The sequence below is a fragment of the Crocinitomix algicola genome (assembly GCF_001661595.2).
Taxonomy (GTDB): Bacteria; Bacteroidota; Bacteroidia; order Flavobacteriales_D; family Crocinitomicaceae; genus Crocinitomix; species Crocinitomix algicola.
On the sequence record NZ_LYPF02000026.1, the window covers coordinates 1 to 57,671 of the forward strand.

52 protein-coding genes and 1 other RNA gene (1 of these 53 running past the window's edge) are annotated in these 57,671 nt (G+C 35.4%); 16 read left to right on the forward strand and 37 right to left on the reverse strand.

Annotated features, from left to right (window positions below; genetic code table 11):
* The 11 genes from A8143_RS14380 to A8143_RS14430 all read right to left on the reverse strand — a co-directional run.
* Positions 1–3,917: right-handed parallel beta-helix repeat-containing protein (locus tag A8143_RS14380; protein WP_083261407.1), on the reverse strand; the 3,917-nt coding region annotated here is incomplete at its 3' end.
* 597 nt (positions 3,918–4,514) lie between these two features.
* Entirely contained in the window at positions 4,515–5,234 is a 720-nt protein-coding gene (locus A8143_RS14385) for a DUF4184 family protein (protein ID WP_066759576.1), read from the reverse strand.
* Positions 5,235–5,243: 9 nt separating this feature from the next.
* The gene (locus A8143_RS17090; protein WP_175437555.1) at positions 5,244–5,828 is read right to left on the reverse strand and encodes a hypothetical protein; all 585 of its coding nucleotides are present in this window, start codon (positions 5,826–5,828) and stop codon (positions 5,244–5,246) included.
* 32 nt (positions 5,829–5,860) lie between these two features.
* Positions 5,861–7,363: a DUF4153 domain-containing protein gene (locus tag A8143_RS14395; protein WP_066759580.1), complete on the reverse strand. Its 1,503-nt coding sequence runs from the start codon at positions 7,361–7,363 to the stop codon at positions 5,861–5,863.
* Between the two features lie 132 nt (positions 7,364–7,495).
* On the reverse strand, positions 7,496–7,789 hold the full coding sequence (locus A8143_RS14400) for a winged helix-turn-helix domain-containing protein (RefSeq protein ID WP_139134374.1): 294 nt from the start codon (positions 7,787–7,789) through the stop codon (positions 7,496–7,498).
* Positions 7,790–7,796: 7 nt separating this feature from the next.
* Positions 7,797–8,432: a hypothetical protein gene (locus tag A8143_RS14405; RefSeq protein WP_066759585.1), complete on the reverse strand. Its 636-nt coding sequence runs from the start codon at positions 8,430–8,432 to the stop codon at positions 7,797–7,799.
* Positions 8,433–8,513: 81 nt separating this feature from the next.
* Positions 8,514–9,251, reverse strand: coding sequence for an outer membrane beta-barrel protein (locus tag A8143_RS14410; protein WP_066759587.1), 738 nt, complete (start codon positions 9,249–9,251; stop codon positions 8,514–8,516).
* A 90-nt stretch (positions 9,252–9,341) separates the two neighbouring features.
* Positions 9,342–9,689: a hypothetical protein gene (locus tag A8143_RS14415; protein WP_066759589.1), complete on the reverse strand. Its 348-nt coding sequence runs from the start codon at positions 9,687–9,689 to the stop codon at positions 9,342–9,344.
* On the reverse strand, positions 9,674–10,267 hold the full coding sequence (locus tag A8143_RS14420; RefSeq protein ID WP_066759591.1) for a nitroreductase family protein: 594 nt from the start codon (positions 10,265–10,267) through the stop codon (positions 9,674–9,676). Before A8143_RS14420 ends, A8143_RS14415 begins: the two co-directional genes overlap by 16 nt.
* Positions 10,268–10,341: 74 nt before the next feature.
* The gene (locus tag A8143_RS14425) at positions 10,342–10,923 is read right to left on the reverse strand and encodes a Maf family nucleotide pyrophosphatase (RefSeq protein WP_066759593.1); all 582 of its coding nucleotides are present in this window, start codon (positions 10,921–10,923) and stop codon (positions 10,342–10,344) included.
* A 1-nt stretch (position 10,924) separates the two neighbouring features.
* A complete protein-coding gene (locus A8143_RS14430; RefSeq protein ID WP_066759595.1) occupies positions 10,925–11,941 on the reverse strand; it encodes a geranylgeranylglycerol-phosphate geranylgeranyltransferase in 1,017 nt (338 codons plus the stop codon).
* A 220-nt stretch (positions 11,942–12,161) separates the two neighbouring features.
* Between A8143_RS14430 and A8143_RS14435 the strand changes: the two genes are divergently transcribed.
* Both A8143_RS14435 and A8143_RS14440 read left to right on the forward strand, forming a co-directional pair.
* On the forward strand, positions 12,162–13,004 hold the full coding sequence (locus A8143_RS14435) for a helix-turn-helix domain-containing protein (protein ID WP_066759601.1): 843 nt from the start codon (positions 12,162–12,164) through the stop codon (positions 13,002–13,004).
* Positions 13,005–13,086: 82 nt separating this feature from the next.
* Positions 13,087–14,541, forward strand: a complete 1,455-nt coding sequence (locus A8143_RS14440) for a zinc-dependent metalloprotease (RefSeq protein ID WP_070138447.1) — start codon at positions 13,087–13,089, stop codon at positions 14,539–14,541.
* Between the two features lie 134 nt (positions 14,542–14,675).
* Here the strand turns inward: A8143_RS14440 and A8143_RS14445 are convergent, their stop codons facing one another.
* From A8143_RS14445 to A8143_RS14500, 12 genes are all read right to left on the reverse strand, one after another.
* Positions 14,676–15,665 (reverse strand): sialidase family protein, encoded by a 990-nt coding sequence (locus A8143_RS14445; protein ID WP_139134375.1) that lies wholly within the window; start codon positions 15,663–15,665, stop codon positions 14,676–14,678.
* Positions 15,666–15,869: 204 nt separating this feature from the next.
* Positions 15,870–17,912: an OmpA family protein gene (locus A8143_RS14450; protein ID WP_066759617.1), complete on the reverse strand. Its 2,043-nt coding sequence runs from the start codon at positions 17,910–17,912 to the stop codon at positions 15,870–15,872.
* A gap of 10 nt (positions 17,913–17,922) precedes the next feature.
* A complete protein-coding gene (locus A8143_RS14455) occupies positions 17,923–18,537 on the reverse strand; it encodes a 7-carboxy-7-deazaguanine synthase QueE (protein WP_066759623.1) in 615 nt (204 codons plus the stop codon).
* A complete protein-coding gene (locus A8143_RS14460; protein ID WP_066759625.1) occupies positions 18,537–19,412 on the reverse strand; it encodes a ChaN family lipoprotein in 876 nt (291 codons plus the stop codon). Before A8143_RS14460 ends, A8143_RS14455 begins: the two co-directional genes overlap by 1 nt.
* A 109-nt stretch (positions 19,413–19,521) precedes the next feature.
* Positions 19,522–20,394: a J domain-containing protein gene (locus A8143_RS14465; RefSeq protein ID WP_066759626.1), complete on the reverse strand. Its 873-nt coding sequence runs from the start codon at positions 20,392–20,394 to the stop codon at positions 19,522–19,524.
* A 3-nt stretch (positions 20,395–20,397) separates the two neighbouring features.
* On the reverse strand, positions 20,398–21,009 hold the full coding sequence (locus A8143_RS14470; protein WP_066759627.1) for a hypothetical protein: 612 nt from the start codon (positions 21,007–21,009) through the stop codon (positions 20,398–20,400).
* 92 nt (positions 21,010–21,101) lie between these two features.
* Positions 21,102–21,446 carry a 50S ribosomal protein L20 gene (gene rplT / locus A8143_RS14475; protein WP_066759628.1) on the reverse strand — a complete coding sequence of 115 codons (345 nt, stop codon included), beginning with the start codon at positions 21,444–21,446 and terminating at the stop codon, positions 21,102–21,104.
* A gap of 97 nt (positions 21,447–21,543) precedes the next feature.
* Positions 21,544–21,738 carry a 50S ribosomal protein L35 gene (rpmI, locus tag A8143_RS14480; protein WP_066759631.1) on the reverse strand — a complete coding sequence of 65 codons (195 nt, stop codon included), beginning with the start codon at positions 21,736–21,738 and terminating at the stop codon, positions 21,544–21,546.
* 53 nt (positions 21,739–21,791) lie between these two features.
* Entirely contained in the window at positions 21,792–22,280 is a 489-nt protein-coding gene (infC, locus tag A8143_RS14485; RefSeq protein WP_217494817.1) for a translation initiation factor IF-3, read from the reverse strand.
* A 93-nt stretch (positions 22,281–22,373) separates the two neighbouring features.
* A complete protein-coding gene (gene thrS / locus A8143_RS14490) occupies positions 22,374–24,308 on the reverse strand; it encodes a threonine--tRNA ligase (protein WP_066759635.1) in 1,935 nt (644 codons plus the stop codon).
* A gap of 112 nt (positions 24,309–24,420) precedes the next feature.
* Positions 24,421–24,945: a hypothetical protein gene (locus tag A8143_RS14495; RefSeq protein ID WP_066759637.1), complete on the reverse strand. Its 525-nt coding sequence runs from the start codon at positions 24,943–24,945 to the stop codon at positions 24,421–24,423.
* A gap of 10 nt (positions 24,946–24,955) precedes the next feature.
* On the reverse strand, positions 24,956–25,843 hold the full coding sequence (locus A8143_RS14500; RefSeq protein ID WP_066759638.1) for a hypothetical protein: 888 nt from the start codon (positions 25,841–25,843) through the stop codon (positions 24,956–24,958).
* Between the two features lie 204 nt (positions 25,844–26,047).
* On the opposite strand from A8143_RS14500, the gene A8143_RS14505 reads away from it, so the two are divergent.
* Complete coding sequence (locus tag A8143_RS14505; RefSeq protein ID WP_175437556.1) at positions 26,048–28,078, forward strand: ComEC/Rec2 family competence protein; 2,031 nt, start codon at positions 26,048–26,050, stop codon at positions 28,076–28,078.
* Here A8143_RS14505 and A8143_RS14510 read toward each other — a convergent pair.
* From A8143_RS14510 to dnaN, 3 genes are all read right to left on the reverse strand, one after another.
* Positions 28,075–28,629, reverse strand: coding sequence for a hypothetical protein (locus A8143_RS14510; RefSeq protein WP_066759640.1), 555 nt, complete (start codon positions 28,627–28,629; stop codon positions 28,075–28,077). The genes A8143_RS14505 and A8143_RS14510 overlap by 4 nt on opposite strands.
* Positions 28,626–29,588, reverse strand: a complete 963-nt coding sequence (locus A8143_RS14515) for a hypothetical protein (RefSeq protein WP_066759643.1) — start codon at positions 29,586–29,588, stop codon at positions 28,626–28,628. Before A8143_RS14515 ends, A8143_RS14510 begins: the two co-directional genes overlap by 4 nt.
* A gap of 124 nt (positions 29,589–29,712) precedes the next feature.
* Positions 29,713–30,831, reverse strand: coding sequence for a DNA polymerase III subunit beta (dnaN, locus tag A8143_RS14520; protein ID WP_066759644.1), 1,119 nt, complete (start codon positions 30,829–30,831; stop codon positions 29,713–29,715).
* A gap of 255 nt (positions 30,832–31,086) precedes the next feature.
* On the opposite strand from dnaN, the gene dnaK reads away from it, so the two are divergent.
* From dnaK to A8143_RS14535, 3 genes are all read left to right on the forward strand, one after another.
* Entirely contained in the window at positions 31,087–32,988 is a 1,902-nt protein-coding gene (gene dnaK / locus A8143_RS14525) for a molecular chaperone DnaK (protein WP_066759645.1), read from the forward strand.
* A gap of 139 nt (positions 32,989–33,127) precedes the next feature.
* Positions 33,128–34,885, forward strand: coding sequence for a T9SS type A sorting domain-containing protein (locus tag A8143_RS14530; protein ID WP_083261409.1), 1,758 nt, complete (start codon positions 33,128–33,130; stop codon positions 34,883–34,885).
* A gap of 71 nt (positions 34,886–34,956) precedes the next feature.
* Positions 34,957–35,274: a hypothetical protein gene (locus A8143_RS14535; protein ID WP_066759647.1), complete on the forward strand. Its 318-nt coding sequence runs from the start codon at positions 34,957–34,959 to the stop codon at positions 35,272–35,274.
* A gap of 4 nt (positions 35,275–35,278) precedes the next feature.
* On the opposite strand, the gene hemN is transcribed toward A8143_RS14535, so the two are convergent.
* From hemN to A8143_RS14565, 6 genes are all read right to left on the reverse strand, one after another.
* A complete protein-coding gene (gene hemN, locus A8143_RS14540; RefSeq protein ID WP_066759650.1) occupies positions 35,279–36,643 on the reverse strand; it encodes an oxygen-independent coproporphyrinogen III oxidase in 1,365 nt (454 codons plus the stop codon).
* Positions 36,644–37,093, reverse strand: coding sequence for a 6-pyruvoyl trahydropterin synthase family protein (locus A8143_RS14545; protein WP_066759656.1), 450 nt, complete (start codon positions 37,091–37,093; stop codon positions 36,644–36,646). It lies immediately after the preceding gene.
* A gap of 135 nt (positions 37,094–37,228) precedes the next feature.
* Positions 37,229–37,756: an FKBP-type peptidyl-prolyl cis-trans isomerase gene (locus A8143_RS14550; RefSeq protein ID WP_066759657.1), complete on the reverse strand. Its 528-nt coding sequence runs from the start codon at positions 37,754–37,756 to the stop codon at positions 37,229–37,231.
* Between the two features lie 53 nt (positions 37,757–37,809).
* Positions 37,810–38,727, reverse strand: coding sequence for a TraB/GumN family protein (locus tag A8143_RS14555; protein ID WP_066759658.1), 918 nt, complete (start codon positions 38,725–38,727; stop codon positions 37,810–37,812).
* Positions 38,720–39,433 (reverse strand): class I SAM-dependent methyltransferase, encoded by a 714-nt coding sequence (locus A8143_RS14560; protein WP_066759660.1) that lies wholly within the window; start codon positions 39,431–39,433, stop codon positions 38,720–38,722. Before A8143_RS14560 ends, A8143_RS14555 begins: the two co-directional genes overlap by 8 nt.
* Positions 39,433–39,981, reverse strand: a complete 549-nt coding sequence (locus A8143_RS14565) for an IS1096 element passenger TnpR family protein (protein ID WP_066759661.1) — start codon at positions 39,979–39,981, stop codon at positions 39,433–39,435. The genes A8143_RS14560 and A8143_RS14565 overlap by 1 nt, the downstream gene beginning before the upstream one ends.
* A gap of 126 nt (positions 39,982–40,107) precedes the next feature.
* On the opposite strand from A8143_RS14565, the gene A8143_RS14570 reads away from it, so the two are divergent.
* From A8143_RS14570 to A8143_RS14590, 5 genes are all read left to right on the forward strand, one after another.
* Positions 40,108–40,437 carry a MerR family transcriptional regulator gene (locus A8143_RS14570; RefSeq protein ID WP_262485627.1) on the forward strand — a complete coding sequence of 110 codons (330 nt, stop codon included), beginning with the start codon at positions 40,108–40,110 and terminating at the stop codon, positions 40,435–40,437.
* 52 nt (positions 40,438–40,489) lie between these two features.
* On the forward strand, positions 40,490–41,296 hold the full coding sequence (locus A8143_RS14575; protein WP_139134377.1) for a hypothetical protein: 807 nt from the start codon (positions 40,490–40,492) through the stop codon (positions 41,294–41,296).
* 96 nt (positions 41,297–41,392) lie between these two features.
* A complete protein-coding gene (guaA, locus tag A8143_RS14580) occupies positions 41,393–42,925 on the forward strand; it encodes a glutamine-hydrolyzing GMP synthase (protein WP_066759665.1) in 1,533 nt (510 codons plus the stop codon).
* Positions 42,926–42,965: 40 nt separating this feature from the next.
* Complete coding sequence (locus A8143_RS14585) at positions 42,966–44,825, forward strand: LysM peptidoglycan-binding domain-containing protein (protein ID WP_066759666.1); 1,860 nt, start codon at positions 42,966–42,968, stop codon at positions 44,823–44,825.
* 23 nt (positions 44,826–44,848) lie between these two features.
* Positions 44,849–45,460, forward strand: a complete 612-nt coding sequence (locus A8143_RS14590) for a hypothetical protein (protein ID WP_066759667.1) — start codon at positions 44,849–44,851, stop codon at positions 45,458–45,460.
* Here the strand turns inward: A8143_RS14590 and A8143_RS14595 are convergent.
* On the reverse strand, positions 45,457–46,533 hold the full coding sequence (locus tag A8143_RS14595) for a CaiB/BaiF CoA transferase family protein (protein WP_066759668.1): 1,077 nt from the start codon (positions 46,531–46,533) through the stop codon (positions 45,457–45,459). The genes A8143_RS14590 and A8143_RS14595 overlap by 4 nt on opposite strands.
* A 95-nt stretch (positions 46,534–46,628) precedes the next feature.
* Here A8143_RS14595 and A8143_RS14600 point away from each other — a divergent pair, with 95 nt between their 5' ends.
* Complete coding sequence (locus A8143_RS14600; protein ID WP_066759669.1) at positions 46,629–48,761, forward strand: Tex family protein; 2,133 nt, start codon at positions 46,629–46,631, stop codon at positions 48,759–48,761.
* A 152-nt stretch (positions 48,762–48,913) separates the two neighbouring features.
* On the forward strand, positions 48,914–50,347 hold the full coding sequence (locus tag A8143_RS14605; RefSeq protein WP_066759671.1) for a nicotinate-nucleotide adenylyltransferase: 1,434 nt from the start codon (positions 48,914–48,916) through the stop codon (positions 50,345–50,347).
* A gap of 3 nt (positions 50,348–50,350) precedes the next feature.
* Here A8143_RS14605 and A8143_RS14610 read toward each other — a convergent pair whose 3' ends face one another.
* Both A8143_RS14610 and A8143_RS14615 read right to left on the reverse strand, forming a co-directional pair.
* On the reverse strand, positions 50,351–50,959 hold the full coding sequence (locus A8143_RS14610) for a toxin-antitoxin system YwqK family antitoxin (RefSeq protein ID WP_066759673.1): 609 nt from the start codon (positions 50,957–50,959) through the stop codon (positions 50,351–50,353).
* Positions 50,956–51,432, reverse strand: coding sequence for a C40 family peptidase (locus A8143_RS14615; RefSeq protein WP_217494816.1), 477 nt, complete (start codon positions 51,430–51,432; stop codon positions 50,956–50,958). The genes A8143_RS14610 and A8143_RS14615 overlap by 4 nt, the downstream gene beginning before the upstream one ends.
* 50 nt (positions 51,433–51,482) lie before the next feature.
* Here A8143_RS14615 and A8143_RS14620 point away from each other — a divergent pair, with 50 nt between their 5' ends.
* From A8143_RS14620 to fsa, 3 genes are all read left to right on the forward strand, one after another.
* Positions 51,483–52,496 (forward strand): helix-turn-helix transcriptional regulator, encoded by a 1,014-nt coding sequence (locus tag A8143_RS14620; RefSeq protein WP_066759675.1) that lies wholly within the window; start codon positions 51,483–51,485, stop codon positions 52,494–52,496.
* A gap of 69 nt (positions 52,497–52,565) precedes the next feature.
* Positions 52,566–52,663: signal recognition particle sRNA small type (gene ffs / locus A8143_RS14625), an RNA gene on the forward strand.
* 428 nt (positions 52,664–53,091) lie between these two features.
* A complete protein-coding gene (gene fsa, locus A8143_RS14630) occupies positions 53,092–53,748 on the forward strand; it encodes a fructose-6-phosphate aldolase (protein WP_066759677.1) in 657 nt (218 codons plus the stop codon).
* 408 nt (positions 53,749–54,156) lie between these two features.
* On the opposite strand, the gene A8143_RS14635 is transcribed toward fsa, so the two are convergent.
* A complete protein-coding gene (locus tag A8143_RS14635) occupies positions 54,157–55,242 on the reverse strand; it encodes a glycoside hydrolase family 3 N-terminal domain-containing protein (RefSeq protein ID WP_066759683.1) in 1,086 nt (361 codons plus the stop codon).
* Positions 55,243–55,281: 39 nt separating this feature from the next.
* A protein-coding gene (locus A8143_RS14640; RefSeq protein ID WP_066759686.1) for an OmpA family protein crosses the window boundary here: on the reverse strand, positions 55,282–57,671 show its 3' portion. It continues 70 nt past the right edge of the window; the window shows 2,390 of its 2,460 coding nt (coding positions 71–2,460); the start codon falls outside the window, past its right edge — the gene reads right to left on this strand; it ends in the stop codon at positions 55,282–55,284.

Consider the following 57,671-nt stretch of genomic DNA (forward strand, 5'->3'; position numbering starts at 1 on the left):
TCAACTATCTCTTCTTTATCTTGTCCTTGGTTATTATCCTGAGGTTTGTACTGTTGCTCTCCCGGTAAAGGTTCTAAATAAAGTGTTTCAACCTCTTTTAAGTCCAATAGCGCTAAATAATTAGCGGCATTTACTGCTATTACAGTGCTGTCCTCTACAATGTCAGTCAACTCTTGAACTTGCACTGCTGTTATTGAATCAACACCGCCCGTTTGTGTCTGAATTTCATAAGTCAATTCATAAAAATCTGCCATGGCGTATAAATTTTCAGATTCTGGCGAAGTTGGGTTTAAGTCGGCAAAAGTTCTGATGCTGTCAATGTGATTGTTTAATTTGGCAGTGTTTTCAGTTTCTACAAGAATGGGTAATAGCAATGATGAGGCGTTGATGGTATAATGGTTTTCCAACAATTGTACAGCATCATCAAAATAAGCACTGTCTACATAATAGCTTGCCGCTAAATTTAAGCCGTGTAACTTTTCGTTTTGCAAATAAGTCAGTAAGTTAGCTGTTTCCTGACTGTTGTCTCCATTGTCAATATCAGCAATAACATCTGCTATGGCATCGTCTAAATCATCAATTTCTGCAATAAAACCAACGATGTCTTCGGTAACGCTGCGCGCCGGACAAGCTGTTGAACTGCCTGGAAAAGGATCCCCATCACAGTCATCAACAGCCACATTTACATAATTTGTAGGCGTGTAGGCGGCCTCCGGGTAATGGTTGTATTCAAACGCAGGCCCTTCATTATTTAACTGGTAATTTGTGCCGGAATAAGTGCCAATGAATTTATTAGCTTGTGGTGCTTCGGGGTCAGGATCACCTAATTCAGGACAAAACCCTTGATTCATCACCTCACCATTTGCATTATGCCATGTCCATTTTGGGTTTACGTAAGACAATAATTTAAAATCATTACAATCAACGGCGAGTAAAGAATTATCATTTGTAGATTGTAAGGTTACATCAAATTTTTCAAATGTATTGCGGTAAATTTCCCCGCCAAATCCCAATAAAGCAGAAGAGTTTTTAATAAAAACACCAGCATTCTCATCAGTAACGCTCTGAGCAATGCCATCAAAAGAATTATTTTCAATTGCAAAACCAGTTGTATTTTCTAGGTAAACACCAGCTGCTGCGTTTTGAAAAGGAGAACCATAAACGGCAGGATGGTCATGTTCATCTACATTAAATTCGTTATTAATAATTTTACTAAACCCAGATTTACCTTCAAAAGCAACTCCAAAGTGATTATTGTCAAAAATACAGCCATCTACTATTACGTCATTTGCCGTTGTAATTGCCTTGGCATAAACCCCAATTTCAAGGTTAGAGAAAGTATTTGGTGTTGGACTTGGGTCACCCACATATAGGTGATTTTTTCTTAGTTTAAAACTTGAATCCCATGAAAGTATACCGTAACCTTTCCATTTTCTATCGATATTTTCGCCATAAGTTTCATCAATTTCAAAATCACACCCTTCAATTTTAACCCCTCTTATACCATGCAGTAATACAAATTGTTGGTGTGCCCTTTGAAAACTTTTTCTATGACCGTTTAACGTATTATAAAGTGGAGATACGTACGCAATTTCTCGATCATTTAGTTCTTCATCAATTAAAAAGGAAGACTTTTTTATAAAAGATACGTTGTCAATAATGTTATCATATACGTCCACATTTTGATATGGTCTCATTTCTATGGCAATTAGGTTATTCTCAAAATTAGAATTTTCAATTCTTAAAATTCCTCCTGTAGAATAACTTTGTTTAACATTGTCAATGCGTTCAACGGTTGACACACCTATTATTGCATTTTCGATTGTTGCATCATTCATTTCTAAAACTCCCTGATAAAACTCTGTTTGGGGTTCACCTTTAAGCCCATGCACTTCAACACCGCTCCACATAGAATTTTCGCATTCGTCATAAGAGGTTAACTTGGCTCCATTGATTAATCGTAATTTAGCGCCAGGTTCAACAATTAGTTTTGTTTCAAAATTCATTTTACGAGAATCTGCAAACTTTAAAGTCATACCATCAATTGTCAGTGTAGATCCATTTTTCACAATAATCTTACCTGCAACAGTAGCTACATCACCTGAAACAGGAATTCCATCTGTCCAAGTAATATCATAATCTATTGTAATTGGTTCTGTATAACCATCCAAATCAAACTCATTGTTTGTATACTTTATGATTTGGCAGTCACTGTGTAATTTTGCAATGTAATAATCGTCAGAATTATGACTTGTATTTCCCGTTAAAACTAAACTACCGTCATCTGCTTCTGTAATTCTATAAACACACTCTTGCTCTTTTATGTCACCTGGATATGGACTTGAGCCAGCTGGGTCAGCGTCAAAAGATTTATCCCATAATAAATTTCCATTTTCATTAAATTTAGCAACATAAGCATCGGTTCTATACGTATTGCTATTAAAACTACAAGAAATCCCAGAAATTTGATTGTCTAAATCATTTAAGTAAGTTACATAAGGTTCAGCATCAACATCAGCAATAGACGTACGATAAGTGGATAATAAAGCGAATCCACCATCTTGTGTTTCTGTTAAACCTACTTTAAGATCAAATGCTCTAAACTCACTGAATCCATAAGTGTTTACAGCACCCATATCTATTGTCGTATATGATTCATCGCTAGGGTCGATAAGTAAAATTTTCGCATTTCCATAGTTTTCAAAGCCACCGCCTAAACCATTTGTGGCATTATCTAAATAAGCCCATACAATTTTGCCATTTTCTAACATCTTTACATCCCAACCTACATTGTTTTCAGTGCTACTTGTTGGAGATTCAATAAACGCATCTGTTCCATTCCAAGTTGTATTTCCAAATGATTGTTGTACTTGGTTCTCATCAATTTTTATGAGTATGGCCTCATGACCTGTTCCAAGCCCATTCGTTGTATTATCTTGGCCATATCCAGTAACGTAAAATTCATCAAGATCATCCTTACTTTGAATTATTTCTCGAAAATCCGTGTACCCGGCGCCATTACCTATCAAAGATTTATTCAAGATTAAACCATCTTCATCTATATCAACAACAAATCCTTTTGTGTATCGAACACCTCCAGAAGGTGGAATCGTCATGTCCTCACATCTACCAACTACTCTATATTGAACCGGGTCTGAGCCTTTAATTTCAATTACATCATACCCAATTGAAGAGGTAGACAAAATTTCTTCATCTAATTCAGGGATTCCCAAGTCATTTCCATAAGCATGCACCCACTCTGTGTTACCATTCGCATCAACTTTTCCTACAATCATTTTAAAACGATAATCTAAACAATCTGAAATATGGTCATTGACATCAGTGTCCGGATCACTGGAGGTCGGATTATAGTAAATTGGCTCTCCAGATAATGTTCTTGTTGACTCACTCCACCCTGTAAAAATTGAGCCTCCATCACTGGTTGTTGTAATTGCCATTGCACCTTCTTCGGCATGAACCTGAGCTCTACACCACACCATATTACCTTGTAAATCATACCTTCCAACGGTTGTGACTTTTGGTCCAATCTCTCTATCGTCAACAATTGGTCGGTCACAATCTACACTAGATAATGGCTTAATTCTACATCCTGGGTTTATTGCTAGTTCTGATTCATCAAAAGAAATATTTTGCCAACTTGTAAACCCACAGAGTATATAGCCAACATGTACACCACCCTCATAAATGTTTTGGATGTCATACCACCAATCCTCCCCAGAATCTACGAAAGAGTTTGTAGCCCCCTTTATATCTGCAATATGTTGAACAGCAATGGGACTGTTAGTTATTCTAGCCTGTATATCGTGGTACCTCCACGCAACTTTAGGCTTAATTGTTTGTCCAAAGCTCAAAATAGAACTTATTAAAATGATAAGAATTATAGAAATTTTGTTCATAAATTAATGTTTGGGTTAGAAAATTTTAGTTAATGTAAATAAAAAATATTGATTATCAATAGATTACTTGAATATTAACGGTATTATAAGAGTGTGGTTAAATAATTAACATTTTGTTTACTCGATATTAAACTTGTACATTCTTTTGTTGTACAAAATATATGTTCTAATTAATGATGCATTGGCGTTTTACAATTCTCCTGAAACAAACTGTAGGTTTCACAAATCTTAAAATAAATGCCAAATTCCTTTTTAGCAAAACAGTATTATTTTTTCGCTAATTCCGCAGATTAATTTTTTTTTAATTTAAAATAAATGGGTAGCTATTACCATTTACAATTACGCTCCGTATAATAATTGAATATTCCTTTGTCCTTCCTTAACCGTTCAATTGTCGGAAAGGTAACAATAAATAGATGCTATGTTTTTTTGCATGCTCAAATTGTTCCGCAAGGGATGGAAGCGGCAGCTTGCGCCCATTCGCCATTTGTGAAATTTTGTTTTTTGGGGTGACCTAAGAAACCCCTAATAAAACAATTAATGGAACAATGGGGAAAGGGTGTAACTATAGCGAACAGCCCGTTTTATGCGGCCACTTTAAATTTTTAGTTTTTCAAGAAAGTAAGGGGTAACAATGAGTCCGATTAGTCCACCGGATATGAGTGTCGCAATAAAATCTCCGAGTGATTGGATGTTACGGACAAAAAGAATAATAATGGTAATGAGACAGATGAATGCCCAATACTTAATTTTAGTTTTAAATTGCTTGTGGTTGTATTGATTTTGTTTTGGGATGATTAAAGTGGCCAGGATTATCACTCCTCCTATAAGAGTACTTAATGCTTGTAAAAAATCGGTTCGACTCATTACTACTCCAAATACATTTATCCATCCCTTTAAAATCGGGATATGATTGACCATAAAGGTATGGGGGTGCGTAAAATTATCCCAAAGTAAATGAGACAAAACACCAATCAATGAAGAGTATATCAGTACATACCAATACTTTTTTAACCAGGTAAACCAGTCAATACCAACATAACATAAAACCTTATGATTTAGAAATTCTGGAAGAGAATTAATGAGGTGATCTCGAACAAATTTATGGTAAATTATGGAAAGCAATATGGTTAAAGGTAATGTGAAGTAGAGTATCCCCTCGAAAGTATGACCATGAATTTTTTCCATTTTCATTTTAATGAAGTACTCAAAGTCTGGAGCCATACTGCCGATTACAAGGCCAGTTGCAGAGATTTTGTTTTTTGAAATTTTAGTTAGTGGTAAAATAATAGCCGGATGGCAAAAAGTAAAAGGCATAAGTCAAGGTTAAAATTGAATCGGTGTAAAAAAATCGAAAAAGCTTGTTTTAAAAGCATGCTGGTTACGAACAATCAAATCAATAATTATGAGCGGTAAAAGACCTAACGCAATTATTTGGATAAAATTATTACCAGGTTGCAGCCTAAGTTGAAAACGTATTTCTGAAGCTGTTAATAAGACAAATATAATTGGCGTTAATATTAATAATCCGAAGAACGGTAAAACCCCAAATTTTAACAAGAAAACGAGTTTATAGGCCATTAATAGACTACACCAAAATAAGGTTCCCATGAGGACCAGGAATACGAAGTGCAGTTTAATGAATTTTTTCAAGTTTGTCTTACTCATTAAATAGGAAATGTTGGTAATAACGGAAAGCAAAAGAAAGATTTTAAAATGTTCTAAATCATTAAGTTTAATTATTGAACTGAAGAAAAAACCAAGAATAAAGAGTCCGTTAATTAGGATTTCGAAGAGTGTATAATAGCCTTGGAAGCTGTTTTGAAGTCTGTAGTCTGTTTTAAATGAGCGATATAAGAGGATGAAGATTAGACCTGTTAAAGCTAAATGAAAAAAGACAAGGAAAATCATAGATTCTATTTTAATGTTTAGATAGAGGATGTTTAATAACTATAACGGTTGAACCTTTTTTTATAGATTAACTTGTAGGTATTCATTTTTTTCAAAAGTTGATGTTCTCGCCAAACAAGTGAAGGCCAATTCGTGCTAGCAGCGTGGTTTTTCATTTGCTTGCGGGTAAAATCGAAATCATTAAAAATGGTATTCCAAAGCCCTTTTTGGGATTTAATTTTCTCATGGTTTTTATGTATGATGTAATAATCGAGCAATAAGGGGTAAGTATCTTTACCGAGCTTATGCAAATAATTAAAGTCGATGGCTTCAATGGGTAATTTCAGGTTATATTGGGCTATATGCTTATCCCAATTGATAAATCCCATAAGAGTAAAACAACAAAAAAAACTCAAGGTTGTTTGACGAACTAAATACCAGAATGATTTGTTATAATTAATTTTAATGAGGGTAAACACTAATCCACAAGATGCAAGAAATAAATAGATGAAAACACCTATGCGCTTATAAGTAAGTCCCCAATGTGCAATATATTCATAGTTTTTAACGGATGTTGTTACCACCATTATAAGGTTAAGTACCATCCACAAGGAAGCGATAGATTTTAAATATTTTGGACCTTTATAATTCAATTGTCCGCGAAATAGGAAAGATATTAGGAGTATTACAAGGACGATAGAGAAAATTAGAGCATCTACGCCGTTATGAATAAGCTCAGAATAGGAGCCTGTTATTTTTCCAGGTATGACCTCCGAGAAGATAAAAATAAGATCAATGGAATTGTACAAAAGGAGGAGTAGTGTGAGAATAATGAGTGTTGATCGAGCAATCTGAACCTCGTTGCTTAAACCAAAAAAGGTTTGCGCTTTGTCAGCGTAGTTAATTGGAACGTGGTTTGTGCAATCCTCGTCAAGAACGGTTAAATGTTTTGACCGATTAAAATTTAATAAACCATATGAAACGAAAAATACGACGAGTAACAAAAAAAGAAATTCGGCAGAAACCCAGTCTAGATTAATGAATTTTGTCCATTTATAGAATGTTGGGTCAGCGGCTTGATAGAGCTTTAAAAATAATAAAGCGATTAATAAAGGAATTAAATAGATAAGAATTTTAACCCCGATTCTAGGCGAGGTCGTATTCTCTTTCTTTTGGAAAAGTAACCCCAATTTTTCCGTTATGCGTAAAATACCTTTAAATTGACTATAGATTCCTTGAGGAATGCCAATTATTAAGGAATGATTGATGTATGAATTTACAGCACTAAAATAGAGTAGACTTATAAAGAATAAAGTTTCGCAAAACTGATTATGTATGTAGAATGATGCAAAACCGTTGCCAATTACAAGTCCTAAAGCAAGCCACCAATTGGTTGATTTGATTTTTTGTTCTAATTCTATTTTAGTTTGGCTAATAATTATTGCTGTTACTATACCAAACGCGATAATTAAAGCATTTAATCCCCAGTATTGATGGTAAAGGAGTAGTGTGGTAACAAATGCGAAGATGATTAAAATGATTCTTTTTGTTTTCATATTATATGTTTTTAAAAGTGCTTTGAATTTCAAAGTAAATAGTTAAAAAAATTTACACCCAGTTCTTTCTTATTCGGTTAGTTATATAGAAGCGAATGTTTTTGATGAGATAAGGGATAAAATCAGTTCTTTTCATATTTTATTGATTAGATTTTCAAGCGCATTGATATGTGATTTAAATGCCTGTTTTCCAGGTTTTGTAATTCGATAGCTCGTATTTGTTTTTTTACCAACAAACCTTTTTCGAACCATGATATACTCCAATTTTTCCAGTCCCGCTATATGGCTTGCAAGGTTGCCATCGGTTAAATTGAGTTCTGCTTTTATGGTTTTATAGTCGAGCCAATCATTGACCATGAGCATAGACATAATTCCTAACCGTACACGGCTATCAAAAGCTTTATTTAACCCGTCAATCGAACTCAAACCTATCTTATTTTCTATCGTATTTAAAGTACATTATCGCGCCATAAAAAATATGTAATATCCCAAATCCTATGGTCCAATACATAATTCCTTTGTTCAAATCCAGCAAAGATATTACTCCTAGCGCCATTTCGCAAAGGGCAAGGAATTTAATATCGTTGTGTACATATTTTGAGCCGTTTAATAGAGAAAATCCGTAAAATATAAGCATTGCGGGCGCTATAAGTTCTGGATAGCCTTGAACATATAATCCAATACAAAACATCCCTCCAAAACCAAGGGGTATCATGATGCTAATCACTAATCTCATCGATAGAGGAGTCCAAATACTTTTGTCTAGCTTCCTAGCTTTTAACCAGGTAAAAAATACACCAAAACTAAGCGCAATAACCAGAATAATTAATGCGATAAGTAGTAAACGTAAACTTAATGTTTCATACCCTTCTTGGCCACGACCTTGAAGGTAATAATGCGGCATTAATAAATTCCAATGTTTAATCTCTAAATGCGCAAAATAGGCACCTACTATTGCGGTAAGACCGGCAAATATTCCCGAAAGCCCACTTAAGGATAAGAATTTCGAGGAACTTTCCATCATTTTACGAATGGCTTTTAGATCTTCAATTGGATTTTTATCATTCATATTAAAAGTGCTTTGAAAAACAAAGTTAATAGGATATTCTAATTCAGAACATTAAAATTTACTTTTTTTGATTTTTTAAGATTATTTTCGCTTTTGTTCCACCCGGGGTTTTTCGTTAAAATAGTAACGTAAATCAACCGTAAGATAAGATCCTCTTACATTTTCACGAACGACAATTTCATGAGGCGTATATTCATAAGCCATGGCAAAAGTAACAATAGAAGTAAAGGGAAGGTTAAAGGCACCACCAAAATAGAAATAACCGTTTCTTTTCGTCCTATACTCAAATCCAATGTCTGCCAGCATTGCACCTTGCACACGATTTAATCTTGCTCCTTCAAGCGAAAAGTATTCATTGCTTTTAATGGGAAAATCGACACTTACATCTGACGGAAAATAATTAAAACTCGCACCAATTGAATTATTCATATAAAGCTGTTTACCTAATCTGATAAACACGAGACATTTGACCGGGATTTCATAAGCAACAAAGCGCACCTTGCCGTTATTGGAGTAAGATACCGTATCATCCACACTAAAATTTAAATTAAAGTTTCTTTGCGTAAAGGAGATACCAGTTTCAAGACTAATGTTTTTTGTTAATCCTTGACGTATGATCATTCCTAACGAATTACCAACACGTTGTTGCATTGAAGAACGGAAACTCCCATCATTGAATGGGACATCGTAAGTGCCAATGATGCGATTTGGGATAATCGGTTTGTAATTTAGACCAAAGGTAGTGATACCTTTCTGAGCATGGCCATTTACAAGAAAGCCAAAAACAAGAAAAAATATCAGGTTAAAATTCAAACGCATATCAAGAACAAATTTAGTTTTAAAACTTTACTAATCAACTGAAAAAGGAACAAAAGTATTGGATTCATCTACAAGTCTAATTCCTGAAAACTAGCCTTTAACATAACCGATAAGCGCAAAAATTATTGCACCGAATACAAAGAATAGTAATAAATAACGCAGAAAGGCATTGGGAATAATATTTTTTCGCGTGGCAGCTGATACCATAAAATTTACGCGTTGAACTCGCTCAAAATCTTGATCGCGGACAGCAAAAAGATGCAAGATTTCACCTTGATGCTCTTCCTCATCTCTTTCATACCACAGTTTGCCTTCAATTAAACCTTTCTCAAACAAATCTGCTTTCGCCATTTGCTCAAAACTGTACACCTTGTATTGTTTATTGGTAGGATGAGTCGTATAATTTACTAATCCTAACGCTCCTATTCGTTTACCCATTCTGTGAAATATTCTATTGGTTTACGACGGCTTCGAGGCCACTCCATCTCCGCTTTTGGGTAGCCAACAAAAAATAAACCTAAACATTTTTCGTGTTCGGCTATTCCTAAAAATTCATTCATTTCAGGTGTATAAATCAGTTTAGGTGTTGCCCAAAAAGAACCTAATCCCCATGCGGTTGCCGTTAAATACATGTTTTGAATGGCACAGGCAACAGCTTCTATTTCCTCAATTTCAGGAATTCTACTTTCGGGATCTCTTTTTAATGATACCGCGATTACTGCCCCAGCCATCATTGGCCGTTCCTTTAATTTGTTGAACTTTGCTTCAACAAAGTCTGCTTCAGCCGTGTTAGATTTGTAATGGTTGGATAAAAAATCGGATAGTTTTTTACGCCCTTCTTCTAGAAATACCTTGAACTGCCAAGGCTGCGTTAATCCATGTGTTGGAGCCCAAATAGCATTGTTAAGTAATACTTCTACTTGTTCTTTATGTATCTTTCTATCGGAATATTGCTCAGGATATATTGTGCGTCGGTCTTTAATTAGATCCGTTATTTCACTTAAATTGTACTTCATTAATCTGAATTAATTAGGGTACAAAAATACGGCTTTTTTCGATATTTTTTGAAAGTTAAACTCCCTTTAACTCCTTAATTTAATTCTTTTAAAGCTTTATACAATTTGTGAACAGGAAGTCCCATTACTGTATAATATGAACCGTTTAACCGTTCGATTCCTACGTAGCCAATCCACTCCTGAACTCCATAGGCCCCGGCTTTATCATAGGGCTTATATTTTGCTACATAATAGTCAATTTCTGAATCGTTTAAGGTCGTGAATTTCACTTTGGTATGGTCAGCAAAATGGTGAATCTTTTCAGCTGTCAATATGCATACCCCGGTTACCACGAGATGTTGTTTGCCTGACATTGCTTTCAACATTCGGGCAGCATCGCCTGCATCTTGAGGCTTTTCTAATACTTCATCTTCATTGATGACAACCGTGTCTGATGTTATTACAATTGTATTTTCATCTATCAAGTCCTGATAGGCGTTTGCTTTCTTTACTGCTAAAAATTCAGGTATATCTTCTAAAGCTAAATCATCTGGGTAGATTTCATCCACAGGTCGAGTTAAAACAGTAAAATCTAAATCTAACCCTTTTAATAGTTCATGCCTCCTGGGTGAATTAGAAGCCAAGATGATGTTTTTACCTTTTAGATTGTTTAACATATTATGTGTAAAATAGCGCGGAAATAACTCCAAATAGCATGGCAAACTTTAAAAAGTTGGAAGATGCTAAATAGTATTTACGCTTATTATGAAGGATTAATAAAATCATTGAAATAAGGGTCAGAACGACAACGGCAATTAATAAATAAATGAAAACTCTTAATCTCACCCAAAGAAAAATCTCATCTGACACTGAAGTATGCGAATATATAAAGTAAAGTAACGGTGTAATTCCTACTATATACAGTAATAAAAGTACCGTTTTAGTTTTTTTTAGTCCAAATCGAATAGGCAAGGTTTGACTTTTTAAAAGTAAATCGCCTTTAACATCAGCTATATCCTTAATAATTTCTCGAATAATATTAAAAAGAAAGGCATATCCAGCATAAATAGTTAGGGCTTTTAAATTATGTTCTAAAAAAATGGTTGCGTTAGAACCGAACGGTGAATGGTCTGGAAAGTTTGAAAACGCCGCATAAACAAAGACGTAAAGTGGAACGAGAGCCGTTAAGAAAGCCACGATTAAATTCCCAACTAAAAATTTACGTTTATAAATGGCCGAATAAAAATAGAGTAGATTTATGCTTAAAAATGAAATTAAAGAAATCCACCAATTATCTAATGTGTAGGATAAAAACAGTGCAATTAAAAAACCTATTCCGTTAAAAGTCCAGTTTAATATTATCGCCCATCTTCTTTTGATGTATTTATCGATGATAATTCGGTTAGGTTTATTTACACGATCCGCTTTTTGATCAAAATAGTCATTTATAATGTTGCCACTTGAAGCCACAAGAATAACGGAAAGTATAAGTAGAATGAAATTGAAATCCAATAAACCAAGTCGCTCAATAAAGCTATATTCCACTAGTTCAAATGGCTCATTAACATCAGAAAGGATATATTGCCGATGGCGATGAAAATTTGATAATAAACCATAGAACAAGGTCATTGTCAATACCATCACCAATATATTGGAGAATCGAATAAGGCGAAAGAATTGATAGACTTTTTGCATTCAGAAAAATCAATTTTATAAAGGCAAATATACAAATTGTAAATTCGAAACAGCGTTTTTAAATTAGGGATGTAAAAAGCAATAGATTTGTAAAATACAAATTAAGAACAATGAAGAGGTACGCGGAAATCTTATACTGACTCATGATACTATAAAAATTCACACCATACCAAACAGAATATTTGCAATTTTCTTAGTGATGTAACGTTTAAGAAAAATCATGGATAAATTATTTCAATCTGTAGAACCACATTCGGCAATTCTCCGAGAACAGATTGCCTACTATTATTTTCATCAGTCTGATGATGATCAAAATATGCGGTCGTTTTTATACTATCCTCACTATAAAAATGCTTTAACAATTTATAAGGACTCAAATGTTCAATTACAAAATACCTACAGTACAATTAGCAAACCAGCTAAAAATGGGTATAGTTTTGGTTATGCGAAATTGATAAATCACGCGGCTAAAGCTGAAATACATGGAAAATTCAATAAAATTGGAGTAGTTTTTCAACCCTTAGGTCTAAACCATTTTATACAGTGCGATTTAGCAGACTTAATTGTTCAGCCCATTACAGTAAATTTTAATTATTTTAAAGAGACGATGGTAGCAAGTCTAGACAAGGTTTATGCGACAGATTGCATGGAAGAAAAAGTGACGTTGTTGGATGAATATTTTCTCTCTGTTTACAATGGTTTTAAAAATGAAAAGATGATAGAGGCGATGGATCTTTTACTAAACAAAAATAAAAAGTATACGGTGGATGAATTGTCACGTGAATTGAAGGTTAATCGAAAGATGTTATTACGACTTTTTAGGAAACATCAAACCTGTTCTGTTATAGATTACATCAAACTTGTCCAATTCAGAAAATCGATAACGGTATTTCAAGAGGTTGGAAATCGTTCATCGCTCACAAAATTGGCCCACGATACGTCTTATTATGATCAATCTGATTTTATTCATAATTTTAAAAAATTGACCGGATTTAACCCAAAGTCTTTCTTTAAAGACCTCTCAAATATTGGTAGTCAAGATACTTACTGGACATTCAAATAATTTTTTTATAATGTCCCAAATCTCCAATTTTTAGGATTTTACTTCATTTAATTTTGGATTTTAATTCTAAATTTTAAAAGAAATGAACCTGAAAAGTAAATTGCTTATTTTAATACTCTTATTATTGAGCGTTATGTCTTTAAATGCTCAAACTGGATTGGTAAGTCAAGTTCGCGAATCTGTAGAGTTGTCAACCGAATATCCTCAATGTGGGAGCTACGAATTGATGAAAAATTGGAATACGCCTGCTAATAATTACCTTGATTTGTCGAATCGTTTATTAGAAGATGTTACGCGGATAATTGAAGTTCAAAAGTCGAATCGCTCATTCGATGATCTTTTCATCATTCCTGTTGTCTTTCATGTGGTTTATAACGAGGAGGATGAGAACATACCAGATTCAGTCATTTTTAATCAGTTACAGGTTTTAAATGAATGTTTCAGGAGAGGAAATGAGGATGCGGCCGATACGCGGGCTGAATTTTTAGAGTTGGTGGGCGACACTAAAATAGAATTTGTTATGGCAGATATTGACCCATCAGGCGATCCAACAATAGGCATAACAAGAACAAGTACAGAGATTACCCATTTTGGTGGAATATTACCGTACGGACCAGGAGAGACAGAAGAGATTAGCGAATGGGTGAACGATAGTCTTTATTATAATTTATTTCGACTTACCCGATCAGATTTGGGTGGAAATGATGCTTGGGATACTGATGCCTATCTCAATATTTGGATGGGGGATTTGCGTATTTTTGAGCCCGAATTTGATGATTTTGAAGAAATAGTGTTTTTTGCACTGGCAACACCTCCACTAGATCACGAAAATTGGCCTGCTGAATTGGTTGAGGAATTGGCCGATTTCGAACAAGGTGTCTTAATTCACTATGTAAATGTGGGTAGTAATAATCCGAATAATTTACCAGCTCCCTATGCCGGATATAATGCCGCAACAAAATCGGGTAAAATTCTGGTTCATGAGGTTGGACATTATTTAGGACTACGACATATTTGGGGTGATGGAGCCTGTCCAATGGATGACTATATTTCAGACACGCCAAAAAGCAATGCTTCAAGTGCATGGGCTTGTAATCATTTTCTAAATTCTTGTACAGATGATATTGGAGGACTAGATTTGCCGAATATGGTTGAAAATTACATGGATTATTCCAATGGAAATTGTCAAAATTCTTTTACGCTTGGACAAGCTGATGTTATGAGAAATGTACTGGAAATTCATCGTCCTTTTTTAGCCGAAACGATATCAACGGTTGGTGTTTCTGAATCCAGTTCTTTCGCGAGTGTTCAAATTTATCCTAATCCTAGTCCAGGCGAATTTTATTTAGAATTTGGAGGGTATAACGGTATAGTCGATATTAGTATTTATAACCTTGTTGGGCAAAAAATACTTGGGGGAGAGTATGAAACTTCAACTAGCATTAGTTTTGATTTGTCAGTGAAACCAGGAGTATATTTTGTCGACTTAAACTTTGAAAATGGATTAAACGAAGTTGTGAAGATTGTTGTAGAGTGATGTACTTAATAAGTTCGATTTAGCCCCTTATCTGCGTGAGATTAAATTATCCACCACGCGATATTTATCGTGTGGTGGTAATGTTATTTTAATTATTCTATTCGTTTGAAGTGAACTATTTTAAAGATGTTCAGTTAGTTTTTTAAGAGCATGATAACATGTTTTCCTTTTTTATCAAAGGTATCTTTTATTCCTGCAATTGTATAATCACGATTAGAGGCCACAGACATAAAACCACTTTTCTTAGTTGAAGTTTTACTCCAATCACTGCCTTTATTTATACTCCTTCTAATTTCATGATTTTCTAATACGGCGTAGATGTATCCCTCCTCGTTTAAACAAACATCAATAACCGGACTATCATAGACCTCATTCCAAGTTGCTCCTCCATCTTCGGTAAGCCAAATTTTACTGCCTCCAATAACACCTTCCAAATCGTTTAACATGTATAGCGTGTTAAAGCTATCCCCAGAAAAAAGAGTGTCCCAATCATTGCCACCATTTAAAGTGCTCAAAAGTGTGTTACTGCTTAGCAGCATTCCATTCTCTACATCTGAAAAATAAAGGCCCTGCATTTGTTCTTCAATAAATTGTTCGCTCCAAGTTATTCCTCCATCAGTTGTTTTAGCAAAACCTTTCCCAGCGATATAACCTGTTGACTCTGTTAGGAATTGCAAACTTGTATTTTCCGATAGAAATACGTCTGAAGGTGATTCATACTGGGTAATTTCAGATCCATCATACATGAAGAGTCTACTGCCAATTGTCCCACTACCAGCAACATATAAATTTGTACCATCATAATAAAATGAACTGTACAAGAAACCAAAAGCTCCGCCATCCGTCATTATATTTTTCCAAGTTTCACCCTGATCGGTAGATTGATAAATGGAGGTATAGTATTCATGATAACCAGACCCGACAATCGCAAAAAAATCATTTTCATCTGTAATATAAACTTTACTGACAATACTACTATTCAGTGATTCTAGGTCTTTTTCTATTTTGATGGTTTTCCACCGAGGTTTAATCTTCTCTTTTGCACAACCTGTAATTAATGGTAGCAATAGCAAGGTGATGATAGACAGTTTTATTAAACGAAAAGAAAAAAAGATCTGTTTCATAATGGGTTAATTATTTATTATTTCGATTTGTTAACGGTGATGGTATAAGAATATTGCCTCTCACAGTATAGTATGGAACTATTGATACTATTTGTTCGATTGTATGGCGTTCTAATCCGTATAGCAACAATGAACAAGTGGTTAAAAACACAGGTCATTTATCACAGGTGAAAGTATAAAAATAGTCGGTTGAATATTGCCCCTTTATTTTATCACTTTATACATTGTTCGACGATTAAGTTGGTGGGCCGCTTTTTGTTCATTTTCTGGTAACCCGTTAATATACTCCTCCGTTAATCTTACCTTCTTTCCTTCGGCAGTGGTAATGGTATTTGGTTGGGTTTCGCCATATCCTTTAGCTGTTAATCGTTCGGCGGAAATTCCTTTGCTTATAAGGTAGGTTCGTACTGATTTTGCTCGATTGTCAGAGAGTGTCATATTACTTTCGTCGTCACCTTGGGCATCAGTATGTCCTTGTAATTCAACATTAATTTTTGGGTATTTATTTAAAAAGTCAACAAACTTGTTTAATTCCACAAATGATTCTTTTCGCAGTACATGTGAACCTAAATCGAAGAAAACATTGGCTAATTCTACAGGCGCATCGGATTCAATAGGTACAAGAGGAACATCGCGGTGATAAGGTTCGTTTGAATTTTCAGGAACTCTTAAATTAAAATGGACAGAGTAAGGGTTATAACCGTCTTTATTTACAATTAAGGCATAGTCTCTATTTATTGGTAAGGTTACTAAGAAAGCCCCGTTTACACGATCGGAGTAAGAGCGAATTACTTCCGTGTCAGTTTCTAAGTCAATCAGACTAAATTCAGCCTCTAATTTTTTGTCAGTTTTATCGTCAAATACAGTTCCGGTCATATAAATTGTTCGTGTTGGGCGGATTGATTTAGGCATCTCAAAAGAATACAAATCTAAATCTCCAAAACCGCCTTCTCGATCTGAACCAAAAATGGCAATTTCGCCGCTTGCAAATACCAATAAGGAATTTTCGTTATTTGAGGTGTTAATTGGGTAACCTAAATTTTTAGGGTCACTCCAAGAGCCGTCTGGTTGTAGTGTAGTCATATATAAATCATATCCCCCCATACCGACATGTCCGTTAGAAGCAAAATAAAGTGTTTTACCATCGGGATGGATTAACACGGAAGATTCAGAGTCTGGCGTATTGATATTGTCCGGCAATTTTTCTGGCATTCCCCAAAACCCATCTGCTTGTTTTTTAGAAACATAAATGTCGCCGTTCCTTTTATTTCTACCACCACTACTTCTAACATTTCCACGAATAAAATAGAGTGATTTTCCATCTGATGACAAAGAAGGTTGCGTTTCCCAATGTTTTGAATTCACTGCTCCAGGCAGGTTAATTGGGTCAAGCCATTTTTCACCAACTTTTTCTGTCACAAACAAATCACAACTACCATAGCCTCTTCTGCCTTCTCCGTAGCCATAACGTGGATCGATGCAACCTACAAAAATTAAAGTGCGACCATCTGGAGCAAATGTTGGAGCACCTTCGTTATTAAACGTGTTAATGTTAGGTGGCATAGGCTCTCCCGTATTCCAGTAACCATTTTTGTCCGTGCTGACAAAAAAGTCCTCTTGCTGATAACCGTTAGAACTTGTAACTCTTCTCGTGTAGAGTAGTTGTTTTTCATCTACGGTAAGTGTCGGGAAATATTCAGGGTCTTCAGAGTTTACACCGGCACCTACATTTTTCGGGTCAAACGGTACAGGGTTTTTAATTGCTTCAACAGCAAATTCACAGTTTTTGATTAACCACATTGCTTCTTTAACGCTTTCTGGATTAGCATTTTTATAGGTGATGAATTTTTTAGCGTGAACAAGTGCATCTGCATATGCACCATAATTCCATTCTAACAAAGAAAGGTCAAAGTAAATATACCCCGTTGAAGATGCTTCTGGGTTAATTTCTATAGCTTTTTTATAGGCTGTAATCGCCATGTCATGTTTTCCAATTCGCGTCGCATAATCCGCTTTAATTATATATGCATCAATAAAGTTTTCATCCTTCGCAATAGCTTTGTCAAAGTAGGGGATAGCCGCCCCATAGTTTGGAAGACCGGTAACAAAATCTATTTCATTCGCGGCAGCCATTCCTTGTTCAACAAGTTTAATTGCTTTTTTATTTTTTGTACCCCAAGATCCTCCTTGTGTATAGCTTGCACACGAGAATAAAAGGGATAAAAAAAGTATGGATAATTTATACATATGGTCTTATTTAAGGAATGTTCAAATATTTATGCGTTTGCAATGAAATATTCCATTGCACATTTTCTTTAACGTAATCAATGATTAAGGGTAACATTTTTTCTTGCTTATCCCATTCAGGTTGGAGGTATAATTTACAACTTTTCGAGACTTTGGTTCCTAATTCGTTTGCCCACTTAAAATCACTTTTGTTGAAAATAATCATTTTTAACTCGTTTGCCAAAGCATAGTTTTCTTCCAATGGAAATTTAAATTTCTTAGGCGATAAACATATCCAATCAATTTCACCTGTAATGGGATAGGCTCCTGAAGTTTCAATTGCAATTTCTATTCCAATTTCTTTCAACGCTTTCGTTAATGGGGTGAGATCATACATGGTTGGCTCTCCTCCTGTTATTACAACAAAATCTGTTTTGCTAGCTTTTACACCATCAAGTATTGTTTTAATCGTTGTATTTGGATGGTTTTCAGCTTCCCAACTCTCTTTGACATCACACCAAACACATCCTACATCACATCCCCCAGTTCGAATGAAATAGGCCGCTCTACCCGAATGAAACCCTTCTCCTTGAATCGTATAGAAAGCTTCCATTAAAGGAATTGTATTTTTATCGAATGCCGTCATTAGTGGGTTTTGGTCATGGTTGAAGGTATACAAATAATAAAATCTGCAATATTTTCATTTTGCTCTTCTAGCCGATTAACGTCCTTTTGCTCAACACAAGATATAGTTAAGATTTTATCTGATTCAATTTCTTTTTTGAGATAATGTACAATGCCTTGGTAGTTATCTGAATGATATGCTCCGTTTAAGTGCATAAAAACTGCTTTGGGGTCATCTTTCGTAGCTTTTAAAATAAAATGTGCCATGGTTGCGTCTTTAAGGGCTTGAGCTTTTGCCAATCTATCGCCGCCACTATGTTCACCCATCGATCCAATTAGCGCTTTATAACACGTAATTGTCGAGTCAAATTCAAATTTATCCAATGGCGCAATGTATGATTTTGCGAGGTCAGTTAAACTAGTCAATGAATTCAGGCCTTTTTTATAAACCATATTAGCATACCGACGTGGAATATTTGTGGCGATAAAATCAATCCCGTATTTTTTTGCATACTCCAAAATAGGTTTATAATCCGTATTGTAATTTGGCCAAAGTCTGACTTCATCCTGAAAATTCTTATCAGATATTAAGTCACTGAGGTATTCTTCGATTATAAATTGATTGTCTGCTTCAAACATTTCTGCACCAATCATAAAATGTTTGGAGTGATTAGCATGTAGTTCGCGCATTAATTCAAATTGAAGCCAATGAATTATTGGGTTGTTATGATATTCGCCAAAAAACACGTATTGCTTCTCAGTTGTAGCTTTGAGGACTTTGTCGAAGTCCACTTTTTTTCCTTTGTGATTGTAAATTTCGTATGCTTTTTTATCCGCTGCTAAACCGATAAAATTTGGAACGATAAGTAAAAATAAAATTAAAAATTTTGCTCGCATAGTACTTGTTTTCTTCGTTTCTGCTGTAGGATTTATTAAATTTTTGAATAAATGTAAATTTAGGTTTTTAAAATCAATTCCACTTCTTGTTTGCCTGAAATATTAAGTTTTACAATAATCCAAACAAACTCAGTAAACGTCCATTAAAGATGGAAAGAATAAGGGCCACTGGAAAAATGACATACAAGCTAAATAGTCTTCCGAGAACAAAATTAATATTGGGTTTTTTGTACCAGAATATGAATAATGGCAAAAAGAGCATAATTTGAAAGTAAGGAAACAAATAGTAAACAGAAGCATAGGAGTGAAATTCTGTGGCCTCAAATTGTTCAAATAGACGATACTTATTTCGCCGATCTGATGGTCGTTGCATCGTGTAAATATCTGGATGAAAATCTAATACTTCGACAGATTTTAAATCCTTAAAGAAATAAGAGTATTTAAGTTGAATAGGAGGAAAGTAGCCTATCCAATACTCTTCCCTAGGAATTTGAAATAGTTCCCCCTCAAGCTCTAACACTTTTGGTAAATAACCATAAGTTTCAATTTTTGGAATGGCTTTTTTTTCTCCTGTTAAAAAGAAGTCCGCGGTAAGAAGAATTGAAAATACGGCCGTATAGATGGCCAAAATTTTAAAGAACTTCCATGTCAAGCCAGTCGTTATTTTATTGAAATAAGCTTCATCCTTTTTTTGTTCGGTATTGCGCATTTTATGGTATCTTTCCTGCGCTTTTTTAATCTTTTCGGCTCTAACTTCTTCAGCTGTTTTGGGTTGACTTTTTTGTGGCTGAGGAGAACTTTGAAGTCCAATCAATATTTCATAGGCTTCTGTCAATTTAATAAACTCTTCTTGAGCTGTTGGAGAAGGGTTTCTGTCGGGATGATATTTTAAAGCTTTTTTTCGATAAGCCTTTTTAATTACTGATTCATCACGTGTAGGACTTATGCCTAATTTTTTATAGTATTTATTGAGGTGATTCAATTGTTATAAAATAAGTGTAAAAAGGAGTAGAATGCTTCCAGGAAATAGGAGAATAAAACATCCAACTCGTGCAAAATTAAACCATGCTTTCTGTCGCTTAAAGATAATAACTAAAAGTGGTAAAAGTAACATGATTTGAGCAAGTGGGAACCATTCGTAAATTGAGATTCGTTTTTGAGCCACCTGGATCCGTTTTTCAAGTGGTGTTTTGGTGTCTTCGTAATAACTCGCAAAGCTTAAAAATTTAGGGTCACCAAAAATAGGGGAGTAGGTAACTTGGAAAGAATTCATGTCCATTCCAATCATGCTTTCAATGGGAACAATAAAAAGATTGTCGTCTACCCAAACTGATTGGTAACCGATCGCATATAATTCGCGGTTAAAATTATAATCATTTTGACTGATTGGTTTAGTTTCTCCATCAAAAAAGGTGTCGTAAGTTGTCAATATTACCATTAAGATACAAAAGGCTGTTCCAATTTTAAACCAGAGCCATGAGGTTCCTGAGGTGATCTTGGTATAAAACTCCTTCTCTTTAATTAATTCAGCTTCTCTCGCTTTTTTTATGCGTTCAGCCGTGTTTGCAAGATGTGCTTTCCGTTGTTCGGGTGTCATATTTTGGATATTGAATAGCGGTAACGAAAATATAAAAAAAAACCGCAACGGATTTCCGTTGCGGTCAATACAATAATCAGGATAAATTCAATTTACTTAACTTGGTCAACGATTGCTTTGAAAGCTTCAGGATGATTCATTGCTAAATCAGCTAAAACTTTACGGTTTAATTGTAAACCTTTTGCATTTACTTTCCCCATGAATTGAGAGTAACTCATTCCATGTTGTCTAGCACCTGCGTTAATTCTTTGAATCCAAAGTGCTCTAAATGTTCTTTTCTTTTGTTTACGACCTTGGTAAGCGTAAACTAAACCTTTTTCAACTGCATTTTTTGCAACTGTCCAAACGTTTTTTCTTCTGCCAAAATAACCTTTGGCAAGTTTCATTGTTGATTTTCTTCTCGCTCTTGAAGCGACTGCATTTTTAGCTCTAGGCATAATTTTAAATTTTTTGGTGAATAGTGTTCCAACTAATTGGACCCTTTTGGACTAGGCACCGGGTAAATAATATAAACCTCTAATCACCCGAGGTGAATTAGATACACAATTGTGTTTTGATTGCTGCTTCGTCTGACTTGTGAACTAATCCAGCTTTAGTCAACTTAGCTTTTCTTTTTTTCGACTTTTTAGTCAAAATGTGACTTTTGAAAGCGTGCTTTCTTTTAATTTTTCCAGTACCTGTCACTTTGAATCTCTTCTTAGCACTGGCTTTTGTTTTCATTTTAGGCATCTTCTTTTTTTTTAGGATTGAATCTGAATTCAATCGGTTACCTGTTTATTGTATTATTTTTTCTTAGGATTGATCATCATGATCATCTTCTTACCTTCTAACTTCGGCATTTGCTCTAACGAACCATACTCTTCTAACTCTTGAGCAAATTTTAAAAGTAAAATTTCACCACGATCTTTAAAAACAATCGTTCTACCTTTAAAGAATACATAGGCCTTTACTTTGGCACCTTCTTGTAAGAAAGTTTTAGCATGATTCAACTTAAAGTTAAAGTCATGTTCCTCTGTATTAGGACCCATTCGTATTTCCTTAACAACAACCTTCGTTTGTTTTGACTTTAATTCTTTCTGACGCTTTTTTTGTTCGAATAAGAATTTTTTATAGTCAATAATTTTACAAACCGGTGGCTTTGCATTTGGAGAAATCTCAACTAAATCAAGTTCAGCTTCCTGTGCCTTTGCGATCGCATCTCTAACGGAAAGAATTTCTGCTCCGTCATCACTAACTAATCGCACTTCACGTGCTGTAATCTTCTCATTAATTCTATACGGCTCTTCGCGCCGTCTATAATTTCTTCTGTTATTTTTCTTTTTAATAGCTATGGTTTTGCCCTCCCAAAAATTGGTTAGTAATTATTAATGTAATTCTTTTTCAATTTCCTTGTTGATGAATTGAACAAATTCTTCGATCGGAATTGTACCTGTGTCACCGTCTCCTTGCTTACGCACAGATACGGCGTTTTCAGCCTCTTCTTTCTCTCCAACAATTAGCATGAACGGGATTTTGTTTAACTCATTGTCCCTAATTTTCTTACCAATTTTCTCGTTCCTATCATCAACGAATCCGCGAATATCGGAATTATTTAGATAATTCAAAACTTTTTCAGCGTATTCATTGTGTTTTTCACTAATTGGTAATATCGCAACTTGTTCAGTTGTAAGCCATAACGGGAATTTACCTCCGCAATGCTCAATAAGTACGGCAACAAATCGTTCCATCGAACCAAATGGTGCACGATGTATCATTACCGGTCGGTGTTTTTCATTATCTGCACCAGTATACTCTAATTCGAATCGTTCAGGCAAGTTATAATCAACTTGAATGGTGCCGAGTTGCCAATCTCTATTCAAGGCATCTTTTACCATGAAATCTAGCTTTGGTCCATAGAATGCAGCTTCACCATATTCAATGACAGAATCTAAACCTTTTTCTTCAGTTGCTTCAATAATGGCTCTCTCCGCCTTTTCCCAATTTTCATCTGAACCAATATATTTATCAGGATTATTAGGATCACGTAAAGACACTTGAGCTCGGAAGTTTTCAAACTTCAACGTTTTAAAAATGTAAAGTACTAAATCGATTACCTTTTTAAATTCATCCTTCACTTGTTCAGGAGTACAAAACAAGTGGGCGTCATCTTGAGTGAAACCTCTAACACGCGTTAAGCCATGTAATTCACCACTTTGTTCATAGCGGTATACGGTACCAAACTCGGCATAGCGCACAGGTAAGTCTTTGTACGATTTAGGACTTGCTTTGAATATTTCACAATGGTGCGGACAGTTCATTGGCTTCAACAAAAATTCTTCACCCTCGTGCGGAGTTGTGATTGGTCGGAAAGAATCTTCTCCATATTTCGCATAGTGACCAGAAGTTTCATACAGGTCCTTATGTCCAATATGAGGAGTGATTACCGGTTCATAACCAGCTTGTCGTTGAGCTCGTTTCAAAAAGTTCTCCAATCTTTCACGCAACGCAGCACCTTTTGGCAACCATAACGGCAATCCTTGACCAACACGTTGAGAAAAAGTGAAAAGTCCCAATTCTTTTCCTAGTTTTCGGTGATCACGTTTTTTTGCTTCTTCAATCATTTCTAAATATTCCTTAAGCTCTTTTGCTTTAGGAAATGTGATACCATAAATTCGTGTGAGCTGCTGACGATTTTCATCGCCTTTCCAATAGGCACCAGCAATAGAAGTCAGTTTGATGGCTTTTATAAATCCTGTGTTAGGAATGTGAGGACCTCTACATAAGTCTGTGAAGTTTCCTTGTGTATAAAAGGTAATCGTTCCATCTTCAAGGTCTTCAAGTAATTCCAATTTATACTCATCGCCTTTTTCTTTGAAATAGGCAATAGCATCGGCTTTTGATATTTCTTGACGAACATATTCATTTTTTTGACGCGCTAACTCCGTCATTTTCTTCTCAATTTTGGGCAAATCAGCATCAGTGATATGATGTTCACCTAAATCAATATCGTAATAAAATCCATTCTCAATTGGCGGTCCAATTGCAAGCTTCGTTCCGGGATAAAGATCTTCAATTGCCTCGGCCATAAGGTGAGCCGAACTATGCCACATTGTGCTTTTACCTCCTGCATCGTTCCAGGTGAGTAATGAAAGATTTACATCGTTTTCAATAGGACGCATGGCATCTACCACTTCTCCATTAATTTCAGCTGCGAGGACATTTCTTGCTAATCCTTCACTGATGCTACGGGCAACATCTAATGCGGATGTTCCGTTTTCATACTCTCTTATACTACCGTCAGGTAAAGTTACTGCTATCATTTCTTATAATTCAACTTGTTTAGAATTGCACCTTGAGGACAATTTGGTGCAAAATTAAAAAAACCCAAAGATTTAATCCTTTGGGCTTCTAAAAATTCTATTTTTTATTAATCTAATTTTTATATCCCATTACCAGGACTACCGCCCCACGTTCTTTCATGGTTGGTGTCTTGTTTTCAGCGGTCGGTATTGCGGTTATAATATAATCAACAAATACTCTTTTCAAACGTCCGCTGTGACCGGTTTTCTCAAGGTAGGTTGTGTTTAATTCAGATGATTCAACCAACAAATTTTGACCTTGAAGACCAGTGAACTCTTTTAATAAGGTTCGATCTGAAGCTGTTTTTCCTTTGTCGTAAATTTGAACGCTGATATCAAACGGTAAAGATTTTCCATTAAAAGAAAAACGGTAATCTGTGTTGTTAAAAAGGTAGATTTCTACTTCCTTAATTTGTTCGTATGTTTTGAAATTAAAATAGGTGATTTTTGAACCATCAAATCGATATGAACCTAAAGCTTCTTTTGCCTCCGTTTTTTGCGATGCAATGTTCTCTTTGAACTCAGTAAGATTGGCCGCAGTTTGAGCAAATAAGATTGCAATTCCAAATATTCCTAAAATTGTGAGTGTTCTTTTCATAGTTGCATTTTTATGCTGCTGTAATCTTTGTTCTTAAATTCTTAATTAATGTTCCTAGTTCGTCATATTCTTTACTCGTTAAAACGAGAACATCAGCATCTGGGTTATTGTAATATTTGTCCACGGAGCTAAAGCCGTTAAATGTATCTTGAATTGATTTCATTTCTGTCAAAAGCCAGTCAATATCCATGCCATCATTTCGGGGATCCTCTAATCCGTTGATGATATTTTTGAGAATCGACATTTGCTCAGCAACTCTTGAACCTACATCTTCTTTGTCTTTATTGTGTTCATAGTCATAAACACCTAAATACATTCCCTCAGTCCAAGCACCTGCAAAATGAATTGCTTCCTTAAAGCGAGTGTCATTTTCATCCATGTAGGTTTCCGTGCGTTCATGAATTTCAATCATCAAAACTTCAATAGAGTCTTTGTTGTCAATGTGTGTATCAAATCTATCCATTAAATCCTTGTGTTCAAAAACCGTTTCCATCCCAATTTTCTCCGCTAAATCGGTAATGGTCATCAGGTATTTTCTACCTTCATTTGCTTGGTCATTTAACACACAATATGCCATGTCAGCTGAATATACACCAAAATTGAGCATTTGCTTTAATTCAGTCGTGTAGCTTTCTGCCAAATTTGGGTCAGAAGGTGCATCAGAATTGTAAGATAGTCCTGACTTTTTAAATATACTAGCAACTTGCAAAGGCGATGGTAGAACCGATTCAACAGCTGGAGATTCGAATAGTTGCTCCATTTGCTCCTCGGCGTTACTTTCGACGGTGTCAACAACATTTAATTCATTCGTATCGGCATCGCTTGACCCTCCACATGATGTTAGTGCTATAAACACAGCAATAGCAGATAAATTCAATATTTTTTTCGTTTTTATCATCTGAAAAATGGATTATTTGTAGCTAAAATATAAAATGATTTTGACTCATTATCAATTCTGTTTCTTTTTTTTCATTTTGATTTTTTTCTTAACTTAGTTGATGTTAGCCCAAACTACGCTTGTAATGATTCGAAAAATCCATTATCAACGATTCGTTTCGGCAATTATTTAACCCCTATTTACTTGAATATTTCAAAGATTAGAGTGCCATTGATACTAAAATTGCTCGTACCCTTGGTACTTGGAATTATCACGGCGCATATTTTAAAATTGGACCTTCCCCTTAAATGGGTTTTAACCTTATTTTTCGGTCTCTGTATTCTTGCTATCCCATTGCTGTCAAAAGTAACTCGTTTGAATATGTTTTTTGGTTGGATGGCAACATTGCTTTTTTTTGTTTTAGGGATTGTATTGATTAATTTGCATCGTACTGATAATAGGTCAGATTATTTTTCGGTAAAATGTCAAAATAAAAAGAAGCTATTTCAAGTTAGGATTATCGAGCGCCCCGTAGAAAAGAACAAATCAATGAGCTGCGTGGTTTCAGTACTTGGCGTGGAAAATGAAACGACAACGGGAAATGCAATGGTTTATTTTGAAAAGGATAGTTGTTCAAGGCAACTAAAACATGGTGATTTACTTCAGTTTTATTCTCGCTTTCAGCCTATACCATCCAATACTAATCCTTATGCTTTTGATTATTCTAAACATTTGGCAATTGAGGGAATTACTCATCAATCCTACGTGAGAAAGGATAATTGGAAGAAGTTAGGGAATGATATTGGCGCTCTCCAGAACTTTTTTTCAGAATTACGGGAAACCCTCGAAGATTTATTATCGAAATCAACTTTATCAAAAGAGAATCAGGCTGTCGCAAAGGCCTTACTTCTCGGTAGTAAAACTAGTTTAGATCGCGATGTGATGACAAAATTTTCGGGAGCAGGGGCAATGCATGTACTCGCCGTATCAGGACTGCATGTTGGAATTGTAATGCTGTTGTTGTCGTATTTATTGAAGCCGTTAAAACGAATTCATTGGGGGAAGTACTTTTTTATTGTACTCGTTCTCCTTTCCATTTGGTCATATGCTTTGCTCACAGGTTTTTCTCCTTCAGTGCTAAGAGCAGCTGTAATGTTTTCTTTTGTGTTAATCGGAAATGAAATCGAACGTGAAAATTCTGTCTATCAGTCCATATTTGTTTCGGCATTTGTACTATTAATTATTGATCCCTTTGTCCTTTTTAAAGTCGGTTTTCAATTGAGCTACCTAGCAGTTTTGGGTATTGTTTTTATGCAGCCTAAAATCTACAATTTATGGTACACAAAGTACTTTTTATTCGATAAAATTTGGCAGATATCCAGTGTTTCGATTGCGGCGCAAATTGCAACATTTCCAATAGGGGTATATTATTTTAACCAGTTTCCAAATTATTTTTTGCTCTCTAATCTCATCGTTATACCACTTGCATTTGCAGTATTACTTATAGGCATTCTATACTTCTCTACCTCCTGGATTAGTATGGTAGGAGATTTTTTTCTTTTTTTGCTGGATTTTTTATTGAGTGTAATGAATTTTGGTGTGGGTTGGATAAATGATTTACCAAATTCTGTTCAAAAAGGAATAGCATTTTATTGGTTTGAGACGGTTTGGGTTTATCTCCTAATTTTCACTTTTTCTATTGCATTTTACCTCAGAAATAAACGTTGGTTTATTTCCGGTTTGTTTGGAGCGTTGATTTGGCTTTGTTTTATACACTTTAATCAAAAACGAATAAGTGAATCTAATCAGTTGATTGCTTATCAGGTTAATAATTACAATGCGATTGATGTTTTTTATGGCCGTTCAAATCTTTTTATTGCAAGTAAGGAATTAAAGAAGGATAATGCGCTAATGGGGTTCAGTATTTATACTAATCGCTATTATCGATTAAGCAGTAAGCAGGAAGATTGTTATATGTCTCTTGATTCTTTGAACGATGTCCTACGAGTTGGTAAGCAAACTTTATTGGTTTTCGACGGCCGTAAAAGTTACGACTCAATTCCAAGAACGGATATAATTTATTTTCATCATGAGGATTATTTACCGGAAAATTTGCTCGAACAGTTAGAAGTCAGTCGAACAACTGTTGTTTTGGGAGCGAATAATTCTTATGGATTAAGAAACTTCTTAAATAATCAAAAGAATATCACTGTTCATGATATTGCTTCTAAGGGTGCTTACACATTAGATTTTTAATCTTTTTCTATCACTCTTATTGGATGTTTGCCCGATTTATAGGCAATTTTTGATTGAGGTCCAATTTTGCCGATTGAGCTGTTTTCTTTCGCAGATATAATTTCGAAATTGGAATTTAGTTTAAAAACAATTTCAAAATATACGGTAACGCCATCTTTTGTTTGAATGTTCGACCAATAATTTACTTCGTAATGCGCTACACGATCGATATTTTGAATCTTACTACTGGCTTCAAGAATAACCGCTTCAAGTGTCTTTAGATTTTCGTTATATTCATTTTCGGTCCCTGGATATGAACCGTTCTGCTTTTGAGCTTTAAGTTTTTCAATTTTTTCGCCGTATAACTCAATTCTTGTATTCTGAATAAAAAAATCGTCCGTGTAAAAAGCCCGATGGTTTTCAAATTTATCACCATGATAGGCTATAAGAGAACTGTCCGTCCATGACTTAATACTTTTTTCAATTTTTTCTAATTCTATAGAAGTGACCGGTTCGTTCGAATAAATTGATGTACAAATAAGGAGCGATAATGCAATTAAATATGGTTTCATTCTACTTGTTTCAAATAAAATTCAAACGGTTCTTCCATTTGAAATATTTGGTTGACCTCGTAGTAAGGTGAAAATTCCACCAAGACTACACTTGTGTCAGTTATATTGTTGTAAGTTCCACTAAATTTATGAAAAAAATAATAACCCATTAATTCATCATTCTCATTATTTTTTGTTTCGTATAAAGTTGTGTAATCTAACGGGACATAATCGATGATATCAGCTCTATTTTTTAAGATGTATTTTTGAGTTAGCGCCTGAACAACGTTGTCTTGATTAAATTCACCTGTTACTCTCACAATTGTGCAAAGGTCGAGCACATGTCGTAAAAAAGCAGATTTAGTTTTTCGATCATCGATTTCTTCTAGTCTGCCTTTAAAATGACGATAAAAATTTAGACTCAAAGTTCTTCCTTCACTATAGGTTCTTGCTCGAAAGAGTGTGTATTCGTAAAAATAAAAATCAAGAATTTCACGTTCTGTCTGATTAATGTTAAGAGAGATTTCAGGTTCGAACGATTTTATTCCAAACGTGTCATTTAAATAATAGGAGACTTCAAAAACTTGAATATCCGCACTGTCTTTTTGTAGGGTATAAAAATGATCAATTTTCACCGTTCGTTCTATTTGCATTTTTCGCACATGTGCAAGTTGTTTTTCATAGTTGAGTTTTTTGATTGTGTCATTGGGATTCTTCTTGTACTCTTCCTCCAATCGGTCAAGTTCAACAATTGCAATTGGCTTTATAATCTTGATTGAATTAAATCCATAGGGTTTATAGGTTACTTCATTTTGGATATCAGATTTAATATGTGCTTTTACTGCGTCTTCTGCTTTTTTTTGAAGATTATCCGAATTTGTTTCCTGACTTTCATCAAGAAAAATATTATCTGCGACAAAACAACTACTTAGAATTAAGAGTAATGTAAAAAGACTGATGACTCTGGGGTTGAAATACATTCGTTATGTTTTAGAAGAGATTTACTGCAAATTTTATACCTAAAAACCGTCTTATTACTTAAGTAAAAAAAAGACCGCTTAAATATTGAATTTAGCGGTCTTTCTATATTGATCAATTGATTTTTTATCGGATCATAACAGGCATTACGAGCATTAAAATATCTTCATCTGAATTCTCATTACTACTCGGTAATAAAATACCTGCCTTATTTGGTTCACTCATTTCAAGAATTACCTCCTCAGTATGAATGTGGTTTAGCATCTCCATTAAGAATTTGGAGTTAAAGCCAATTTCCATATCATCACCAGTGTAATTACAAGTGAGGCGTTCTTTTGCTTCATTTGAGAAATCTAAATCTTCTGCAGATAAAGAAAGCTCACTGCCAGCTACTTTAATTTTGACTTGGTGGGTTGTTTTGTTCGCAAAAATTGACACACGTTTAATCGAATTTAAGAAGGACAATCTGTCAACAGTAAGAACATTTGGATTTTCTTGAGGAATAACTGCTTCATAATTCGGGTATTTTCCATCAATCAAACGACAAGTCAATTCAATATTTTTAAAGTTGAACCGAACTGTGGTTTCGTTGTAATTAATTTTTATTGCTTCGTCACCACTTAAATTTTGTTTCAATAAGTTTAATGGTTTTTTTGGTAAGATGAAATCAGCACTTTTTGAAGCACTGGAATCACTCCGACCATAGCGCACAAGTTTGTGAGCATCCGTAGCAACAAAGATTAGTTTTTCGGATGAAAAATCGCAAAACACACCGCTCATTACAGGTCTTAAGTCATCATTTCCAGTAGCGAAAAGTGTTTTATCAATTGCATTTGCAATGATGTCTCCGCTCAACTCAATTGAATCAGCATTTTCTAACTCAGGTGATTTCGGGAAGTCATCGGCATTTTGTCCAACTAGTTTGTATTTCCCATAATCTGAAGAAATTTCAATTCCGTATGTTCCAGCATCTATAGTAAAAGATAGTGGTTGGTCTGAAAAATTCTTTAAAGTATCTAATAACAGTTTTGCTGGTATCGCAATTCGACCATCTTCTTTAGCTTCGTCAGGCTGAACACTTGTTTTCATTGTGTTTTCTAAATCCGATGCCGAAATAGTTAAGTTTCCCTCAGTTAATTCAAAAAGAAAATTATCTAAAATAGGGAGAGAATTACTACTGTTCAACACTCCACTAATTCGTTGTAAATTTTTTAATAAGGTAGAACTTGATATGATAAAGTTCATAATGAATACGCTTTTAATTTTTTTAATACACAAATATAATTCATATCCAAAGTCATTTTTTCAAACGAATTCTTTTTTATCAACATTTTAAAAACAATTCATGCTGACATGTTTTATGACGTTCTGTCACACACAAAAGATGTTGATACAGCAAAACTGACAAAATGATGGCATAAATTGCAAGAACAGGCAATGGCACAATGATTGACTTAATGAGGTTGAGTTTAAAAAATTAGAATATTAAATAATAACAATATGAGTAAAATAATAGGAATTGATCTCGGTACAACAAATTCTTGCGTTTCTGTTATGGAGGGTAATGAACCTGTGGTAATTACAAATGCGGAAGGGAAAAGAACCACGCCATCTGTAGTTGCTTTTGTTGAAGGAGGAGAAAGAAAAGTAGGTGATCCAGCGAAAAGACAAGCTATCACCAACCCTGATAAAACGATTTATTCGATCAAACGTTTTATGGGAACAACATTTGATAATGTTTCAAAGGAAATTAATCGAGTACCTTATCCGGTTGTTAAAGGAGATAATAACACTCCAAGAGTTAAGGTTGATGATCGCATGTATACTCCTCAAGAAATTTCAGCTATGATTCTTCAAAAGATGAAAAAAACAGCTGAAGATTATTTAGGACAAGAAGTTTCAGAAGCTGTAATTACTGTACCGGCTTACTTTAATGATTCGCAAAGACAGGCTACGAAAGAAGCTGGAGAAATTGCAGGATTAAAAGTGAAGAGAATCATCAACGAACCAACAGCGGCAGCTCTTGCTTATGGTTTGGATAAAAAAACCGATGATCAAAAAATTATCGTATTTGATTTTGGTGGAGGTACGCATGACGTATCAGTTCTGGAATTAGGTGACGGTGTTTTTGAAGTGTTATCGACAGATGGTGATACACATCTTGGAGGGGACGATGTTGATGATAAAATCATTAATTGGTTAGCTGAAGAATTTAAGAAAGACGAAGGAATCGATCTTAGAGAAGACCCAATGGCTTTGCAAAGATTGAAAGAGGCTGCAGAAAAGGCAAAAATCGAACTATCTTCAACAACTTCTTCTGAAATTAATTTGCCTTATATAATGCCGGTAAACGGAATTCCAAAACACTTGGTACGAACGTTAACTCGAGCTAATTTTGAGCAGTTAATTGATGATTTAGTGAAACGAACAATTGAGCCATGTAAAACAGCACTTAAAAATGCAGGATTGTCTACTGGTGATATTGATGAGGTAATTTTGGTAGGTGGTTCAACGCGAATCCCTGCAATTCAAGAAGCTGTAAAAAAATTCTTCGGAAAAGAGCCTTCAAAAGGAGTTAATCCGGATGAGGTTGTTGCTTTAGGAGCAGCGATCCAAGGAGGAGTTTTAACAGGGGAAGTAAAAGATGTACTACTCTTAGATGTTACTCCTTTGTCACTCGGAATTGAAACGATGGGTGGTGTAATGACGAAATTGATTGAGGCGAATACAACGATCCCGACTAAAAAATCTGAAACTTTCTCTACTGCCTCAGATAATCAACCCGCAGTAGATATCCATGTTTTACAAGGAGAGCGACCTATGGCGAATGATAATAAATCACTAGGACGTTTTCAGTTAACTGATATTCCACCAGCACCAAGAGGGGTTCCTCAAATTGAAGTAACCTTCGATATTGATGCTAACGGAATTATGAATATTTCTGCTAAAGACAAAGCAACTGGTAAAGAGCAGTCAATTAAAATTGAAGCGTCATCAGGTTTGTCAGAAGAAGAAATCGCAAAGATGAAAGCGGACGCTGAAAGTAATGCTGAAGCAGATAAGAAAAGAAAGGAAGAGGCAGATAAATTAAACGCTGCAGATTCTTTAATTTTCCAAACTGAAAAGCAATTATCTGAGTATGGAGATAAAATTCCTGCGGATAAAAAAGAACCAATCGAAACAGCGTTAGCTGAACTAAAAACAGCGCACGAAGCTAAAGATTTTGCTACAATTGATAGCGCCATGGAAAAATTAAATACTGTTTTCCAAGCAGCTTCACAAGACATGTACGCGAATCAAGAAGGAGCAGCTGAAGGTCAACCAACTGGTGATGCTGGAAATGATGCGACGGACGATGTTAGTGCGGAAGACGTGGATTTCGAAGAGGTTAAGGAAGATTAACCTCCTACTTATATAATGTGAAGAAAAGCGCCGTGGAAACGGCGCTTTTGTTTTTTAATAAACATTGTAGTGATGTGTTTGTGTTTTTTTTAAAAAAATCCCTTAAATTAGCGAGAACCAATTTTTTAAGATAAATGATATGAAGATAAAACTACTTTCAATGATAGGCTTGTCAATAGGAATGACAGCTTATACGCAATGTGAAATAGAGGGGATAACAGGTGAGATGTGTCTCGAAGGTGCTCCAGCTGAATTATCTGTTGAAGCTCCGGGTGCAGTCTTTGATGGACCAGGAATTTCAGGAAACTTTTTTAACCCAGTAGATGCGGGTATAGGAACACATGAAATTACTGTTTCTGCTCCCGGTGAAGGATATACAATGGAGCCTGGCGTTTTTGCGCCCATTGATATTTCTGGTGGTGGAGCAACAACCGTAACACTTGGTGACGATCAAGTTTCTTCAGCTTTGCCAATTGGCTTTACATTTAACTTCTTTGGCAATGATTATTCAAATTTTTACATCTCGTCAAATGGGTTCATGACCTTTGCAGCTGGTTCTCCAAACGGATGTTGTTCGGGACAGAACTTACCAACAGGTTCTGCGCCAAATAACCTCATAGCCTTTGCATGGGAAGATTTGGACCCAGGGAATGGAGGTGCGCCAGCCGTAAATCTTATTCGATATGAAACTGTAGGTGCCGCTCCGGATAGAATATTAGTAATGGAGTTCTATAATGTCGATCATTTCTCTTCTGGTTTTAATGTGACATCGCAGGTTCACCTTAAAGAAACTTCAAATTGTGTAGAGATTCATACAACTACAATGCCTAGTGACGGCGGATTGCATACAATGGGTATTGAAAATGCTAGCGGTACGGAGGCTTATCCTGTTCCTGGTAGAAATCGTTCCAACTGGTCTGTTACAGACGATATGTATTCGTTTTGTCCGAATGCCGGATGTGAGGGATCTCTGATTGTTGAAGTAATTGAAGGACCAGAAGTAAACGCTACAGTTTCGGAAAGTGAAATTTGTAGCGGTGATGAAATTACATTAAATGTTACTGGGACAGCTGATGAATATACTTTTGGGGCTGGAATAGAGCCTGGGGTCCCTTTCGCTCCAGGATCTGATGGTCTTAACGTTTTTATTGTGTCAGGACTTGATGTAGAGACTGGGTGTCTTTCAACAGATGCTGTTGAGGTTGTTGTATCTCCAGCTCCAGCAGTATCTGGTGGTGAGAATAAAACAGTATGTGAGGACGAAGAATTTGTCTTGATGGGGATTGGTGATGAAGCGACTTATGTATGGGACATGGGGGTAGTCGACGGTGAACCATTAATGCAAGAACCGGGTGCAGTGACTTACACGGTTACAGGAACAAATTCATACGGATGTGAGTCTTCTAGCGAAGTTACTGTGTATTCAAATGAAGTACCAACCGGAACGGGAGAAGTTACGATGATGACTGGCATGGGGTATGATGGGGAAATCGATTTTACACCGTCGGGAGGAACAGGTGGACCTTATACTTTTTTATGGTCTAATGGTGCAACAACTGAAGATATCAACGCTTTAACAGTTGGAACATATACCGTTATTGTATCAGATGGTATGTGTGATTCAGAAGTAACATTTATCGTTGATTCGCAAGCAAGTATTGAAAAGAATGAATTGGAAAATTTAAAGGTTTACCCGAATCCGGTGGTTGATTTTGTGATGATTGAATTCGAAGGTCAATTTGAATGGTCCTTATTTGATAATCAAGGGAAAGAAATTAGCGCTGGAAAAAGTGTTGACAACGAGAGCATATCTTTAGCAGAACTTTCTAAAGGAACATATTTATTAAATGTACATAGTGAAGGTAAGGTATCTGTGATTCCTTTGGTTAAAGAATAATTGGATATAAATTTTTTAGATAAAAATAAAACTGTCACGTAATTTGCGTGGCAGTTTTTTTATATTTGGGCATGATAGTTCTAATTTTTATATGCAGTGGCTTTTATCGATTGGCGGTAAAAAGAGCATTGAATGGTGTGCTTTGGGCGGTAATTGCTGGAGCAAGTTACTTCGCTGGTCAGTTTTTAGCTGTATTTATTTTCGCATTGTTCGATACTTATACCTTGAGTTTTGAAGCGGCGGCATATGGTATAAGTATTGGTGGTGGAATAGTAGGAGTCTTGATTACGTGGTATGTTCTTGAACAGGTTGCAAAAAGAAAAGCAAGCGAAAAAGCTGCTATTGACGGGGAACTATTAGATGATGACCAGTACTTAGAAAGATTATAACTGATTATATCGTCATTGAAAAAACGCGTGTACTTGGTTTTTTTCTAATTAGTCGCAAATCAAAAGCCATACAGATATTTCTCACAAAAGGTCGGGCAGATTCTGGTAATTTTAACCCAGATTCGTGAATTGTTACTAATCCGTCGTTTGCCATTTCCTTTAACCTTTCAATTACTTCAGGAAGCTCAGGGAATTGACTGTTTTTATCTTTCCAAGATGTTTCAAAATGACACATTATATTTAGGATGTGTCGTCGAATTACTAAATCTTCTTGGCTTAAAAGATGTCCTTTAAAAATTGGAATTTCACCTTTTTCTACAATGACTTGATATTCCTCAACTGTTTTGACGTTTTGAGCGAAACTATACCATGAGTCACTAATTGCACTCATTCCAAGTCCAATCATTAATTGAGTGTTACCTGCTGTATATCCCATGAAATTTCGATGGAGTTTTTGATCAACCATCGCTTTGTACATATTGTCACTTTTTAAAGCAAAATGATCCATCCCTATTTCAACATAACCAATGTCATGAAGCTTTTTTTTGCCATACTCATACATTTCACGCTTTAATTCAGCAGAAGGCAAATCTTTATCGTCATACCCCCTTTGACCAACACCTTTAATCCATGGAACATGTGCGTAACTGTAAAACGCAATGCGATCGGGCTTTAATTCTTGAGTCCTTTCAATAGTATTGGCAATGCTATCCAGTGTTTGATGGGGCAATCCAAATACTAAATCATGACTGACGGACCTGTAGCCAATTTCTCTAGAAATATTCGTGACCTTTTCAACATTCTCAAAAGGTTGAATACGATTTATTGTCTTTTGAACAAGAGGGTCGTAATCTTGCACACCAAAACTATTTCGTCTATAACCTAAATCAAAAAGGGTTTGAAGGTGCTCTTCGGTTGTATTGTTTGGATGTCCTTCAAAACTAAATTCATATTCATCACATCTGTCTGATCGTTCGAAGAGACCGTTCATCAATTTTTCTAGATTTTTTGGACTGAAAAATGTCGGTGTTCCCCCTCCAAGATGTAGTTCTTTAATTTTAGGTCGTCCAGGTAGAAGATCGCAATATAAATTCCACTCTTTAAGGACAGAATCAATGTAAGGAATTTCTACATCATGGCGTTTTGTGATGCGTTTATGGCAACCACAAAATGTGCAGAGGTTTTCACAAAAAGGAAGATGAATGTATAGGCTTATTCCTTCCGTTTCATTTGTTTCTTCAAATGTTCTGATGAACGTTTTTTTCCAATTTTCTATCGATATGCCTGTTTCATCCCAGTAAGGAACAGTGGGATAACTTGTATAACGAGGTCCCGGAATATTGTATTTTTGAATTAATTGATCTGCCATTTAGTAGGTATTGTCAGAAAGGTACCACTCCGCAAAACTACTGTCTGTTTCTTGGAGTTTAGCGTACTTCAATTCGATATCTGCTGGTAAGGCTAAACGAACGCGTTTTACCATGTCAATTAGCATGTTTTCGCATGTAGGTTGATAAGGACAAAGAATAATTTTAGAAAAGCCCGATTCAACTTCTGCATATTTCGCATGTGGAGTTTCACCATTCACTAAGAGGGCATGATCAAAATCATCAACAACAGCTTTATTGATGATTTTTTTTAAATCACTAAAGTCAATTATCATCCCATTTTTCACCGCTGTATTATCCTGAATTACTTTACCTGTAATTGAAATGGTGAGCTTGTATGAATGACCATGGATATTTTTGCATTTCCCATCGTATCCCCACAAAGCATGGGCGGTTTCAAAATCGAAAATTTTAGTTACGCGCAGTTTCAATTGTATTGATTTTTATTTGGTGCAAAGTTACCATTTTTTGAGGAAGAATTCCTTAATCGATAGACATTCCTTTTTTTAGCAAAAAAAATAGCAGTCCTTCTAAGAACTGCTAATCCGTATTTTTTTTAATATGGTTTATTGAGCGCTATTCCAATCAATTAATTCGATTTCAAACATTAAAGTTGATCCACCTGGAATGTCTCCTCTATCCATATCACCATACGCTAAATCTGAAGGGATAATTAATTTACCTTTACCACCTTTTCCAAAGTGCGGTATACCAATTTGCCATCCTTCAATTAAATGTGATAATGGAAAGGTTGCTGGTGCATCTTGCGTTCCATCAAATTTAAATCCATTCATTAAATAGCCTTGATAATAAATGGTTACTTCATCAGCTAAAGTTGGGCGAGCATCACCTTCACCGGCTTCATCAATCACAATATACATCCCGCTTTCATGTGGTTCTTGATTTTCCCATGATTTACCTTCAAGGAATGCAAGTACTTCCGCATCAACGTCTGGTGTAGTTTCTGTTGGTTCAATAACTTCTTCTACCTGCTCTACGACTTCTTGTTGTACTTCTTCCGTATTCTCTTCGTTTGTCGTTTCTCCACACGCGAACAATAAAACAGCTGGTGCGATGTAAAATAATTTATTCATTTGTCCAATTTTTGATTTTGACGAAGATAAGAATTTAAACTGCTCAAGCTAATTTATTGAGTAGAAATAGGGGTGAGATGATACCCTTTTGCTTTCAACAATTCGATAACGCCACGGTCTCCAAACAGATGTCCAGCCCCAACAGCTATAAAACAAGACTTGTTTTTAATTTCTTGCTCAATTTTTGGAATCCATCTTTCGTTTCGATCGTATAAAAACAAATCATCATAGGCCATAAATTCTGGCGATTGCTTTTCTAAAAGAGGGATGAGTTTGTCTACTTTTTGTTTGCTGTAATATTCCATTAATTCAATTGCGCTTTTCTTTTCTTTTTCAAAGTTGCGCGTGCTCTCAATAATCATTTTTGAGATTTCAGCAGATGGTATGCTGTCAAAGAAACTCAATTGCTCTTCAATGGTTTCCAATCCAATTAAAGGAATCTCTTGTTCGTGCGCAAGTCCCATAATTTGTAAATCGTATGATTCTGCACTAGGCTCAAAATAAGCTTGACTAAAGGATTGTAGAATAAAAAATGGTTTCATTTGACCATAAGTTTGATCAAATTCCTGAGGACTTACTCCCATTTGTATGTCCATGAATTCAAGCAGTTCCTTTAGTTGATCGCTGGTGAAAAACTGGTGTACTGTTCCTGAATCAATTGTCATCATATTAAATGCGGCGATAGGATTTGGCATACCACCGACTTCCATAATAATCGCTTCACTGTTCACAATTCGTTCTGTTAACCGTGCTGAAAAATGGAAATATTCTTTGTTAATCATGTGCATCGTTCCAAATAGATAGGAAGAAGGCATGTTCTCTTTATCAATTCTCCACAACACCGAACGGTTTGCTTTAACTTCTACGTCACCATTTTTGTCTTGATTGGACGATTCATTAAGTGCGGCATTTGATGAGCAGCTGTTTAGTCCGATTAGTGTGAGGCAAATTAAATAAAATAATTTATGCATGTGAATGAGTTATTTTGGCAAGGTAGTTATTTGATGGTCCGTCCATGATTTTCTCACAGTTCAAACCCGCTTTTTCACAATATTCTTTCAATAAATCGAAATCAATATAAAGCCAGCTAAACCAATCTGTCGTAACGTCTTTATAGCGCATTTTAAATTGTAATTCACCATGGTATGATCCATTTAAATCAACCCACATTGAACCATCTTCTTCTTGATAAAGATAGGATAAGTCGGTAGAATCACAAAGTGCAATCCCGTCTTTGTTTAATAAGCTTTTTATTTTTGATAGAAATTGAGGTAAAAGTTCAAGTTTTCCAGCAATTCCAACTCCATTCATCAGAATTAGAATAGTATCATACTGTCCTTCACAATCTAGAAACTCTAGTCTGTCGGCTAAAATCCCTTCGCTTTTTAAATATTCAACTGCTCCTTTGGATGTGTCGATTGCTCTAACCTTTAGTCCTTTGTCGATAAGAATTTTGGAATGACATCCTGCAGCGGCACCAACATCTAAAACATATCCTTTACAAAGTTCGAGTGCTTTTTTTTCAAGTCCTGGCATTAACTCCTCAGGTCTAAATAAATAAGCAGTTGGCATTATGTCATCATCAAATGAGTCCGCGATAACCGTGATGTTCTCAACTTCATTTTCAGTTGAAAAATCATAAATCGCATGGCCAATTGGGTCTTTTTCAAATTTCATTAAATGTCAAAATCATCGATGTTTTCGAAATTGCCAAAATCTTCCTCGTCCTCATCCATATCTGAAAAGATGTCGTCAATATCATTACCAAGGTCAGGAATGCCGCTCATACTCTGCGTGAAATCTACTTCTTTGTCATTTTCGTCAGGAGCATCGCCCACAGCTAGAACTAAAGTTGGCCCATAAATTGGTTTTGGTAAAATTTCAACAAGTTCAATTAAAAAGCACCACATTTTTAAAAAATCATAGACCAAAATCAAACGGTCACCTGTTGACTTAATAAGTTCGTTAACAGATGTTTCTTTCATGAGCAATAATACTTCTTCATTATTTCCCATTCCCATGTCCATTAAGGCAACTTCTTGTCCTTTGTCCCAGCTTTCATTACTGCCATAGAATGAAGCCAATTGGTCACCGGTAAATTCAAAAGAAGAAATTATTGTTTGGTAAAAAGATTCGAAATTGTCATTTGGATCAATAGCTATGTCACGAAAGATTTCTTCGTCCTTGTCTGTGTCAATTAATACTCTGAATTTATATGCCGACATTAATTTTTTTTTACAAAGATAAGTAAGACTTTTTATTCTGCTTGATTGAACCACCCGCAATTATTCAACCTGTAAATGTTGGCAAACTAGCTTGTCTTTATTATTTTCGCTATCTTTAATTTAGTTGTGGGATTACAAGGCAGTAAATTATATTATTCAATTGGTGAAGTAGCAGAGATGTTTAACGTAAATACTTCGCTTATTCGGTTTTGGGAAAAAGAGTTTGCAATTATCAAACCAACCAAGAATAAGAAGGGGAATCGCCTGTTTACCCAAAAAGATATTCAAAATTTTGAACGTATTTTCCAACTCGTTAAAATTGAAGGGTATACTCTTGATGGGGCTAAACAACATCTCAGGCAAAAGTCAAATAAGAAAAAATTGAATAAGGTTGAATTATTGCGGGCTTTAGAGGAGGTGAAAAAAGAATTAATCCAGCTGCAAAACAAATTGTAAAATTTGGAATAATTTTTGCCAAATGAATTACAACCTTAATTTAAATAAACCGATGAAAACAAAAGGAATGCTAATGGTATTGTTGTCAATTTTTATTCTAGGATTGACATCAATATTCAATTCTCAATCAGCTAAAAAACTTGCAACAACCGATAAGTACAAAGTAATTCGTGTGGATGGAAGGATTATCTTTCAGCGAACTAAAGCAGATATGAAAAAAGGAGATGTTTTTCTTTCTGGAACGGCGCTTTCATTTGCAACACCGCATTCAAGAGCAGCTGTAATTAGCGGAGTAAAGGGACGGTTTGTTTTGTCGTCTTCAGAAAAAGGACAAACAAAGATTTTACCTGCAGCTAATACTATATCATCGAGGTCTGGAGCATTGTTAAATAAAATTGACCTTAAGAATCATTTTAACGGCGATTATCTTATTATTAACGAACTAAAATTAGAGATTGGTAATGAAGCTTTTCCTATGGATGAGCAAAACTTCTTTTATCTGGCTTATGAGTATCAGAATGAAACAATCCGAAAAAAGCTTTCATTTAACGAAAATACCCTATTGATTGATAAAAATGAAGTATTTAAAATTGACGGTAATCCAATTCCACCAATGAAAACCACCATGGGACTTTATTATATGCAAAATGGAAATGGAGGCTTGATTAGCGAATTTACACCAGTATTCCCTAATATTGATGAGTTAAAAGACGAAGTCGAAATTATTTTAGACGAATTTTCAGATAAGTCTGATGACGTAAAAATTCAGGAAATCACTGCTTATTTGGGTGAGTTTTACGGAAAGCCGCAAAAAGATAATTTAGCACTATGGCTTATTTCAGAGTTTGACTTGAAATAATTGGATTATAACATCTAATTCCATTCTTTTGCTGTCGAATAATTAATTTCATAGAAAAATAACTTTTATACCCATTCTTGTTTTTATCTTTGCGGGATGCAAGAGACCATTTTAATTTTAGATTTCGGTTCGCAATATACACAGCTAATTGCCCGAAGACTTAGAGAACTTAATGTTTATTGTGAAATCACGCCATGGAATAAACCGCGAGAATTAGATGACACCATTAAGGGGGTTATTTTTTCTGGGAGTCCGTTTTCAGTTCGCGATGAAAATGCCCCTGTTCCAAAAGTTGAAATGTATAAAGGTAAAGTCCCTTTGCTAGGCGTTTGTTTTGGAGCCCAGTTTATGGCGAATCATTTTGGAGGTGAGGTATTGCCTTCAAAAATTAGAGAATATGGAAGAGCAAATTTAGCTTTTGTAGATGAGTCTTCTGATTTATTACAAGGTGTTCGACACAATTCTCAAGTTTGGATGAGTCACGGTGATACGATCAAGAAAGTTCCTGCAGACTTTAAGGTGATTTGTAGTACAGATGATGTGGAATTTGCAGGGTATAAGATAGAGAATGAATCAACATACGGAATTCAATTCCATCCAGAAGTTTACCATTCTGAAGATGGAAAAAAGTTGTTGGAAAACTTTGTTGTAACGATATGCGGTTGCTCTCAAAATTGGACACCTGATGAATTTATTGAAATTACAATTGAAAAGCTAAAAAATCAAATTGGTTCGGATAGTGTGATTTTAGGTTTGTCAGGAGGTGTTGATTCTTCCGTTGCTGCAACAATTCTCCATAAAGCTATTGGAGATCAATTACACTGTATATTCGTAGATAATGGACTTTTAAGGAAAAATGAGTTTGAATCAGTACTCGAATCGTACAAAGGATTAGGTTTAAATGTAAAAGGTGTTGATGCGAAAGAAAAGTTCTACACTGCACTTGCTGGAGAATCTGATCCAGAAAAAAAACGAAAAATAATTGGTGGAGTTTTTATAGATGTTTTTGACGAAGAATCTCAAAAAGTAAAGGATGCAAAATGGCTGGGTCAAGGAACAATATATCCTGACGTAATCGAGTCTGTTTCAGCTACAGGTGGGCCTTCGGCAACGATTAAATCACATCACAATGTAGGTGGGTTACCAGATTATATGAAACTACAAGTCGTTGAGCCGCTTAAACTATTATTTAAAGATGAGGTCCGAAGAGTAGGACGAGCGTTAGAAATCCCAGAAAACATAGTTGGAAGACATCCTTTTCCAGGTCCAGGGTTGGGAATTCGTATTTTAGGTGATATTACAGCAGAAAAGGTACGAATCTTGCAAGAAGTGGATAGTATATTCATTGAAGGTTTAAAAAAATGGAATCTTTACGATGATGTATGGCAAGCCGGAGCCATCCTATTACCTGTTCAGACCGTAGGTGTTATGGGGGACGAAAGAACATACGAAAATGCGGTTGCATTAAGAGCTGTGAGTTCAACAGATGGAATGACGGCAGACTGGTGTCACTTGCCTTATGATTTCTTGGCGAAAATTTCGAATGAAATCATAAATAATGTAAGAGGTATAAATAGAGTAACTTATGATATTAGCTCTAAGCCACCTGCAACGATTGAGTGGGAATAAGTAAAGAAGAAGATGTTGCCAAATTTTGTAAATTAGTAGGATGAAAAATTTTATCAGTTTATTTATTGTTTTTTGTTGTTTTATGGGGAGTGTTTTCGCACAACCTGATCAAGCAGCAATTGAAACTAAAAATGGTAAAAAATACTATGTTCATATTGTCCAAAAGGGAAATACGTTATATGGTATCCACCAATTATATAACACAAGTTTAGAGGACATCTTAAATGCAAATGATGGTTTATCTAATAACCTCGCGCTTGGTCAAAAAGTTTATATTCCTATTCCTGTAACAAGTCCTGTTCATTACAGTAAACATACTGTTGTTCAGGGGGAGACGCTTTACGGAATTTCTAAAAAATATGATTGTTCAATTGATGATTTAAAATCGTTAAACGATGGTTTGTCCGAAGGCTTGAGTATTGGTCAAGTATTAATTATACCTAAAAAAGGAGGAGAAACAGCTGTTAAAACCACTGAGACATTTCAAAGTGATCCTGTTTCTCAACCTAAAAATGAATACCGTGTTTCATTGCACGACTCAATTATCACACACACTGTAATGCAAAAAGAAACCATGTACTCTATTACTAAAAGATATATGGTTAGCCAGGACACAATTATGGCGCTTAATGATTTAAGAAGTACAAAATTGAAGAAAGGATTGGAACTTAAAATTCCCGTTAAGCGTGTAAATTATACTGTTCTTGAAAAGGATTTGTCAAAATTATCACCAGAAGATTCAATTCTTTTGGCTATTGACCCGTCTCAATTTAAAGAAACGTATAACGTGGCCTTAATGTTACCACTTCTATTAGACAAAAATGATGCGGTGATGAGTAAGCCTGCTCGTTTAGGTGAAGTAAAAGAAATGTACGGTACTACCAAAATATCGTTTGACTTTTATCAGGGCTTTATGCTTGCCGCCGACTCATTAACGAAAGCAGGTGTTAATCTAAACATCTACATTTACGATACAAAAAGAGATACCAACACGATAGCAAAAATTTTTGCAAAGCCTGAATTTAATGAGATGGATTTGGTAGTAGGTCCTTTATACCAAAGTACGATTTCTTATACGGCCAAAGAATGTGCTGATAGGAAAATTAGAATGGTATTGCCGTTTAATGCAGATGCAAAAGTACTTTACAAAAATCCGTATGTATACAAAGGGGTTACTTCAAACATGTCCTTAATGTCAGGAACGGTTGATTATGTTTTAAAGGCCCATAAAGAGCATAACATTATTCTTGTTAAACCAACGGGTTCTGAAGATATCGCACTCTATGAAACCGTGAAGAAAAAATTTAATGATTCTGTTAAAAATGTAAAAGGTGCTTACAATACTAAAATTATTGAGGTCGATCTTGGGAGTTCTAGTGGGAGAGATTGGAATACTATTGTAAAGTCTGATACTACAAATATTTTTATTATTCCTTCTACAAGCTTAACATTTGTTTCAGGTGCAATGGCGAGATTAAATAAGGTGATGAACTTGAATCCTTATGCTAAAAACTTTAAAATTATTGCTTTTGGATTGGAAGATTGGAATAAATATGATGATATGGATTTAAAGTATAGAAATCGAACTTATCAGCATTACGCATCTTATCGCTATTTGGATTATAACGCACCTCATACTGTAGATTTTATTCGATCTTTCAGAACAAAAACGGGTACAGATCCAAATGTTTATTCAACTCAAGGTTTTGATTTTGGATTTTACTTTTTAAGTGCTTTATATCAATATGGAACCAATTTTGACAAGGCCTTAAAGGATCATAAACTTGATTTGATTCAGAATGACTTTAATTTTAAGACAGTCGAACAAGGTTCGGGTTACGAAAATCAACGAGTTTGTATCGTGAAGTACGATAATTATGTACTCTATCAAATGCAATAAAATTTAGCTTACACAGAATCAGTATGGAGAAATGGATTGGTGATCGCATCAGTATTGTGGATCAAGATAAAAGTACAACCATCGTTATTCATCCAATACGTGTTTGGTGGAAAGAAATTCTTTTGACACTTTGGGTTGTTTCTTTTACTTTTATTGGGTTGTACATGTTGTATCAACTTTTAACAGGGTTTGTTGGTCTAAATTATATGGATATACCAACGGAAGAAGAATTGGATAATCAACGAATTTATGCGATTGTTTTTTTGGGGTTTTGGGGGTATTTCGAATTTAAAACTGTGAAAGCACTATTGTGGTATCGTTTTGGGAAAGAACTACTGCGGTTAGATTTAGATGGGATGACCATAAAAAAGTCCATATTGTCATACGGTAAAGCTAACCGTTATTTTTTCGAAAATATTAAGAAGTTTGGCCAAAGAAAGCAAGAGGAAACCTCGTTTGGTCAGTTTTTTGAGAACGCATATTGGTCAATGGGAACAGATGCTTTATCATTCAGTTATATGGGGAAAGAGAAATCCTTTGGCCGTAGGTTAAATGATAAAGACAGTCGATTATTGATGCGTTTAATTGATGATCGAATCAAAAAATTATTGAAACAAAGTCGGAAAAGAGCTTAACGGTTAATTTTGAAAATGCTCGTTTTAACTCGTTTGGTTAATAAATCCCCAATTTTTTCTTCTAAAATTAATTCCTGTGCTGCGGCTGAATCGAAAACTTCTTTTAAATTTTTGATGCGTGCAACAGGTACCTTTAATTCAACAAGTTCGTTAACCAGTTCCTCTGCTTTGAATTGACCTACGGCTTCTTGTAGATAGGAGGATAATGAAAGTCGATTTTCAACTCGATTTTGATTGTCTTCAAAGTTAGGGTGGTTTACGAGCTCTTTCTTATCAAGTGTCAAACATAAATTTTCGAATTGTTTATTGCTCCCAATTGCGAAGGTAACGATGATATTATCTTTGGTAGTAAATAGTTCACCATACGGCGCAATATTAGGATGCGTACTTCCAATTCGTTCTGGAATATGGTGATTCATGAGCCAATTTGTAGCTTGATTAGCTAAAGCAGCAATTGCCGCATCGAACAAAGAAACAGCGACTTTTACACCACCTTTGTGGAGTGCATCTCGTTCGTATAATGCAGTCAGTATACCTGACCTTAATTGTTGACCAGCAAGGATGTCAATTAAAGCTACAGGCATTTTAACGGGACCCGAATTTGGGGTACCATTCATGGACATAAATCCAGTTTCCGCCTGCAATATTAAATCGTAGGCAACCCTTTCATTCCCTTCTCCAAATCCATTTATCTCGCCATAAATAAGCCGTGGATTCATTATTTTTAGTTCCTCATAAGTCAGACCAAATTTTTTAGCATCACCTTCTTTAAAATTTACAATTAAAACATCGGCTTCTTGAATCAAGTTTTTTAATGCCGCCATTTCTTCTTGAATCGTGAAATCCATAAATATGGACTTTTTGTTCCAATTCACCGAAGCATAGTACGCCGAAACGTTTTCGTTTTCACCCTCAGACGCCAATTTCCATGAACGAGTCACATCACCGCCTGTTTTTTTATTTTCAATTTTAGTCACTTTGGCATTCATTTCAGCAAAGAACATCCCAACTGACGGGCCGGCTAAAACGCTCGCAATTTCAATCACATTTAAGTGTTCAAAAGCATTTTTCATGTAGTGTTAGGTTTTTAACTTATAGGTTGCAGGACTAAAATACGGTTTAATAGCTAAATTTACGCCTCAATTTAAAATAAAACGATAAGCAAGTTATGGATAGAATAACGTATATCATAAAAATAACAGGGCTATCTAAGCATAGTGTCACTAATACTGATCGCTTGTTGCAAGATAAAGCGACTATTCCGTTCATTTCGCGTTATCGAAAAGAGGCAACAGGGAATTTAGATGAAGTTGAGATATTTAAAATTCAACAAGCCGGTGACGAGTACGATAATATACTCAAAAGACAAACCTATATTTTATCGGTTTTAAAGGAAAAAAAGATTGAAAACGCTGGTTTAATTGAAAAGATTAAGACAACGTTTGATTTAAATCGCCTTGAAGATTTGTATTTACCTTATAAATCTAAAAGGAAAACTAAAGCTGAGCAGGCTCGCCAAGCTGGGTTGGAAGGATTAGCGAAAATCATAATGAAGCAAGAAAACTATGATCCTTTGCAAGCTGCTGGACGTTTTACTTCTGAAAACTATCCAAATTCGGAAGCTGCGATTGAAGGGGCTTTGTTTATTATCGCAGATTGGATGAATGAAAATGATATTGTTCGTGATAAGCTTAGAAAATCATTCCTAGAACATGGAGTAATACACGCCAAAGTGGTAAAATCTAAAAAAGAAGAAGCAGATAAGTACCGCGACTTTTTCGATTTCTCTCAGCGGATTCAAAACCTCCCATCCTACAGACTTTTGGCTTTATTGCGTGGAGTAGATGAAGGCTTTATACGACTGAAAATTGAACCGAATAAAGAGTATACTTTTGCTTGGTTAGAGCGTTTTTTTATTAAAAATTCAAATGAAGCAAGTCAACTTGTTAATACCGCAATTAAAGATGCATACAAACGTCTTCTACAACCAAGTTTAGAAACGGAAACTAAAAATCATTTTAAAAACTTAGCGGACGAGCAGTCCATATTAACGTTTTCTAAAAACTTGGAAAAATTACTCTTAGCTCCTCCTTTAGGGGCAAAGCGTGTACTTGCCATAGATCCAGGATTTAAATCGGGTTGCAAGGTTGTTTGTTTGGATGAACAAGGACAGTTATTAACGAATGTCACTGTTTTTCCTCATCCACCTCAAAAAGACACGAGCAAGGCCTCTGCTAAAATTAGTCAACTAGTACAAGCTTATAAAATTGAAGTTATAGCAATTGGTGATGGAACAGCTGGTCGCGAAACAGAACAATTTATAAAACGTATTCATTTTGACCGAGATTTGTCTGTTTTTGTCGTTCGTGAGGATGGGGCTTCGATTTATTCGGCATCGAAAATTGGAAGGGAAGAGTTTCCTGAATTTGATGTTACCGTGCGAGGCGCTGTTTCGATTGGGCGGCGTTTAATGGATCCATTAGCTGAATTGGTGAAAATTGATCCTAAATCCCTTGGTGTAGGACAATATCAACATGACGTTAACCAAACTAAATTACAAGAAAAATTGGATCATGTTGTGGAAATGACCGTGAATAGAGTAGGGGTTAACCTGAATACGGCTTCGAAATATTTATTGGCATATGTAGCTGGATTGGGTCCGAAATTAGCCGAAAATATAATTGAATATCGGAAGGAAAATGGTCGGTTCGAATCTCGTCTGGATTTGAAAAAAGTTGCAAGATTAGGTGAAAATGCATTTCAACAGAGCGCTGGATTTTTAAGGATAAAGAATCCGAAAAACCCACTTGATAATAGCGCTGTACACCCCGAACATTATCAGGTTTTAGTGACAGAAGTAGAACGCTTGGGAATGAAAATCGAGACGTTAATAGGTCAGCCAGAAAAAGTGAAAAACCTTAAAAACAATGTTTCCGACGAGTGGAAACAGAAAGTTGGTGAATATACTGTAAATGATATCTTTCAGGAATTGGAAAAACCTGGGAATGACCCGCGAGCAATGGCTAAAGTAATGCGGTTTTCAGAAGGAATTAAAACAATTGATGATATTAAGATTGGAATGAGATTAAATGGGGTTGTAACGAATGTAACCGATTTTGGAGCATTCGTTAATATTGGTATCAAAGAAAATGGATTAATTCATAAGACAGAATTGTCGGATGAATATGTCAGCTCCCCTGTAGATTTTATCGCGCTACATGATCATGTCTCGGCGGTGGTGGTTTCCGTAGATATAGAAAGGAAAAGAATCGGTCTTTCCATTAAAAAGTCTCGATTCTAATCGTTATAATAAGTGTAATTACTACTAAATTTGTATTTGAAAAGGTATTGAAAATTAAATGAGAAATTCTTTTTAATAATTTGTACATTTACCTTTTAGATAAGTTGGTTTCTACTCGAATCAACGGTTGAAGTGAAAAAACAAAAAATATAATGTCAAAACAGCGAAGATTAACGACAGAGGAGAAGGCGTTAGAGATTAATTTAAAACAAGATATTTACGGTTCGTTTGCAGAAATTGGTGCGGGACAAGAGGTAGCGGCAAATTTTTTTAAGGCAGGTGGATCTTCAGGAACAATAGCCTACACCCATTCTGCTTATGATATGAAAGTATCGGACAGCATGTATGGTAAATGTTCAAGATACGTTTGTGAAGAGCGACTCTTACAAATGCTGGAAAAAGAATACGCTACGTTAGAAACAACGTTACATGAACGCGCTAAAGAAAGTCGATTTTTTGCATTTGCAAATACGGTTGAATCCCTCAATTATCACAAAACAAATCAAGGTCAAGGCTGGATTGGTTTAAAATTTCAAGATGCAATCGGACAAGCACCAAACGAGATTGTTATGCACATTAAAATGCATGACACGAGTAATAAAAGACAACAAGAAGCATTAGGGATATTAGGCGTGAATTTGCTTCATGCTGCTTATTTTGAGCATGCTAGTATTGAAGCTTTTTTAGATGCTTTAACTTATCGATTGCCTCGCTCTCGTGTGGAAATAGATATGCTACGGGTTTCAGGTGCCGATTTACAATACCTGGATAATCGGATTATTGCTCTAAAATTGGTTAAAATGGGCTTAACTGACGCGACGATGTTCGATCAAAGCGGTCAAGTATTACAACCAACCACAGCACTTTACAAGAAAAACGTGCTCTTGATGCGTGGGCGTTTTCGTCCAATGACAAAAGTACATGTGAACATGATTGAGGCTGGAACCAAATTATACCTGGACGAAGAGGATGTTGATGAAAAAAATACTGCGCTGGTTTTAGAACTCACACTAAAAGATCTAACTGCAGACGGGAAAATTTCTGATACAGACTTTATAGATCGAGCTGAATTACTTTGCTCTATGGGGTATACAGTTATGATTAGTAACTACCTCAAGCACTATAAGATGATAGAATACCTTTCTTTAATAACAAAAAACAAAAAGATAGGTGTTTTGCTGGGTATCTATAATCTTCAAAATATTTTTGACGAAAAATACTATAATACGCTTAATGGTGGCCTGCTAGAAGCTTTTGGTAGAGGCTTTGGTCATAACATCAAAATGTATGTTTACCCAGCTTTAAATGTAGAGACCGGCGATATTTATGATTTGGAGAATTTTGAAATCCCTCCGCATCTAGAAGGGTTGCTTGAGTATATGCTTAAGACCAATAAAATTGCATCAATTGAAGAGTTTGATAAAAAATTATTACACATCTTATCTGATGATGTGCTTTCAAAAATTCATTCTGGCGTTTCAAACTGGGAGGAAGATGTACCAGAATCTGTAATGAAAGCCATTAAATTTTACCAATTGTTTGGGTTTAGAGAAGAAAAATTCACCAAACCAAGCATTGAAGCATAATGACTAGTGACTGTCGTGGATAACCTTTAAGAGTTCTCCGCGTTCATACTTTTCCATATAAAGTGGAACACCAGTTTTGTCAAAATAAGTGGTAAATCCATCCAATACACCGTTTTTATACGAAGCGTCCATGTATTTTTGATCGCTCTCTGGATAGTGCTTTATACAGGTTCCGGTAAAAGGAATTTCATCGAGAAATGCCCGTTTTACTGTAGATCCAGGTATGGGTTGAATATCAAGCTCAGAACATTCGCATGTAATTGGTGCCGAATTTCCATTCCGCTTCTTACGTCCTCCCTCGTATAACTCTTCCATAATCACCTCGCCACCTTGGTCATAATAAGTCACTTTGCCATGTAATTTTCCGTTCATAACACCTTTTACCATATACGGAGTTTCGGTGTTAGGATAATTATAAACACATACTCCAGTATACGGAGTTTTATCTTTGTAATATACAGCTGCGCTGTCCTTTAACTCATCACATGCGCAAGTGTCAGAAGTATTAATTTCCGACATTTCACCTTCCTCAACGAGGTTTTTTTTAGGTGCAGAATCCGAACAGTTGAACAGTAGTAACGAGGAAAGAATTAAACTGTAGTATTTCTTCATGTTAGAATGTTTATCACTTTTATAAATCGTTTTACATAGCCGCTATTGTTGTAGCGAGTAACGGTAACTCCATAATGCTTCTTTGATGAGCTGCTGTGAATGAAATTAATCTCACCGTCTTTATTTTCTAGGATAATGCCGACATGGCCAATGGTTTTAACGTTTGAATCGGTTCCCGTAAATAGAATGACATCACCTTTTCGACAAGACTTTAAAGCTGTTTCTATTCCTTCATTCTTATAACCACCACTTGTGCGTGGTGTTGGAATGTTAAAGCGATTAAATACATAGTGAACAAATCCAGAACAATCAAAGCCTTTGGGACTACTTCCTCCATATTGATAGCTTATACCAATTTGTTTTTGAGCAAATTGAATAATTGAATCCCGCAGATTCTCAGAATGATCTCCCGCATAAAGTTTAGAAGAGGAAAAAAACAACCCAGAAAGGAATAGAATTATTGACCATTTCATGAATGCAAAATTAATATGTTTTATAACTTTAATGAATCAAATTGTTACAAATGTCAAGAATTAAGAACGCACAGATAAGGTACCGCATCATTGATCGACTAATTCGAAATCAATACAATCCATTTCCGACAAAAGAAGACCTTAGAAGGGCCTGCGAAGAGGCTTTGTACGGAAGTGATTCAGGTGCAGATATTTGCGATTCAACAATTGAAAAGGATCTTTTTGCGATGCGCATGGATTTTGATGCCCCTATCAAGTATAGTAAACGTGATAAAGGTTATTATTACGAAGATGAGGATTTTAGCATTGATAAAATTCCGCTTTCCCAAGATGATATTGACGCCATTAAATTTGCTTCAAATACTTTAATGCAATTTCGTGATGTTGGTATTTTTAAGCAATTTGGCTTCGCAATTGACAAAATTTTTGATCGTGTTCACATTTCAAGCAATCCAACAGACGCCAATGTTGAAAATTATGTGCAATTTGAAACTGTCCATGATACTGGAAAAGGGAATGAAATGCTTCCAGATTTCTTAAAAGCAATTCAAGAGAAACAAGTCGTAAGCTTTCTCTATACAAGTTATGTCAGCGAAAAAACGAAACCTAGAAGAGTGCTTCCTCTTTTGCTAAAAGAGTATAGAAATCGCTGGTACTTAATTTGTTTTTCCCTTGATAAAGAAAAAGTAATGACTTTTGGTCTAGATCGAATGGCCAACCTCCAAGTTACGGAAGATACCTACTTGCAGAAAATTGAATTTGATGCAGAGAATTATTTTAAAAACTCAATCGGTATTACGGCAAATGACAGTCTTCCTGAAAAAGTAATCTTTAAAGTCGATAAAATTGGATCAAAATACCTTGAATCACAACCCTTGCATGCGAGTCAAAAACTCATTAAAGAAGGAAAATCAAGAAATACATTTAGTTTAAAAGTTATCGTTTCAGAAGAACTAAAACGGACGGTCTTGTCTTATGGCTCTCAAATAGAAGTGGTTAAGCCCAAAGAGCTTCGTGAAGAAATTAAAATTAAAGTTTTGGAGATGCATGAGATTTATGGATAGGTTATTTTTTCATTAAAAAAAAATCAAAATCATACTGGTCATTTTATTTAGTTTGGCTACTTTTGTGCCGGGTAAGTCTTGTACGACCAGCTCCTGTTGAATCCCCCAGGGTGGGAACACAGCAAGGGTAAATGGTTGAGCGGTGCGATACGAGTAGCTTACCCACTTTTTTTGACATTAACATCCCATTATATAAACCACTATTTGCAAGTAGTGGTTTTTTATTTATTATAATTCAATAATTCGTTCAGCAAGTGAGTTAGTATTTGGCCGCCGAACAGGCTGTACATTATAGTCTCGTTCTATAAAACATCAAATTTAGTTGCCTCAAGAGTTTGCGACGCTCCACTTTGAGTCAATCTAATTTGATAATTGTTTTATAGTACACGAGAGCTGCCATTTCCATCCTTGGCGGTAAACATGTTTTTAAGCAGCTGAACACTGCATGGCAATGGTTACTTTATCAACAAGAAATGTTATGACGATAAAGCTTATCCTTCGACTTGTATCATATCGTTCATAACTGTTAATAATTTTTTTCGATATTCCGAACGCTAAATTATATCTTTGTCTCAAACAAAAACCTTAATTAAAAATGAAATTTTTTATCGATACAGCAAATCTCGACGAAATCAAAGAAGCAAATGACCTTGGGATTTTAGATGGGGTAACAACAAACCCGTCTTTAATGGCTAAAGAAGGCATTACGGGAAGCGAAAATATCTTAAAGCACTACGTTGATATTTGTAATATTGTGGACGGAGATGTGAGCGCTGAAGTAATCTCAACAGATTACGAAGGAATGATTCGTGAAGGTGAAGCTTTAGCTGCTTTACATGAAAATATCGTGGTAAAAATTCCTATGATTAAGGATGGGATTAAAGCAATCAAGTATTTCTCAGATAAAGGTATTCGAACCAATTGTACATTGGTGTTTTCACCAGGTCAAGCCATTCTTGCAGCAAAAGCTGGAGCAACTTACCTTTCTCCTTTTGTTGGTCGATTGGATGACATCTCTTCAAATGGGTTGGATTTAATCGCTCAAATTAGATTGATTTATGATAACTATCAATTCGATACGCAAATTTTAGCCGCATCAGTGAGACATACAATGCACATTATAAATTGTGCAGAAATTGGAGCAGATGTTATGACAGGTCCTCTAAGTTCAATCATGGGATTATTAAAACATCCTTTAACAGATTCTGGATTAGAAAAATTCTTGGCTGATTACAATAAAGGTAACGCCTAAGAATAAATCAACGATAAATACTAAAACCGTTTCAATTAAATTGAGACGGTTTTTTTGTGCACTATTTGTTCAGCTGGCGCATTCGTGAACCGTCTTTTATGTATAACAGAATACGATGAGTATGTTATTTTTAACTTTTCACCATAATCCAGTCATTATGTTGTCTAAAAGTAATTAAACGGTTGAATTAGTGAGACTTCAACCTTTTGCTAAGCGTAATTAGGTTCTGATTATCGCGCAAAAAAAGAAAGTATAGAGAATTAGTAGCTATGAAAAATACCCACCAAAAATGTTCGTTTCTAATCTATATGCACCGCTATATTTCAAAGTATTATTGCAGAAAGGTTGAATAATTCTTCATAAAGAACCCTTTCGGAAAAATTAAATGAAGGGCGATTCGAAACTGAACTACTCAATGAGTCCTAAACAAATTTTTAAACGTATAATTTTGCGAACAGATGCATATACTTGTTTTTTAAAAGCTTCGTTTTTATTCATTTCTTCCAATATATCAAACAAGGCTTTCTCTTCGTCAACAGGCATGAGAATAAAATCGCAGCCCGCTTTCGCCGCTTTTAATTCACAATTAGGAATGTTTACCACACCTCCCATATTCATGGCATCAGTTACTACAAGTCCTTTGAAGTTCATATTCCGCTTCAATAAATCGGTAACAATTTTTCGAGAAGTTGATGCAGGTTGATCATCTGTATTATATTCGGAGTTATTCTTAACGGCTATGTGCGCTACCATAATAGATAGAACACCGGCATTTATTAAGGGAGTATAGTTCTTTACCTCTTTCATCTCCCCGTCGATATAAACCAGCTTTTTATGCGTGTCACCAACTACATAACCATGTCCAGGGAAATGTTTGGCGGTGGCAACAATTCCTTGATTTTGAGTTTCCTCTATAAATATTCGTGACCAAATTTGAGCGGTATCAGCATTGTTGCCAAATGCACGGTATGAAATTGCCTCATTTGGAGACATATCAACAACAGGTGCATAGTTATAGTTAATGCCAATATCGGTAAGGTCTTTACTTATTGATTTTGCAAAGTAGCGAACTTCATCCCTACTGATCATTTGATTGGCTTTTTTAACGGGAGCACAATTCTTAATTTTATAACCAATTAAACTTGGTTCTGCATCTGCCGAATAGATTAAGGGTAGTCCGTTCGATTTTTCATTTAACGTATTAAATGCTGAAACCATCTCAATAAAACCTTCTTTGGTTCCATTCAGCAACAAAATACCTCCAATGTAATTTTTTCTAAGTAATTCATTAAGGTGACTTTGAGATTTACCTAGTCTTCCTGCTGCGGGAATTATCATTTGACCGGCTTTACTCGTGTCGGTTAATGTTTCAAATACTTCATCAATTTTTTGTTCTAGTTCTGCGTCATAAACAAAAAAATCTTTAAGGCTATAGTTTTGTCCGTGTGAAGTTAAAGTACTTGCAAAAGCAAGTGCTGCAATAATAATTCTCATTGGTAGATTATTTAAATTTTGAAAAGAGGAAAGTCGGAATTAGTTATTTAAAATTTTGACAACAGTTCTTCTGTTTTTCTGATAAGCAACCTCTTTTTCTCGGTTTGTTTTTAAAAGTCGAATTTCTGAGAGCGAAATAACTGGCTGCTGTTCTCCATATCCCTTTGCTTTGATTCTTGCCGCGTCAATTCCCTTTTTAACAAGGTATTGTTTTGCAATCTCAGCTCTCTTTTCAGAAAGGTATTGATTGTATTTAGCATCTCCTCGTTGGTCGGTATGTCCTCCTAATTCAATTTTCATTGATGGATTATTACGCATGTTCTCCGCTAATTCATCCAATGTTTTTTGGGGAGATGCGTTAAATGCAACGTGATTAAGTTTGGCTTGATCAAAAGCGAAGTAAATATTGTATTCTGATTTAGCTGTCCCCGAACTTTCAATAGTTCCCTTAACGGTTTCATTCTCTTTTTTGTTAGTGCTCACAGCGACTTCATCAATGTCTACTTTTTCCTTTTGCGTGACATGCTCTTCTGTATCAGTATTCACTGGTTTATCTTCGATGGTGTTAGTTTTATTTCCATCCTTTTTAACTTCTTCAGAAGACTGATTAGTTTGCTCATTATTTTCAGCAATTTGCTCATCCGCTGTTGTAGTGCTATTACCAGTTGTTCCATTGGAGCCATCCTCTTTCGGAGTATCGTCGGTTGACGGTTGATTTACGCGATTGCGTATAACATCATCTGATTTTTCTGGGTCGTCATTCTTAACGATCATATCAAGTGGGGTTTCGCCCTTACCACCTAAGACAAAATTTAGCTCCTCGTAGGCTGGAACGACCATATCTGTTGTAAGCTGTTTTTTGCCAAATTGAAATCCATCGGATGTAGCTTCAACCTCAATTTCTTTTCCAGGGTCAAGAAGAACAGAGTAGTAACCATCTGCAAGCGTATTCACCTTTTTGATTATATTGTCTGTTTTACGGTCTTTTATAGTTAATTGACCGGGAATTCCGTTTCCATCTGAATCGGTTAATTGTCCGCTCAATAAAAATTTTGGTTGATCTTTTTCAAGAGGTGTTAATGCTGTTCTTTGATGTTCAAAAGCTTGTAGTTCATTTTGTAACTCAATTACAGCTGGTTTTTTTGCAGCACCCAAAAAGGTGATTTTATAAATATCTTTCTCTCCAAAACCATCTTGTCTCCAAGAAGAATAATAAGCATACCTTGAATTACCAGTTACGACAAAGTAAATATCATCATCAGGTGTGTTAATAGGGTATCCAATATTTTCAGGTTTCGACCATGAGTTGTCTTCTTCATTGTAGATTGTCTTAAATACATCTAATCCGCCCATGTTCGCATGGCCATCTGATGAAAAATATAATGTTCGCGTAGGGTCATGGTAGAATACACCTTTTTCTTCGAACTCGGTATTAATAACACTGCCTAAATTCTGTACATCTGTCCACTTTTCTTTTTCAGTATTCCAAGTCGCTTTATAAATATCATGTTGACCAAATCCTCCAGGTTTGTTTGAAACAAAAAATAAAGTTTGCTCATCAAATGAAAGAGAAGCACTTGATTCGTGATATTTAGTGTTTATTCCATCTCCTATACTTTGAGGCTCTGCCCATGTTTTGTCATCAAGCTCACGCGTGATAAATAGATCGCCATTTTTCGCATTAATTCCTTTGTAAATGAAAACTGATTTACCATCAGCAGCTATTCCTACAGTTGCATCATGTGATTCTGTATTAATTGGCTTACCAATATTTTTGGCCGTTTGCCATTCTTCTTTAAACTCTCGTTTTGAGAAATAAATATCCTCATAATATTTCCCCGACCGATCAGTTTTACCACCTTCAGAATCTGGACGTCGGCCGGTAAAGAATAAAACTTTATTATCTGCTGAAATAACAGGTGAAAACTCAGAATATTCAGTGTTTATGCTATCTCCTAAATTATCGATCCACACGCGGATCGGTGATTTGATTAATTCTAACCCTGTATTGCACTCTTGAATTTTTCTCTCAATGAAAAATGCTTGCTCCGAATCATTGTCGTTCAGTGTTTGCTTGAAACTATTGTAATATTCAATGGCAAGATCAAACTCTCCCCAAAGCTGATATGATTGCCCCAAATAAAAGTCGAGTTCAGGGTCAATTTCAGGGTTTACCTTTTCCACAAATTGAAAATGAGCTAAGCTATTCAGTTTGTTCGCACTGTACAAGTAACAAACGCCTATTTTATAGTTTAACATCGAAGAATAGGGATTGAATTTTTGGGCATCCAAATAATGCTTTAAAGCTTCGTCGACAAGCTCATCTTTTCCGTCAAAAAAGTACGAATCTCCTGTTCGTATTGATTTTACGGCTTGCTCGAATCCAAGCTTGTCATCTGCGAAAATCTTTTTATCAAAAGGGACGTCTT

Bases quoted from the DNA above. Each gene is read 5' to 3' on its own strand.
- A8143_RS14430 (WP_066759595.1), bottom strand. From the start codon at position 11,941: ATGCAAAAAGTCTATCAATTCTTTCGCCTTATTCGATTCTCCAATATA.
- A8143_RS14470 (WP_066759627.1), bottom strand. From the start codon at position 21,009: ATGACACCCGAACAACGGAAAGCACATCTTGCAAACACGGCTGAACGC.
- A8143_RS14420 (WP_066759591.1), bottom strand. From the start codon at position 10,267: ATGAAGTACAATTTAAGTGAAATAACGGATCTAATTAAAGACCGACGC.
- A8143_RS14635 (WP_066759683.1), bottom strand. From the start codon at position 55,242: ATGAGAATTATTATTGCAGCACTTGCTTTTGCAAGTACTTTAACTTCA.
- A8143_RS14585 (WP_066759666.1), top strand. From the start codon at position 42,966: ATGAAAAATTTTATCAGTTTATTTATTGTTTTTTGTTGTTTTATGGGG.
- A8143_RS14515 (WP_066759643.1), bottom strand. From the start codon at position 29,588: ATGTATTTCAACCCCAGAGTCATCAGTCTTTTTACATTACTCTTAATT.
- A8143_RS14455 (WP_066759623.1), bottom strand. From the start codon at position 18,537: ATGACGGCATTCGATAAAAATACAATTCCTTTAATGGAAGCTTTCTAT.
- A8143_RS14560 (WP_066759660.1), bottom strand. From the start codon at position 39,433: ATGAAATTTGAAAAAGACCCAATTGGCCATGCGATTTATGATTTTTCA.
- A8143_RS14555 (WP_066759658.1), bottom strand. From the start codon at position 38,727: ATGCATAAATTATTTTATTTAATTTGCCTCACACTAATCGGACTAAAC.
- dnaK (WP_066759645.1), top strand. From the start codon at position 31,087: ATGAGTAAAATAATAGGAATTGATCTCGGTACAACAAATTCTTGCGTT.
- fsa (WP_066759677.1), top strand. From the start codon at position 53,092: ATGAAATTTTTTATCGATACAGCAAATCTCGACGAAATCAAAGAAGCA.
- A8143_RS14425 (WP_066759593.1), bottom strand. From the start codon at position 10,923: ATGTTAAACAATCTAAAAGGTAAAAACATCATCTTGGCTTCTAATTCA.
- A8143_RS14385 (WP_066759576.1), bottom strand. From the start codon at position 5,234: ATGCCTTTTACTTTTTGCCATCCGGCTATTATTTTACCACTAACTAAA.
- A8143_RS14620 (WP_066759675.1), top strand. From the start codon at position 51,483: ATGTCAAGAATTAAGAACGCACAGATAAGGTACCGCATCATTGATCGA.
- A8143_RS14550 (WP_066759657.1), bottom strand. From the start codon at position 37,756: ATGAATAAATTATTTTACATCGCACCAGCTGTTTTATTGTTCGCGTGT.
- A8143_RS14565 (WP_066759661.1), bottom strand. From the start codon at position 39,981: ATGTCGGCATATAAATTCAGAGTATTAATTGACACAGACAAGGACGAA.
- A8143_RS14435 (WP_066759601.1), top strand. From the start codon at position 12,162: ATGGATAAATTATTTCAATCTGTAGAACCACATTCGGCAATTCTCCGA.
- A8143_RS14415 (WP_066759589.1), bottom strand. From the start codon at position 9,689: ATGGGTAAACGAATAGGAGCGTTAGGATTAGTAAATTATACGACTCAT.
- A8143_RS14445 (WP_139134375.1), bottom strand. From the start codon at position 15,665: ATGAAACAGATCTTTTTTTCTTTTCGTTTAATAAAACTGTCTATCATC.
- A8143_RS14440 (WP_070138447.1), top strand. From the start codon at position 13,087: ATGAACCTGAAAAGTAAATTGCTTATTTTAATACTCTTATTATTGAGC.
- A8143_RS14575 (WP_139134377.1), top strand. From the start codon at position 40,490: ATGAAAACAAAAGGAATGCTAATGGTATTGTTGTCAATTTTTATTCTA.
- A8143_RS14410 (WP_066759587.1), bottom strand. From the start codon at position 9,251: ATGCGTTTGAATTTTAACCTGATATTTTTTCTTGTTTTTGGCTTTCTT.
- A8143_RS14605 (WP_066759671.1), top strand. From the start codon at position 48,914: ATGTCAAAACAGCGAAGATTAACGACAGAGGAGAAGGCGTTAGAGATT.
- thrS (WP_066759635.1), bottom strand. From the start codon at position 24,308: ATGATAGCAGTAACTTTACCTGACGGTAGTATAAGAGAGTATGAAAAC.
- A8143_RS14530 (WP_083261409.1), top strand. From the start codon at position 33,128: ATGAAGATAAAACTACTTTCAATGATAGGCTTGTCAATAGGAATGACA.
- A8143_RS14615 (WP_217494816.1), bottom strand. From the start codon at position 51,432: ATGAAATGGTCAATAATTCTATTCCTTTCTGGGTTGTTTTTTTCCTCT.
- A8143_RS14500 (WP_066759638.1), bottom strand. From the start codon at position 25,843: ATGATAAAAACGAAAAAAATATTGAATTTATCTGCTATTGCTGTGTTT.
- A8143_RS14405 (WP_066759585.1), bottom strand. From the start codon at position 8,432: ATGAATGATAAAAATCCAATTGAAGATCTAAAAGCCATTCGTAAAATG.
- guaA (WP_066759665.1), top strand. From the start codon at position 41,393: ATGCAAGAGACCATTTTAATTTTAGATTTCGGTTCGCAATATACACAG.
- A8143_RS14395 (WP_066759580.1), bottom strand. From the start codon at position 7,363: ATGAAAACAAAAAGAATCATTTTAATCATCTTCGCATTTGTTACCACA.
- A8143_RS14495 (WP_066759637.1), bottom strand. From the start codon at position 24,945: ATGAAAAGAACACTCACAATTTTAGGAATATTTGGAATTGCAATCTTA.
- A8143_RS14460 (WP_066759625.1), bottom strand. From the start codon at position 19,412: ATGCGAGCAAAATTTTTAATTTTATTTTTACTTATCGTTCCAAATTTT.
- rplT (WP_066759628.1), bottom strand. From the start codon at position 21,446: ATGCCTAGAGCTAAAAATGCAGTCGCTTCAAGAGCGAGAAGAAAATCA.
- dnaN (WP_066759644.1), bottom strand. From the start codon at position 30,831: ATGAACTTTATCATATCAAGTTCTACCTTATTAAAAAATTTACAACGA.
- A8143_RS17090 (WP_175437555.1), bottom strand. From the start codon at position 5,828: ATGATTTTCCTTGTCTTTTTTCATTTAGCTTTAACAGGTCTAATCTTC.
- rpmI (WP_066759631.1), bottom strand. From the start codon at position 21,738: ATGCCTAAAATGAAAACAAAAGCCAGTGCTAAGAAGAGATTCAAAGTG.
- A8143_RS14510 (WP_066759640.1), bottom strand. From the start codon at position 28,629: ATGAAACCATATTTAATTGCATTATCGCTCCTTATTTGTACATCAATT.
- A8143_RS14595 (WP_066759668.1), bottom strand. From the start codon at position 46,533: ATGAAAAATGCTTTTGAACACTTAAATGTGATTGAAATTGCGAGCGTT.
- A8143_RS14600 (WP_066759669.1), top strand. From the start codon at position 46,629: ATGGATAGAATAACGTATATCATAAAAATAACAGGGCTATCTAAGCAT.
- hemN (WP_066759650.1), bottom strand. From the start codon at position 36,643: ATGGCAGATCAATTAATTCAAAAATACAATATTCCGGGACCTCGTTAT.
- A8143_RS14535 (WP_066759647.1), top strand. From the start codon at position 34,957: ATGATAGTTCTAATTTTTATATGCAGTGGCTTTTATCGATTGGCGGTA.
- A8143_RS14450 (WP_066759617.1), bottom strand. From the start codon at position 17,912: ATGTATAAATTATCCATACTTTTTTTATCCCTTTTATTCTCGTGTGCA.
- A8143_RS14610 (WP_066759673.1), bottom strand. From the start codon at position 50,959: ATGAAGAAATACTACAGTTTAATTCTTTCCTCGTTACTACTGTTCAAC.
- A8143_RS14590 (WP_066759667.1), top strand. From the start codon at position 44,849: ATGGAGAAATGGATTGGTGATCGCATCAGTATTGTGGATCAAGATAAA.